This is a genomic window from Rhodococcus sp. UNC363MFTsu5.1, assembly GCF_000686785.1.
In the GTDB taxonomy this organism is placed as follows: domain Bacteria; phylum Actinomycetota; class Actinomycetes; order Mycobacteriales; family Mycobacteriaceae; genus Rhodococcus_G; species Rhodococcus_G maanshanensis.
The window spans coordinates 168,786-224,738 of the sequence record NZ_JMLO01000004.1 but is presented as its reverse complement, the minus strand read 5'-3'; the positions used below and the strand labels follow the sequence as shown (position 1 = coordinate 224,738).

The following is a 55,953-nucleotide window of genomic DNA, read 5'->3' as shown; positions in this document are numbered from 1 at the left end:
CGGGGCCGGCATCGGGTACCCGTTCTGGGGGCCGGGGGCCGGCGCGGTCGGCGGAACCGTCTCGCGGGGCTTGCTGAAGGTCGGCTGCCGCACCGAGTCGTCGGGCAACGGCTCGCCGCGCTCGATCGCCAGCTCACGCGGCGTCTTCACCGGAGGCTTGTCGGACGGCGTCCGGCCACCGAAGTCGTTGAACGCGGTGATCCTGGGCCGCTTCTCCACGCTCGAGAAGATCTGCTCCAGATCCTTGCGGGTGAGGGTCTCGCGCTCGAGCAGCTCGGTGGCCACCACGTCGAGCAGGTCGCGGTGCTCGTTGAGGATCGCCCACGCCTCGGTGTGCGCCGCCTCGATGAGGTTGCGCACCTCCTCGTCGATCTCCCGTGCGACCTCGTGCGAGTACTCGGAGCTCATCCCCATCGACCGGCCGAGGAACGGGTCGCCCTGCTCCTGCCCGTAGCGGACCGCACCCAGCTTGGCGCTCATGCCGTACTCGGTGACCATCGCTCGGGCGATCTTGGTGGCCTGGTCGATATCGGAGGAGGCGCCGGTGGTCGGCTCGTGGAAGACGAGCTCCTCGGCGGCGCGGCCGCCCATCGCCATCACCAGCCGGGCGATCATCTCCGAGCGGGTCATCAGGCCCTTGTCGTCCTCGGGCACCGTCATGGCGTGTCCGCCGGTGCGGCCGCGGGCCAGGATCGTGACCTTGTAGATCGGCTCGATGTCCGGCATCGCCCATGCGGCCAGGGTGTGCCCGCCCTCGTGGTACGCGGTGATCTTCTTCTCGTGCTCGCTGATGATCCGGCTCTTGCGGCGCGGGCCGCCGATGACGCGGTCCACCGACTCCTCGAGCGCCGCCTCCGTGATCAGGGCGCCGTTCTCGCGGGCGGTCAGCAGCGCGGCCTCGTTGATGACGTTCGCCAGGTCCGCGCCCGACATGCCGACGGTCCGCTTGGCCAGGCCCTCGAGGTCCGCGTGCTGGTCGAGCGGCTTCCCCTGCGAGTGCACCTTGAGGATCGCGCGACGGCCGGCCAGGTCCGGGTTGCTCACCGGGATCTGGCGGTCGAAGCGGCCGGGACGCAGCAGCGCCGGGTCGAGGATGTCGGGACGGTTCGTCGCGGCGATCAGGATGATGCCGGTGCGGTCGCCGAAGCCGTCCATCTCGACCAGCAGCTGGTTGAGGGTCTGCTCGCGCTCGTCGTGTCCGCCGCCGAGGCCTGCGCCACGCTGACGGCCGACCGCGTCGATCTCGTCGACGAAGATGATGCAGGGGCTGTTCTGCTTGGCCTGCTCGAAGAGGTCGCGCACGCGGGAGGCACCGACACCGACGAACATCTCGACGAAGTCCGAGCCCGAGATCGTGAAGAACGGCACCCCGGCCTCGCCTGCGACCGCGCGGGCGAGCAGCGTCTTACCGGTGCCGGGAGGGCCGTAGAGCAGGACACCCTTCGGGATCTTCGCGCCGAGCGCCTGGTAGCGGGCCGGGTTCTGCAGGAAGTCCTTGATCTCGTACAGCTCTTCGACGGCCTCGTCGGCGCCAGCGACGTCCGCGAACGTGGTCTTGGGCATGTCCTTGGTGAGCTGCTTGGCCTTCGACTTGCCGAAGCCCATCACGCCGCCGCGGCCACCGCCCTGCATCCGCCCCATCACGAAGACGAACAGGCCGAGCAGGATCACCATCGGCAGCACGAACAGCAGGATCGAGGTCAGCCAGCTCTCCTGGCTCACCTTGGTGTTGTACTTCTCCAGGCCCGCCTTCTGGACTTCGGTGAAGATCTGCTCGGAGGCGGCGCTCGGGTACTTCGCGAGGATCTGGTCCGAGTTGTCGGTCGCGTCGTTGCCCTGCTTCAAGGTGAGGCGGAGCTGCTGCTCGCGGTCGTCGATCTGCGCATCGGTGACGTTCTTCGCGTCGAGCTGGGCGATGGCCACCGAGGTGTCGACGTTTTTGTACCCGCGGGTGTCGTTACCGAAATAGCTGAACGCGTAAATGATCAGCAGGATGCCGGCGACAATCGCCAGGTTGCGAAACACAGTCTTGCGATTCATACAGGTTCAGCCTCTGCAGGCCAGTCCTTTCCAGTTCCGGTCGAGCACAGTGCGCCGGGTTCCGGCTGCTCACCGGAGGTTCAAGGTTACCGCGACCGCCGCGAGCAGTGTCCGTTAGCGCGGGCATCGGCCCGGAGCAGCTGTCGCAGCGGCTTCTGCCAAGTAGAACGCGCGGGCACACCGGATGGTTCCGTGAGCCCCGCCACCGCGGGCAGCCGGATCCGGATGTCGTTAGGCTGCGGCCATGACGCTGCCATACCCCGAGGTCCTGGCGGAGATCGAGCACTCGCAGGCGCGGTTGGAATCCGCGGTCGCCGACCTGTCGGACGAGCAGGCCCGCGGCGACTCGCTGCTACCGGGCTGGAGCCGCGGTCACGTCGTCACGCACGTCGCGCGCAACGCCGACGCACTGAACCGGCTGGCCGTTGGCGTGTTGTCCGGGACCCGGCCCGAGATGTACCCGGGCGGACGGGAGGCACGGGGCGCCGCCATCGAGGAGGGGGCGGACCGCCCCGTCGAGCTGCTGGCCGCCGACCTGCGGTTCGCCGGGCGACGGGTGATCGAATCGCTGCGGGAGATCGGGCCCGACCAGCTCGACACCCCGGTGTCGTGGCGCAAGCCCGTCACCGGGCGCGACATCCCGGTGCTGCGCTGGTGCGAACTGGAGATCCACCACCTCGATCTCGGCACCGGGTACACCGCCGGGAACTGGCCCGACGCGTTCGTCGAGGAGATCCTGGCGCGGGATCTGCCCGAGCTCGCCGCGGCGGCGCCCGATGTCGTGCCACCCGACCTGCCCAGGGCCGAGCTGCTGGCCTGGCTGGTCGGCAGGCCGACGCGCGCCGGGCTCCCCGAACTGCCCGCCTGGCCGTTCTGACCCGCGGCGCTCACCCCACCGCGACCCGTGGCCACGGCTGCAGTGCCTCCAGCTGTGCGGCCAGCGCGAGGATCCGGGCCTCCCCGCCGGGCGGCGCCGCGATCTGCACACCGAGCGGGGTCCCGGACTCGGGGTGCATCCCCACCGGCACGGTCGCGGCCGGCCAGCCGACCAGGTTCCAGACCGGGGTGAACGGCGCGTGACGCACGGCCGCCAGGACGTTCGAGATCCAGGATCGCTCGCTCCAACGATGCGCATCCAGCGGGGGCCGGGCCAGCGTCGGGGTCAGCACCACGTCGAAGTCAGCGAAGAACCCACGCAGCGCAGCCTTCATCCGCTCCACCTGCCGGGGCCTGACGAGCCCCCGCATCGCGTGCCCGACCGCGACGTGCGTCCTGGTGCGCGGCTGTAGCAACGATCGATCGAGCCCCTCTGCGTAGGCGGCCGTGCCTGCCGTCCAGCGCGACAGCAGCGGTATCGGGTTCAGCGAGTACGGCACCTTCGCGGCCGTGACCGTGTGCCCGGCACCGCCGAGCACCTGCGCGGTGCGCTCCGCCCCGTCCCGCCAGTGCCGGTCAACCGGCGTCATCGGCATCGATGACCCGGCCGCCACCGCGATCCGCAGCCGACCCGGCTCGGCGAGCTCCGCCAGTTCCGGGCGGTCCGCCATCACCGACAGCACCAGTGCGGCATCCTCGACCGTCGTCGTCAGCGGACCGTTCTCCGCCATCCCGAACCAGGAATTCGCACCGAGTTCGCGGGGCACGAGGCCGCTGCCGGGTTTGATGCCGACCAGCCCGCAGGCCGCGGCCGGGATCCGGATCGAGCCGAGGCAGTCGGAGCCGTGCGCCACCGGCACCATCCCGGCGGCCACCGAGGCGCCCGCCCCGCCGGAGGAGCCGCCGGCGGTCCGCTCGTGGTTCCACGGGTTCTTCACGATCGAGTCGTGCGAGTCGGTCGAGGGCCACACACACAGCTCGGGCAGCCTGGTCAGCCCGACCGGCACCGCGCCTGCCCGGCGCAGCCGGTCGAGCACGGGATGGTCCTCGGTCGAGGGCTCCACGGCGGTGGCGGCGGATCCGTTTCGCAGCGGATGCCCCACGATCGGGATGTTGTCCTTGATCGCGATCGGCACGCCTGCCAGGGGCAGCGCCGACAGGCCCGGCCGACCGGCCAGGGCCCGCGCTTCGGCACGGGCCTGCTCGCCGCGCACGACCACGAATGCGTCGAGCTCGGGATCGCGTTCGGAGATCCGGCTCAACGCACCCTCGACCGCGTCGACCGGTGACAGTGCACCCGAGCGCACCCGAGCCGCGATCGCGGCCGCGGTGAATTCGAGCTGAGCACCGGTGAACAGCGCGTCCACCGAGGAGTTGTACATACGCAATGACCGCCTCACCTGGTTGGTCATTCGATGGTGCTGCCTCACGACGCCGGTCTCCAGGCACCCAGGGGTTGGGATCGGGCACCCCACGGACGGCAACGAAGACCCCCGGTGTGGAGCGAAAACGGTTGCTGACACCCGACCGGAGTGCGATCGTTGCAGGGCAAGCCCCAACCATCCACGTCGCGCGGAGGTAGGCATGGCTGATGCAATCGTGGCCGAGGGACTGGTCAAGCGGTACGGCAAGGTCGTCGCCCTCGACGGGCTGGACCTCGCGGTGCCCGAGGCCACCGTCCTCGCGCTACTCGGCCCGAACGGTGCTGGGAAGACCACGGCGGTCCGGGTGTTCACGACGCTGCTCGAACCCGACGGCGGGCACGCCACCGTCGACGGACTGGACGTCGTCGCCGACGCCAAGGAGTTGCGTTCGCGGATCGGAGCGTCCGGGCAGTACGCCGCGGTGGACGAATACCTGACCGGATTCGAGAACCTGGAGATGGTCGGGCGCCTCTACCACCTCGGCACCAAGTTCAGCAGGGACCGGGCTCGTGAACTCCTGGAACAGTTCGACCTCGTGGAGGCGGGCGACCGGCCGGTCCGGGGTTACTCCGGCGGCATGCGGCGGCGCCTCGACCTGGCGGGGGCGCTGGTCGCGAACCCGCCGGTGCTCTTCCTCGACGAGCCGACGACCGGCCTCGACCCCCGGGCGCGGCTCGGCCTGTGGGATGTCATCGAAGAACTCGTCGCCGGGGGCACCACGCTGCTGCTCACCAGCCAGTACATGGACGAGGCGGACCGACTCGCCGACTCCATCGCCGTGGTCGACCGCGGCAGGGTGATCGCGAGAGGCACCTCGGACGAGCTCAAGGACCAGGTCGGCGGGGAGCGGATCGAGCTCGCCCTCGACCCGGGCGCCAGCCTCGACGATGCGCGGGCGGCACTGGCACCGCTGTCGGACGGCGACCTCCAGGTGGACCACCACGCCCGCCGGATCACCGTTCCGGTCGCCGACGGTTCGAGTGCTCTCGTCGAGGCTCTCGGCAGCCTGTCGAGGCGGAACGTGACCGTCACCGACGTCGCCTTGCGCAGACCCTCCCTCGACGATGTGTTCCTCGCCCTGACCGGCCACCAGGCCGACAGCACAGGGAGCGACACCGACGGGAACGACACCGAAGGTGCCGACCCGGTCGGCGAAGTCGAGCGCGTCGGTGGTGCCCACCGGAAGGAGCGTGCATCGTGAACGGGATCGAGATGGCGGTCCGTGACGGGGCGACAATCGCCAAGCGCAATGTCATCAAGATCAGGCGGGTGCCGGATCTGCTGATCTTCACGACCCTGTCACCGATCATGTTCGTGCTGCTGTTCGCGTACGTCTTCGGCAGCTCCATCGAGGTGCCGGGGATGTCGTACCGGGAGTTCCTGATCGCGGGCATCTTCACCCAGTCGGTGATCTTCGGCGCCACCTGGACCGGGCTCGGGCTCGCCGAGGACATCCAGAAGGGTTTCATCGACCGGTTCCGGTCACTGCCGATGGCCCAGTCCGCGGTGCTCGTCGGGCGCACCACCAGCGACGTGCTGATCAACGTGGTGAGCCTGGTCGTGATGTCGCTGGCCGGCCTCGCGGTCGGCTGGCGGATCCACACCTCCCTGCTCGAGGCCGCGGCGGCGTACGTGTTGCTGCTCCTGTTCGCCTACGCCCTGTCCTGGGTGATGGCCGTCGTTGGCCTGTGGATCCGCACGCCGGAGGTGTACAGCAACGCCAGCTTCATGGTGATCTTCCCGCTGTCGTTCATCGCGAACACCTTCGTCCCCACCACGAATCTGCCGACGGTGCTCCGGGTCATCGCGGAGTGGAACCCCGTCTCGGCGGTGACACAGGCGGTTCGGGAACTGTTCGGCAACACCAACCCCGCGCTCGTCGTACCGGACGTGTGGCCCCTGCAGAACCCGGTGGTGGCCTCCATCGCCTGGATCGTCGGAATTCTCGTTGTGTTCGTGCCGCTGGCGATCCATCGCTACAAGAAGGCGGTAAGCCGCTGATGGATCGGACCGGTCGGTCGATGCCCGCGGGGACGATCACGGGAGATCCGACGCGCAGGGGGCACGTTCGGACCCTCTCACCCGAACGGATGGACGACGAGCGCGCCGTACCGATCGGATCGATCGACGACATCAACGTCGGCCAACGCATCGACGACTTCGACCTGCTCATGGGGCTCGGCCGGGGAGCGTTCGCCCGGGTCTTCCTCGCCCGCCAGCGTTCCATGCACCGACTGGTCGCGGTGAAGATCTCGCAGGACCACGGCACCGAGCCACAGACGATGGCGCAGCTCGACCACGACTACATCGTCCGAGTCTTCGACCAGCGATATCTCGAGCAATTCGGGGTGAAACTGCTCTACATGCAGTACGTCCCCGGCGGCACCCTGCTCGCCGTGTTGCGCCGGATCCGAGAGAGCCCGCGGGAGCAACGCGGTGGCCAGTTGCTGCTGGACGCGATCGACGAGGAACTGAGAGCCAGGGGCGAGATCCGGCCAACCGACTCCAGCGTGCGAGCCGAGCTCGCCACGCTGTCGTGGCCGGAGACGGTCGCCTGGATGGGCAGGCGCCTCGCCCTGGCGCTCGACCATGCGAGCAGGCAAGGGGTGATCCACCGCGACATCAAGCCCGCGAACATACTGCTCACCGCCGAGGGAGTCCCCAAGCTCACCGATTTCAACATCAGCTTCAGCACCCAGATCGGCGGCGTCAGCCCCGCTGCGTACTTCGGCGGCTCGCTTGCCTACATGTCACCGGAGCAACTGGCTGCCAGGCATCCTCACGCGACCGGGAGCGCCGCCGACCTCGACACCCGCAGCGACATCTTCGCGCTCGGCGTCCTGCTGTGGGAACTGCTGACCGGTAGGCGCCCGTTCCGCGACGCGATCGATGCCGACGAGTCGGACACCTCGCTCAGCACCATGCTGGACCTACGCAGCAGCCGGATCGACCCGGACGTGGTGGCTGCACTACCGCCCGACTGCCCGGCCACGTTGCGCCGCGTGCTGTTGACCTGCCTCGCACCCGACCCTCGCGACCGGTGGCAATCCGGCGCAGATCTGGCGCAGCAGTTCGAGCTGTGTCTGGATCCGCAGGCCCGCGATCTGGTCGATCCGCCTCCGGGCAGCTGGCGGCTGCGACTGCGGCCGTGGTCGGCACCGATCATCTTCATCGGGCTCGTGTTCCCGAACCTTCTCGCGGGTCTCTACAACTACGTACACAACCGAACGCTGATCGTCAGCAAGCTGTCCCCTGCCGCTGTACAGCAATTCGGACTGTTCCAGCTGCTCATCACCGCGATCGTCTTCCCGGCAATGGTGGTACTGCTGGCCTACATGTGGCGTCGTCCGATCGCGGTGACCCGGGCGCTGTCCCGTGGGCGCACCTTCGACCCGACGACCCTCGCCAAGGCACGCACCGAAACCCTGCTTCTCGGCGCCCGCATGGTGATCGTCTGCTTCGGTGCGTGGTGGGTCTCGACAGTGGTGAACCTGTTCGCGATGCAGGTCGCCACCGGGGTCCCGCGGGGATCGTATGTCCACTTCCTCGGCTCGACGGTGGTGTGCGGCGCCATCGCGATGGCGTACCCGTTCTTCCTGGTCACGTTCTACATGGTGCGCTGCCTGTACCCGGTACTGCTGCCGCCCGGCATCATCAGCGGCGACGACACCCGGCGGCTGCGGGGGCTGGAGCGGCTCAGTACCCGCTATCTGGCTCTCGCCGCCTCCGTCCCGTTGCTCGGCATCGCGGGGGCGACATTCCTGCCCGCAGCCGACCTGGGGGCGATCGTCGTACCTATCCGGGTGCTCTGTCTCGGGGCGATCGTCGCGTTCATCGCGGCCTACTGGATGTTCCGGCAGCTCGAGCAGGACCTGCACGCCCTCGAACGCGTGGTGTCCGGCGAACCCGGTCCCGCATTCACCCTCGGCGGTCCCGCCCGAGCGGCGTTATCCTGACGAGGGGGCATCCCTCACGGAATCGAGCGCCACAGGCGCACGAGACAGTCCGAGGTTCTCGTGACGAAACGGACCATTCGACCGGCACCGGACCCTACGGTCGCGGCGCCATCATCGCCGGACTCGACGGTCACGGCGCAACCATCGCCCGACTCGACGGTCGTGGCGCAGTCCCCGGTCGCCCGTTTCACGGCCCAGTGGGAGGCCACCGGCACTCCCCCGAATCTCCCCGACTACCTCCCCGAGCGGGCGGACCAGCGACGCGACGCGTTGATCGAACTGATCGCGGTCGACCTGCGGTACCGCTGGCTGGATTTCGAGAAGCCCAAGCGCCTGGCCGCCTACCGCGAGGAGTTCCCCGAACTGAAGTCCGAGCCGTTGCCGCCCGCACTGATCCAGGAGGAGTTCCGTCTGCGTCGCCAGACCGGGCTCACCGTGGAGGCGAGCGACTACTCGCGGGACTTCCCGGAGGAGTCCCAGGTGATCGAACAATCGCAAAGTCCCAGCGTCGAGAAGTCCACACTGATCGCGAAGCCCGCCGCGGAGACGGCGCTCGACGACATCGACGTCGGCCAGCGGGTGGACGATTTCGACCTGCTGATGGGCCTGGGGCGGGGCGCGTTCGCCCGGGTGTTCCTCGCCCGCCAACTCTCGATGCAGCGCCTGGTCGCGGTGAAGATGTCCCACGACCACGGCACCGAACCGCAGACACTGGCCCAACTCGACCACGACTACATCGTCCGGGTGTTCGACCAGCGGGTCCTCGACGAACACAAGCTGAAGCTGCTCTACATGCAGTACGTCCCCGGCGGCACCCTGCTCGGGGTGCTGCGGCGGGTGCAGGCGACACCGCAAGAGGACCGCAACGGACAGTTGCTGCTGGACGTGATCGACGAGTCGCTCGAGGCCAAGGGCGAGATCCGCCCCAGCGACTCCAGCGTCCGGCCCGAGATCGCGTCCCTGAGCTGGCCGGAGACCGTCGCGTGGCTGGGCCGCCGGCTGGCGGAGGCACTGGACTACGCGGGCAAACACGGTGTGCTGCACCGCGACATCAAGCCGGCGAACGTGCTGCTCACCGCCGACGGGGTGCCGAAGCTCGCCGACTTCAACATCAGCTTCAGCGACGCCGTGGCAGGCACGAGCCCCGTCGCCTACTTCGGTGGGTCCCTTGCCTACATGTCGCCCGAACAGCTCGAGGCCTGCCATCCCGGCCTGCCCGGCACGGCGAGCGACCTCGACACCCGCAGCGACATCTTCGGGCTCGGGGTCATGCTGTGGGAGTTGCTCACCGGCTCGCGCCCCTTCGACGACAGCTCGGCGAGCGGTCAGTCGGAGAAGTCGCTGGAACGGATGCTGGAAATCCGCGAGCGCGGCGTCGGCCCGGACGCGCAGGCCACGCTGCCGCCCGACTGCCCGGCCGCACTGAAGCGGGTGCTGCTGACCTGCCTGTCGCCGGACCCGGACCGGCGGTGGTCGACGGGCGCGGAGCTGGCGCAGCAGTTCGAACTGTGCCTCGACCCCAGGGCCCGTGACCTCGTCGACCCCCCTCCGAGGAGCTGGCGGATGCGGCTGCGGCGCTACGTGATACCGATCACCGTTGCGGCCATGCTGGTGCCGAACGTGCTGGCGGGCGTCTACAACTACCACCACAACAAGTCGCTCATCGTCAGCAATCTGTCGCTCGAGGCCCAGCAGAAGTTCGAAGGGGTCCAGTCCGTGATGAACGGCATCCTGTACCCGATCGGCATCGCCGTTGTGGTGTACCTGAGCCGATATCCGATGCGGATGCCGCGCGGACTGCGCAAGGGCCGCATCTATGACAAGCAGACCCTGGCCAAGGCGCGCAGCGACACCCTGCTGCTGGCCGACCGGGCCGTCCTCATCATCTTCAGTGCGTGGCTGCTGGCAGGCATCACCTACCCGATCTCCCTACAGATCGTCGCGGGGCACCTCCCAGCGGGCGCCATCATCCATTTCATCGGGTCGCTTGTCGTGTGCGGGGCGATCGCGGTCGCCTATCCCTTCTTCCTGGTGACCTTCTACCTGGTGCGGTGCATCTATCCGATGATGCTGCCGCAGGGGATCACCAGCAGCGACGACGCCCGCAAACTGCGCGGGCTCAGCAGACGCAGCGTCCGCTACCTGGCGCTGGCCGCCTCGGTGCCCCTGATCGGGGTGGCCGGGGTGACCTTCCTGTCCCCCGACGAGATCACCTCCGTGATCGTGGCCGTCCGCCTGCTGTGTGTCGGGGCCATCGCGGCCTTCATCGTCGTGTACTGGCTGTTCCGGCTGTTGGAGAAGGACCTGCGTGCGCTGGAGCGGGTCGTCTCCCACGAACCGGCCACCCGGTCCGCATGACCGGCGGGGCGGTGAGGTCGTCACATCCAGTGGGTCGGTGAATGCATGTCTGAGCAAGCGGATCACGGAAAGCGCCCAGTGAGCGCGGTACTCGCGGGGCCGTATGGGCATCCGTTCCACCCGATGCTCGTGACGCTGCCGATCGGCGCGTGGGTCAGCAGCCTGGTGTTCGACGTCGCTTCTCGAATCGTCGGGGATCCGGGTTTTCTGACCAAGGGGTCGCTGTGGCTCATCTCCATCGGCCTGCTCGGTGCGCTGGCCGCAGCGACAATCGGATTCCTCGACCTCATGGCCATCCCGACGGGGACCCCGGCATTCCGAACCGGTGTGGCGCACATGTCGCTGAATCTCGCGGTGACCGTCTCGTACGCGGTGAACCTCGTGTGGCGCCACGCCGACTACGGAACCCCGGACGCAGTGGACATCGGCCAGCTCGCGCTCTCGGCAGTGTCACTGGCCGCATTGTCCATCGCGGGCTATCTCGGTGGCCGGCTCGTCTTTCGCGACGGGGTGCGAGTGGTGGACGAGGCGACTCAGGCCGACGCTTTCGAGCACCCTTCCCCACCCGACCGGCACCGTAGACCCGATCGGTCCACCACTGCCTAGGAGATGACATGGGTATCGCAGCTCTTGTGACTTGGCTGCTGACGGCCGCAGGCGGCTTCTACCTGCTCGCGACCTGGATCGCCAAAGGCGGTGTGCGGCAACCACGGAACAGCCAATTCCCTCCGGCCGTGATCTTCGGGCATTTCGTTCTGGCCGTGATCGGACTGGTCGTGTGGATCGTGTATCTCGTCGTCGACGAGGACGCCCTCGCGTGGACCGCCTTCGCGCTGCTGGTCCCGGTTGCCCTCCTCGGTTTCACGATGCTGATCCGCTGGATCCCCGTCTACCGCGCTGCCGGAGTGGGCGCGGGGAACGGCGGGGATTCGGCACCGGGCACGGCCCCGAACGGGGCGCCGGAGAAACACTTCCCGGTGGCAGCCGTCGCCGGCCACGGGTTCTTCGCTGTCGTCACCGTCGTGTTGGTGCTGCTGACGGCCCTCGGCGTCGGCTGACACCGCGCGCCCGTCAGACAGGCGCGGTGCGCTCCCACGGCCGCAACCGTTCCAGCTGCGCGGCCACCGACAGGATCAGCGCCTCCCCACCGGGAGGGGCGGCGATCTGCACGCCCAGCGGGGTACCCGACTCCGGATGGATCCCCACCGGCACGCTCGCCGCGGGCCAGCCGACCAGGTTCCACAGCGACGGGAAAGGGGCATAGCGGACGTTGGCAGCGAGGTTCGAGAGCCAGGACTTCTCGCTCCACCGCAGCGCCTCGATCGGGGACCGGGCCAGCGTCGGGGTGATCACCACGTCGGCATCGGCGAAGAGCCGGCGCAACGCGGCGTCCACCTTTCGCACCTGCGCGGGGTCGACGAACCGGATCAGCGCGCGTCCGGCTGCGACGTGCCTGCGGGTCCGCGGCTGCAGCAACGCCGGATCGAGTCCGGCCGCGTCGGTCGCGGCACCGCCCATCCAGCGCGCCAGGATCACCATCGGGTTCGCGGGATAGGGCAGCCGAGCCGTCGCGAGGTGGTGGCCGGCCCCGCCGAGCACCGCGGCCGCGCTCTCCGCGCCCGCCCGCCAGTACGGATCGACCCGGACCATCGGCAGCGGCGAACCGGTTGCCACCGCGATCCGCAACGGCCCCGGCTCGGCGAGGGTCGCCAACTCCGGGCGGTCCGCCATCACCGACAGCATGAGCGCCGCATCCTCGACCGTGGTCGCCAGCGGGCCGTTCTCGGCCATCCCGAACCAGGAGTCGACGCCCAATTCGGCAGGCACCACGCCGAGTCCGGGCTTGATGCCGACCAACCCGCAGCAGGCGGCGGGGATCCGGATCGAGCCCATCCCGTCCGCCCCGTGCGCCGCGGGAACCATGCCTGCCGCGACCGCTGCCGCCGAACCGCCGGAGGAACCGCCGGTCGTCCGGCCGGGGTTCCACGGGTTCCTGGTGACGGTGTCCGGGGTGTCGGTGCTCCCCCACAGGCACAGCTCCGGCACCGCGGTGAGCCCGACCACGACCGCTCCCGCCGCGCGCAGGCGCGCGACCACCGGATGATCCGCGGGCGAGGGCTCGCGGGAACTCGCTCGCGAGCCGTTGCCGAGGGGATGTCCCGCCACCGGGACGTTGTCCTTGACCGCGATCGGGACACCCGCCAGCGGCAGCTCGGCGAGGTCGGAGCGCGCGCCGACCTCGTCGGCCTCGGCAAGGGCCTGCTCGGCGCGGACCGTGACGAACGCGCCCAGCTTCGGGTCCCGCTCGGCGATCCGGGCCAGGGCCGACTGGACGGCGTCGCGGGGCGTCAGCGCGCCGGAGCGCACCCGCGCGGCGATGGCGGCGGCGGTCAGATCCGTGGACATGCCACGAGTATGGCCCGTCAGCCGCCGTAGACCGTGGGTTCGAGCGTTCCGATGTACGGCAGGTCGCGGTACCGCTCGGCGTAGTCGAGGCCGTAGCCGACGACGAACTCGTCGGGGATGTCGAAGCCGACGTTCGCGACCTCGACGTCCACCTTGATGGCGTCCGGCTTGCGGAGCAGGGTGACCACCTCGAGCGAGGCGGGGTTGCGGGTGCGCAGGTTGCGCATCAGCCAGGACAGCGTGAGACCGGAGTCGATGATGTCCTCGACGATCAGCACGTGCCGTCCGGCGATGTCCTTGTCCAGGTCCTTGAGGATCCGCACGACACCGGACGAGGAGGTCGACGAGCCGTAGGAGCTCACGGCCATGAACTCCATCTGGGTCGGGATCGGCAGGGCCCTGGCCAGGTCGGTCATGAAGAAGACCGCGCCCTTGAGGACACCGACCAACAGCAGATCGCCCTCCGGCGCGCCGACCGGATAGCGCTCGGCGATGATCCCGGCCAATTCGGTGATCTTGTCCTGGATCTGGTCCTCGGAGATCAACACCGATGCGATGTCGCCTTCGTACACGGCGCGAATCCCTTCGTTTCGACTGACCTGGTCATGGACGGAACTGTTCATTCACCGGTCGGGGCCGATCGCTGTCTGCCCGAGCGCTAGCCTGCCATGCCGCCGCGACAGCACCAACCTGGCTCCCGGACTCCCCCCGCCGACCGCGACGCCGCCCTGCCCGCGCCAGCGCCCGATCAGGTCGTCCGCGGCCCGCAGCTGCCGGTCGGTCAGGTCCCGCGCACCGTTCCCGAGCAGCCACAGACGCAGCGCCCTGCGTCGCACGGCCGGATGGATGTCGACGAGCCCCGCCACGTCCAGCCCGCCCTCGGACTCCGCGTCGGCGAGCACCCGGACCGCGATCGCATCGAGCACCTCGCCGTCCTCGCGCAGCTGGTCGGCGGTGCGGGCCAGGGCCTGCGCCACGCCGCCGCCGAGGATCTGTTCGAGCAGCGGCAGCGCCTCCGAGCGCAACCGCACCCTGGTGAACTCGGGACTGAGGTTGTGCGGATCCCGGTACGGGTCGAGCTCGAGCTCCTCGCAGGCCCTGGCCGTGACGCCGCGGCGCACCGTGAGCAACGGCCTGCCCCATGGCGCGTCGAAGTCGCGCATCCCGGCGAGCGAACGCGGCCCCGAGCCGCGGGCAAGCCCGAGCAGCACCGTCTCCGCCTGGTCGTCGAGGGTGTGCCCGAGCAGTACCGGCCTGCCTGCCCTGGTGTCGCCCAGCGCCGCGTAGCGGGCGCGGCGGGCGGCCGCCTCCAGCCCACCGTCGCGGTCGACGCTCACCGCCAGCACCCGAGCCGAGGCGCAGCCGAGGTCGAGGGCGCGGGCCGCGGCCTGCTCGGCCACCGCACCCGAACCCTCCTGCAGCCGGTGGTCGACCACGAGGGCGTGCACGGGTCCCGCCTCGGCGACCGCCGCGGCGGTCAGCGCCAGCGAGTCGGCCCCGCCCGACAGGGCCACCGCGACACCCGTGTCCGCGCCGTGTGCGGCGACCCAGCGCCGGACGGCGTGCCGCACCTCCAGCAACGCCGGTCCCTCCGGCAGCAGCCGCGGGCGGCTCATGCGAGGACCCGGGCGATCCAGCTCTCGGGGTCGTCGATCTCGGCCGTCAACGGCAGGGTGTCGGGTCCGGTCCAGATCGCGTTGAACTCGGCCATCCCGACCCGGCCGACGACGGCGTCGACAAATGCCTTGCCGCGCACGTACTGGGCCATCTTGGCGTCCATCCCGAGCAGCGCGCGGACCAGCCGTTGCAGCGGGTTCACCTGCCGGGCGCGACGGCGGTCGAACGCCCGCCGGATCGCCACCACCGACGGCACGACCGCGGGCCCGACGGCGTCCATCACGTGGTCGGCGTGCCCCTCGAGCAGCGTGCCGAGCATCAGCAACCGGTCGAGGGCCGCCCGCTGGGACTCGGTCTGGGTGGCGCGCAGCAACCCGAGCACCCCGCGGTCCTCGGGAGCGGCGTTGTCGCCCCGACGCTGACGCAGCACGGTGGTGAGCCTGCCGAGCAGGTCGGCGACGGACTCGTCACCGCCCTCACCGATCGACGCGACGTTGTCCCGCATGTAGCCGGCCAGCCAGGGCGAGGAGGAGAACTGGACCCGGTGGGTGACCTCGTGCAGGCACACCCACATCCGGAAGTCGCTCGGCACCACCTTCAGTGCCCGCTCGACGCTGACCACGTTGGGCGCCACCAGCAGCAGCGTGCCGTGCTCCCCGGTGAAGGGGTCGTACTGGCCGAGGATCGCCGAGGACAGGAACGCGAGCATCGCGCCCGCCTGCAACCCGGCGGGCACACCGCCGAGCAGGCCGCGGTCGGTGACCGCGTCGTCCCCTGTGAGGTTGGCCATCGATCGGGCCGCGGCGCGGATCCAGCCGGGCCGGTCCACCACCTGCGCCTCGGGAACGGGCAGCCCGTCGGCCAGGCCGGTGACGTTCCGGACGGGGCCCTCGGCGCGGATGGAGGCCGCGGACAGCTCCGCGACCGCCGCCTCCGCGGAATATCTCGTGGTGCTCGGGCCCGGCTTGGTCAGCCGCACCCCGGTTCGGGAAGCCAGGTCCCAGTCGACGACGCCGGCGAATCCGCCGGATCGTGGTGAGTTCGCCGCCTCGCGGCTCACAGGCACCCGCAGGAACGCAGGGCCGACGCGATCGCGTCGAGGGCGGGGCGACTGACGTCCGGCGGCCGGTCATTGGACATCAGCGCGAAGGTCAGCACCCGGTTGTCGACGTCGGTGACGTAACCGACCAGCGCGCTCGCATTGGACAGGGTCCCGGTCTTGGCCCGGACCCACCCGGCACCGCGGCGATCGCCCGAGGCGTAACGATCGGACAGCGTCCCGGTGGCCCCTGCCACCGGCAGGTAGTCCAGCATCGGCCGCAGTCGCGGGTCGGCGTCGCCCGCGGCGTCGGTGAGCGCCTGGTCCAACAGCCGCGCCGGGATGCGGTTGTCCACCGAGAGTCCGCTGGCGTCGTGCAGCGTCATCCCGTTGGTGTCGATGCCCGCGGAGCTCAGGGTCTGGCCGATCGCGGTGACCGCACCCCCGAACGAGGGTTCGGTCCCGACCGCGGTGGCGATCTCCCGGCCGATGGCCTCGGCGAGCACATTGTCCGAGTGGCCCATCATCTGACCGAGTCGGTCGCGCAGGGCGGCGGATTCGACGGAGGCCAGCGGCGCCGCGCCCGGCGGCGCGATCCCCGGGGTGACCTTGGCCGGGTCGACGCCGAGCGCGGCGGCAAGCGCGCGGCCGGTGTCGAGGGACGCGGTGGCGGTGCGGGGCGACTCGTCCTCGATCGGGTTGAGCCGCCCGCCGTCGAGCATCAGCGATTCGATGGGCGCGATGTAACCGGCGCCGATGTCCGCGGGGAACCAGCCCTGCGCCATGGTCGGCCCGGCGTACGCGCTGGTGTCCACCACGATGCTGTCCACGGGTGTCCCGGCGCCCCGGATCTGGGCGGCCAGATCCTCCACGCGGGGCGCGCCCGGGTAGAAGCCGGGCTGCCCTGCCGGCTGCGCGGTGAGGGTGGGGTCGCCGCCGCCGATCAACACGATCTGGCCGGGCACGGCGCCCTGCACCACCCTGGTGGCCACCCGGTGCTCGGGGGGCAGGGCGAGCAACGCCGCGGTCGCGGTGGCGATCTTGGTCGTCGACGCCGGGGTCATCGGAGCCTCGGGACGCTGGCTCCAGAGCACGGTGCCGGTCGCCGCATCGGACACGGCGCCGGTGAAGTTGCCGAGACCGGGGTCGGCAAGAGCCGGGCCGAGGACGGCGGCGAGGGCGGCGGGATTCGGCACGGGGGCGTCCGCGGGAACCGGCGCGACCTTGGGGTCGGGCAGGATCGGCGGCGGCTCCGGCATGGTCGTGGTCGCCGCGTCGGCCGACGAGTCACCGTCGAATCGCTGGCCGGCGAACACCGCAGCGCCCGCGCCGACGACGAGGACCAGCCCCGCGGACAGGAGGAGCCGGACCCGCTTGCGCCGTCGCGCCGCCAAGGACCCCAGCTTCCGGTCCTTGGATCCGAGCTTTGCCAACACCCCTCCGTTTGTTTTTCCGGCCCGCCGCTGCGCCGCAGGTCCGTCTATGTACCTCCACATTATCCCGGACCGGCTACCCTGACCCCGCACCATCCACCGAGACAAAGCGAGGAAGAGGCGTGGAGTTCGACGTCACCATCGAGATCCCCAAGGGTCAGCGCAACAAGTACGAGGTCGATCACGAGACCGGCCGGGTCAAGCTGGACCGCTACCTCTACACCTCCTTCGGCTACCCCGCCGACTACGGCTACATCGAGAACACCCTCGGCGAGGACGGCGACCCGCTGGACGCGATGGTGCTGCTGCCCGAGTCGGTGTTCCCCGGCGTGATCGTCGAGGCCCGCCCCGTCGGCATGTTCAAGATGGTCGACGAGGCAGGCGGCGACGACAAGGTGCTGTGCGTGCCCGCGGGCGACCCGCGTTGGGACCACATCCAGGATCTCGCCGACGTCTCGCAGTTCGAGCTGGACGCGATCAAGCACTTCTTCGTGCACTACAAGGATCTCGAGCCGAACAAGCACGTCACCGGCGCCGACTGGGTCGGCCGCGCGGAGGCCGAGAAGGTCATCACCGAGGCCATCGAGCGTCTGAAGGCCAACGGCGGCCACTGAGCCCACATCGCCGAAAGTGTGGGATTCCGCCCGTTTTCCGGGTGGGATCCCACACTTTTTTCGTTTACCCGAAAGCGAGACCGGGCGGCGGTCGCTCACCCATGTCCGCTGGTTGTCGCCCTCCACCACTACCATTCGCCGGGTGACCGGATACGACGACGATCTCGACTACCTCGACACCTCGACGCTGCCGCCCCGCCAGCAGCGGATCCTGACTGTCATCCGAGACTTCGTTGTCGAGCGGGGTTACTCGCCAAGCGCCAGGCAGATCGGGGACGCGGTGGGCCTGCGCTCCTCGTCGACGGTGTCGAAGCATCTGAAGAGCCTGGAGGAGAAGGGCTTTCTGCGGCGCGGCGACTCGGTGTCGCGGCCGATCGACGTGCGTCTGTTCCTCCGGGGATCGGCGACGCGGGAGTCCGCCGAGGGCTCGGTGAGCGTGCCCGTTGTCGGTGACATCGCGGCAGGCACCCCGATCCTCGCCGAGGAGCATGCCGACGACATGCTGACCCTGCCGCGCGAACTGGTGGGCTCCGGCACGGTTTTCGGCCTGCGCGTGCGCGGCGATTCGATGGTCGATGCCGCGATCTGTGACGGCGACATCGTGGTCGTGCGGCAACAGCACGAGGCACATTCGGGTCAGATCGTTGCCGCGATGATCGACGGCGAGGCCACCGTCAAGGTGTACCGCCGCAGGAACGGGCACATCTACCTCGAACCGCGTAACCGTGCCTACGAGGTCATCGACGGCGACGAGGCCGTGGTGCTGGGCAAGGTCGTCTCGGTGATGCGCCGAATCTGAGCCACGCCGACGCACGAGGGGCCCCGCCCGGCTACCGGACGAGGCCCATCGTGCACATTCCGTTCCTACTCCTCGGCGCCCTCGCCGGATTCCTTCCTCGCCGCAGCCGAGGCCGCCAGTCCCCCTGCCGTGCGCAGCGGGACCTCCTTCCAGAAGAAGACCAGCACCAGGGCGACCAGCGCGACACCGGTCACCGACAGGAACACCGTCGACATCGACTCGGAGAACCCGACCTTGAAGGGTTGGGCGAGCGCCGGGCTCAGCTGCTGGATGATCGAGCTGTCCTCGAGTACCTGACCCGCCGAGGTCACGTCCTGGTTCGCCAGCCCGGTCGACAACGCCACATCGGCCGGGTTCGAGCTGTGCAGGCCGTCCACGACCGCCTGCTGGAAGGCCGGATCCTTGGCGGCCGAACGCAATTCGTCGCTGATGTTCGGGGTCAGCTGCGTGAAAAGGATCGACAGGAACACCGCGACGCCGAGGGTGCCGCCGATCTGCCGGAAGAAGGTCGCGGCCGCGGTCGACACCCCCATGTCCTGCGGGGGCAACGCGTTCTGGATCGCCAGCGTCAGCGGCTGCATCAGGTTGCCGAGACCGAAGCCGGTGATCGCCATGAAGACCATGACGAGCGGCAGCGCCGAGTCCGCGTGCACGAAGTGCAGCAGGAACATGCCGAGCGTGAGCAGCGAGGCGCCGATCAGCGGGTACGCCCGGTAGTGCCCCGTCTTGGAGATCCGCTGACCCGAGATGATCGATCCCGCCATGAGTCCGAGCACCATCGGCAGCATCTGCATGCCCGCCAAGGTGGGGCTCGACCCGCGGACCACCTGCAGGTACTGCGGCAGCAGCGTGATGCCGCCGAACATCGCCGCACCGACGACGATCGAGATGACCACGCCCATCGCGAAGGTGGAATTGCGGAACATCCGCAGCGGGATCAACGCGGCGTCGCGCATCCCCCGTTCCACGAGGATGAACCCGAGCACGCCGAGCACACCGATGACGTAGCAGGCGATCGAAAGGTTACTGCCCCAGCCCCATTCGCGACCCTGCTCGGCGACCACCAGCAGGGGGACGATGCCGATCGCGAGGACGAGCGCGCCCCACCAGTCGATCCGCACCCCTGGTCGGCGGACCCTCGGCAGGTGCAGCACCTTCGAGACCACCGCCAGCGCGAACACGCCGATCGGGACGTTGACCAGGAAAACCCAACGCCAGCCGTCGATTCCGAGGATGGTCTCCTGGCCGGCCAGCAGGCCGCCGAGCACCGGCCCCAGCACGCTGGACGTGCCGAAGACCGCGAGGAAATAGCCCTGATACTTGGCGCGTTCGCGCGGTCCGACGATGTCACCGAGGATGGCGAGTGCCAACGACATCAGCCCGCCAGCGCCGAGGCCCTGGAAGGCACGGAACGCCGCCAGCGCGTACATAGACTGGGCGAGGGTGCACAGCAGCGAGCCGAGCACGAAGATGACGATCGCGGCCATGAAGAACGGCTTGCGGCCGTACATGTCGGACAACTTGCCGTACAGCGGGGTGGAGAGCGTGGCGGTGATCAGGTACGCGGTGGTCACCCACGCCTGCAGCGCGTAACCCTGCAGGTCGTCGGCGATCGTCCGGATCGCCGTCGAGACGATGGTCTGGTCGAGCGAGGCCAGGAACATGCCCAGCATCAGTCCGCTCAGGATGACCAGGATCTCGCGGTGGCTGAACTCTCCCGCGACGGGCGCGGGGGCGGTCTGTTCGGGCGACTTTGTCATCGAACGCCCCGCTCCGGCGAAAACACGGGACGCATCCGCTCGTAATCCGTCACGAACCGGTCCATCAGGCGCGCGAAGTCCTGCAGGTCCTCGACGGGCCAATCGGCGAGCATCATCCCGAGCCGCTCATTGCGCAGGTCGCGGATCCGGCCCGCGGCGGCCCGCCCTGACTCGGTGACGGCCAGCACGCTGGCCCTGCCGTCGGTCGGATCGGCCTGGCGCTGCACGTGCCCGCGTTCGACGAGCTGTGCCACCTGGCGGCTGACGGTCGACGGGTCGGTGTACATCGACTCCGCGAGCGCGCCCGACCGCATCGGCCCGTCCTTGAGCAGGCGGAACAGGCAGGCATAGGCCGCCGGGTCGATCCCGTCGGTGGACTTGGCGTGGGCGATGGTCCGGTCCCGCACCCGCTGCAGCCGAACCAGGTAATTACCGATCTCGTCGGCGTATGGCTCGATCTCGTCTCGCATCACGCACCCCAATGCTTGCGTCACTCAACTAGTTTCCGGCCGCAAGTATGTGACGGGGGCACGCCGTTGGGCAAGCGGCGACGGTGGGAACCGGCATCCGGTCGGCCGGACGCCGGTTCCCACCGTCGAGGGAAGGGAGGTCAGCGACCCTTGAAGTCCGGGGTGCGCTTCTGGAACACCGCGGCCATGGCCTCGCCGATGTCCTCGGAGGCGAGGAACGCCGCGTTCCATGCCGCCACGTACCGCAGGCTGTCGTCCACCCCTGCCGAGCGGCTGTGATCGAGCACGTCCTTGATGCCCTGCACCACCAGCGGCGGGTTCGCGGCGATCTCGGCTGCCGTCGCGTGCGCGGCGGCCAGCACGGCGTCCGCGTCGGCGAACACGTCGTTGACCAGGCCGATCTTCTCGGCCCGCGCCGCGTCGATGTCCTTGCCGGTGAGCGCGAGCTCGCGCATGTGGCCGTCGCCGATGATCGCGGGCAGCCGGGCGAGGGTGCCCATGTCCGCCACGATCGCGACCTTCACCTCGCGAATGCTGAACTTCGCATCCGCGCTCGCGTACCGGATGTCGGCCGCGGTGACGAGGTCGACGGCGCCACCGATGCACCAGCCGTGGATGGCCGCGACGACCGGCTTGCGGCAGTCGGCCACGGCGTTGATCGAGCGCTGCATCTTCTTGATGTCGTCGTGGAAGGCGGTCCGCGGTGCGGCCTGCGCCTTGTCGCCGAGGACCGGCGCCATCATCGGGGCCATCGCCGCGAGGTCGAGGCCGAAGGAGAAGTGCTTGCCCGATCCGGCGAGGACCACCGCCCGCACCTCGGGGTCGGCGTCCAGCTCGGCGAAGATCAGCGGCAGCTCGCGCCAGAAGTCGGGACCCTGCGCGTTGCCCTTGCCGGGCCCGATGAGGGTCACCTGCGCGACGCGGTCCTTGCGTTCGACGGTGAAGGCATTCCAGGTCTGCTCGGTCATTACTCAAGAGTAACAATCCCCGGCGGCGCACGTTAAGGCTGCGCAAACTCCGCCCACGGGGTCTTTTCCGGGGTCAGACTGAGGCGCAGAATCGGCTTTCCGGGGCCGGGTGAGATCGGAGATGCCATGTTGATGCATCAGGGGATCGGGCTCGACAGGTTCAACGCGTTGTCCGAGCGGGGCGCGGTGCACGCGCTGTTCGAGTGCTGCTGCTCGGCGACCTGGGCCCGGCAGGTCGCGGCGGGCAGGCCGTACGGCTCACATCACGACCTGCTCACCGCGGCGGACTCCGAGCTGTTCGAGCTGTCCGAGGCCGACATCGACCGGGCCCTCGAGTGTCATCCCGGGATCGCCCGCCGGGCCCAGACCACGGCCTCGAGCCAGGAGCAGTGTGCGGTCTGGGCGCCGGACGAGGCCACCATGTCCGCGGTGCTGGCGGCGACCGCCCGCTACGAGGAGAGGTTCGGGCACGTCTACCTGTGGTGCGCCGCCGGTCGCGATGCCACGGCCCTGCTCGACGACCTCACCAACCGGATGGGTAACTCCCCCGACACCGAACTCAAGACCATGCTCGGCGAGCTCGCGAAGATCAACCGGATCCGGATCGAGCGGATGCTCGGCCCTGAGGGCGGCTACGTCGACTACTGACGCGCGGGCACGGCGCTGAGGCCGACCCTCGTCGCGAACACGGCCGCCGCCGTCCGATTCGGCGAGCCGGTCTTTCGCAGGATGTTCTCGACATGGGTTGCCACCGTGGCGGCGCCGACACCGAGGTCGGCGGCGATCTGGGCGTTCGATCGGCCACCGGAGACGAGCACGAGCACCTCCAGCTCGCGCAGCGTCAACTCGGCTGGGGCATCGACTCCGCGGTACCGGACGAGCGTGCCGGCCCGGACCGCCTCCAGACGGACCCGGTACACCTCGCCGTCGACGATCAGGATCCGGAACTCCGTGCCTGCCGCGCACAACTCACGCCACGTCTGCCCCGCCCCGAGCAGACGCGGCGAGGCGCCGGCCGTGACCGGCCACGGCCGGCCCGCGACGTCCACCACGAAGGCCTCCTCGCCGGGCTCGACGCGAACCCGGCCGCCCTCGGAGCTGGCCAGCGGGTCGATGGACTCGGCCAACGTCTCCGCGAGCAGGGAGACCAGCGCGAGCGACTGGTCGTCAACGCCGCCCTCCGCATAGGTACTCAGGTTCAGCATCCCGACGTACCGTCCGTCCGGGGAGAACAGGCAGTGACTGAGCCCGTCCCGGTAGCCGTGCGCCCCGATGACATCGTCGAAGACCGCCCCACACCTACGGCCCGGCTCGATGTCGTGCAGCCGCAGCGGGATCCGGTGCTGCTGCAGCTCGGCGAACAGGGCCAGGTCCTGCATGCGCTCGTTCATCACCCGGGCCGCCTCGAGCGGATAGCCGAAGCTCGCCGAGGTCACGTGTCGTCGCCGCATCGGGTCCCAACGGGAGAGTGCCGCGTGGTCGTGCGGGACCGCGGCGCGCAACGCGAACAGCAGCCTGCCCGCCTCCGGCGCCCGCGAACCCGCGCCGACCTCCGCGCGCAGACGCACGGCTGCACCCAGACGCTCGCGCGCGGACGACGTACTCATGGCAGGAGTATGCCCGGCCCCTGATCGCGGCCGGGGCGGTTCGCGCTTGTCCGCAGAGCGCATCCGTAGAACGACGGAGGCCGGGCGCGCCGCCTCGCCCTACCGTCCGCGGAACCAGCAACCACATCGAGGAGGACCTGATGGACATCGGCGAGTACGCGGCACAGGACGCGACGGGCCTGGCGGCCCTGATCCGTGACCGGCAGGTCAGCGCGGCGGAGGTCGCGGCGGCCGCGGGCGAGGCGCTCGACAAGATCGACCCGCAGTTGTCCGCGATCGCGGGCGAGCGGTACGAGACCCCGCTCAGCCACGACGAGAACGGCGTCTTCGCGGGAGTCCCCTTCGCGATCAAGGACCTCATCGCACACGCGGAGGGAGTCCCGACCCGCAGCGGCAGCCGGTTGTTCGGACCCGGCGTCACCTACCCGTACGACACCTACCTGATGGCCCGCTTCCGCCGGGCAGGCCTGGCCACGATGGCGACCACCACCTCCCCCGAGTTCGGCTTCAACGCCACAACGGAGGCGCTGGCCTACGGCGAGCCGACCCGCAACCCCTGGGACCTCACCCGCAGCGCCGGCGGCTCGAGCGGAGGTTCGGCCGCGCTGGTCGCGGCCGGCGCGCTGCCGATGGCGCACGCCAACGACGGCGGCGGGTCGATCCGGATCCCGGCCGCGGCCTGCGGGGCCGTCGGCCTCAAACCGAGCAGGGGCCGGATCACCGCGGGACCGGACTTCGCCGATCCGCTCATGGGCCTCGGCGTCGAGTTCGCGATCACCAGGAGCGTGCGCGACTGCGCCGCGCTGTTCGACGCCGTGCACGGCTCCGAGCCGGGCGACCGCTACCTGTTCCCCGAGCCGGAGCGGCCCTTCGCCGAGCAGGCGCGGACCGGATCGCGGCGGTTGCGGATCGCCTTCACCACGACCCCAGCCGACCCGGACCGTGCGGTGGACGCCGAGAGTGCGGCCGCGGTGCGACTGGTCGCGCAGCAGTTGTCGGAGCTGGGCCACGACGTGCACGAGGCGGCGCCGTCGATCGACTCCGCGGCGTTCGACCGCGCCAACCTGGATGCGTGGTGCAGCTTCCTCGGCGATGCCGTGACCGGTGCCGCAGCGCAGCTGGGGCTGACCCCAGGGCGGGAGCACCTCGAGGCGACCACCCTCGCATGCGTGGAGTATGGGAAGGCGCTGTCCGCCTTCGACATCTACGCGGCCGATCGCGTGTTCAACACCGTGACCAGGGAGGTCGCGCGGTTCCTCACCGGATTCGACGTTCTGCTGACGCCCACGACGAGCGGGCCGACCGTCCCGCTCGGCCGCCTCGACGCCGACGACACCGCGCTGGACGCGCGGGGCTGGTACGACCGGATCTTCGAGTACGCGTCGTTCACGGCGCTGTTCAACGCGACCGGGCACCCCGCCATCTCGCTCCCGCTCGCCCAGTCGACGCAGGGCTGGCCGATCGGCATGCAGTTCGTCGGCCGGTACGGCGACGAGGGGACGCTGCTGGCGCTGGCGGGCGATCTCGAGCGGGCCATGCCGTGGGCCGACCGACACCCGCCGGTCTCGGTGTACTGACCGCGGCGCCGCGGTTGGGCGGCAGGCGCCAGGGCCCACTCAACCGCGGGTCGCGCTCGCGATCGCCCCGGCGAACAGCTCGGACACCGCCGTCTGCACCGCGTGCCGGTCGACCTGCTCGGGGTCGACCGCGTGCTCGAGCATCAGCCCGGAGATCAGCGCCATCAGCGTGATCGCGGTGTTACGGGCGTCGAGGCGCTCGCCGACGCCCCAGTCCGCCGCCCGCTCGGCGATGAGCTGCTCGAGTTGTCCGCGCAGGTGCCGCCGCTCGCGCAGGTAGGCCTGCGCTATCTTCGGGTCCCTGGCTGCCTGCAGGCCGAACTCGAGCACGAGCAGCGCCCAGCCAGGGTCGGCGACCAGCCAGGAGCTGATCGTCTCGCCGCCACGCCCCGCGGCTGCGGTGGCGCCGAGCCCGGCGATCTCGGCGAGCACCCGCCCGGCCAGCTCGAGTGACCGCTGCGCGAACAGCTCGGCGAACAGGTCCTGCTTGGACTCGAAGTTCGAGTACACCGCGCCCTTGGTGAACCCCGCCCTGCGGGCGATGTCCGCCAGCGTGGCCGCGGCGAAGCCGTTCTCGACGAACTCCTCGGCGGCGGCGTCGATCAGCCGTTGGCGCACCACGTCGCGTCCCGGCCGGGTGAGCGGACCCGGCGGTGACGCAGCTCTCCCTTGACCGATCTCATTCACGATACCTACGGTATTCAATACCGAGAGTATCGGCAAGGACGCGCCGCGAGAGCAAGGAAGCCATGACGACCACCACCACCGAACCGCACCGGTCCACCAGCCCGACCGATCGCTACAGCCCGCGGCAGATCATGATCGCGGTGGTCCTCGGCGTGCTGCTGCTGCAGCTCGGCTTCATCACCAGCTACGTGGCCGCGTTCCACCAGCCGACCCCGCGCGACATCCCGATCGCGGTGGTCGCCGAGACCGGCCTGCCCGACGGCATCGGCCAGCAGGTCACCGACGAGCTCAACCGCATCGACGGCCACCCGGTCGAGGCGCGGACGGCGGCCAACACCTACGAGGCGCGCTCGCTGATCCGGGACCGCGAGATCATGGGCGCCTACGTCATCAGCCCCACCGGCACCGACACCCTCATCACCGCCAACGCCGCGGGCAGCTCGGCGGCGACCGCCCTCGAGGGCATCTTCACCAAGGTCGACGCCGCCAAGCACCGCACCTTCGTCGTCCGCGACGAGGTGCCGGTCGCGGTGCACGACAACCGCGGCCTGTCCGGCTTCTACCTCTCGCTCGGCTGGGTGGTGGGCGGCTACCTGCTCGCCGCCGCCATCGGACTGCTCATCGGCGCGCCGCGCACCCTGCGGGAGGCAGGCAGGCACATCGCGATCATGGCCGGGTACGCCGCGGTCTCGGGATTCCTCGGCGCGCTCATCACCACGCACCTGCTCGGCACCTTCACCGGCCACCTGCTGCCGCTCTCGCTGCTCGGCGCTGGCGTGGTCTTCGCGACGGGCATCTTCACCATGGGCCTGCGGGCGTCGGTGGGGATCCTGGCGGTGCCGCTGGCGATCCTGATCTTCGTCGTGCTCGGGAACCCGAGCGCAGGAGGTGCTTTCGGCTCCAACGTGCTGCCGGGCTTCTACGCCGCCATCGGGCGCTGGATCACCCCGGGCGCAGGCACCGAGGGCGTGCGTTCGATCGTCTATTTCCAGGGCACCGGAGTCGGCCAGCCGATCGTCACGCTCGCCATCTACGCCGTGCTGGGCGTCGCGCTCATGCTCGGCTGCACCGCGAGGAACACCAGGCGGGCGGCCGCCGCGGTGTGAGTGCCGCGACACGGCGGCCCGCATGCCGTGCGCAGCCGCCGTGCCGGTCCTACTGTGGGGCATGGCCAGGCTCCTGCACCCGAACGCCGCCCACGTCGCGCGCGTCCTGATCTCCCGTGGCCATCACGGTGTGGTGGTGACCCAGGACGAGTCGACCCACACCGCCGAGGCGGCCGCCGCCGCGCTGGGCGTCGAGGTCGGTGCGATCACGAAATCGCTGGTGTTCCTGCTCGACGACGACCCGATCCTGCTGCTGGTCTCCGGCGCCCACCGGGTCGACATCGAACGCACCGGCAAACGACTCGAGGGCACCCTGACCCGGGCGCCCGCCGACACGGTCCTGGAGGTGACCGGCCAGCCGATCGGCGGCGTCGCCCCGGTCGGGCACCCGACCAATCTGCCGACCTATGTGGACGCGGCGCTCGCCAAGTACCCCGAACTGTGGGCGGCGGCAGGCCATCCCGCGACCGTGTTCCGCACCACCTTCGCCGAGCTGCTCCGCATCACGGCCGGGCTGGCCATCGACGTCGACTGACCCGAGTCCTATAGTGGGCGAAAACAGATCCCTGGAGGCGAAGTGACTGACGGAGTGTGGAGCCGGCGACACGTCGACCTGTGCCGCACCTCCGCGAGCCGGTGTCCGAGCTGATCCGACTCGTCGCACGCACCACTGGTGCGTGCATCTAGCGCAGCCGAAGATCCGGAGAATCCGTTGTCACAGCCACTCGAGAACCTGCCGAACGCAGCCACCCCCGAGGACCCGATCGGCATCACCGCCGACCAGTACCGGGCGGCGATGCGCCGTTACCCGGCGGGCGTCACCATCGTCACGCTCGACTCAGGGGCGGGGCCGGTCGGCTTCACCGCCACCTCATTCGCGTCGATCTCACTGGACCCCCCGCTGGTCTCGTTCAACATCGCGCACACCTCCTCGTCCATCAAGGCGCTGCACGGCGCCGACTCGCTGGTGATCCACCTGCTCGGCGAACACCAGCAGCACCTGGCCCAGCGCTTCTCGCGCAGCGCCGATCAGCGCTTCGCGGACGAATCACTGTGGAAGCGCCTCGAGACCGGCGAGCCGGTGCTGCACGGCACACCGATCTGGCTGCGGACCACCGTCCACCAGCTCATCCCGATCGGCGACCACACGCTGGTCATCGGGCTGGTCACGCGGGTGCACGACGAGGACGACGCGGAGGCGGCCGCGGCTCCCCTGCTGTACCACGACGGCCAGTACTTCCGTCCTACCCCGCTCGGCGAATGATCCCGGCGGCGAACATCACCATGCCCACCTCCACCGTCATCTCCCCCGTTCGGAGTGAGTGTCGCAGCTGTCGTTGACCACGACCGGCGCACACCATCACAATTGAACTGGGAGTTACCCATGATTGATTCCACACTGGGACAGCGGGATTCGAATCCCGACCTCATCCTCACCCTGCAATTCAGCAACACCGGATCCACCGATCGGCAGCAGCTGGTCGCTCTCGCGAACGCCCTTCGCGCGACCGCGCAGGAGCTCCTTCCCGGGGTCAGCACCCGGGCCCGGATGGACACCGCCCCCGCACCCGCCGCCGCACCCTCGAGGCCGGCGGCCATCGACGCGCCGCTGGTCATCGATCTCCCGGCACGTCAGGTGTTCACCCGCGGCGAGCCGGTCTCGTTGAGCCACACCGAGTTCGAGATCCTCTCCCACCTGGCCCGACGGCCGCGGGTGGTGGTCTCCAGGCGTCGACTGCTCGAGCTGAGCGGCAACCTCGGCGAGCGCGAGCGGGCCGGGCGCAGCGTGGACGTACACGTCTCCCGGGTCCGGATGAAGCTGGGGCGGTACGGCTGGCTGGTGTCCACCGTCCGCGGCACCGGCTACCGCTTCGATCCCGACCCCCGGGTCCGCATCATCACCGAACCCGTGGCGGCCTGAGCACACACGACGGCGGGAGCCGTCGGCCGGCATGACCGGCCGACGGCTCCCGCCACCATGTGCCCGCTACGAGGCGAGAATGCTTCTGCCGGAAGTCAACCCGAACTGACCGAGCACCTCGCCGAGCGTCGCCGATGGCCGGGTGAGGCCGCGCTCGTGCAGCAGCGGCAGCACGTCGTCGACCACGCGGTCGAGCACGCGGGGCAGGACCAGAGGCAGCAGGGTCACCCCGTCGGCGACCCCGGCCGCACTGATGTCGGCGATCAGCCCGGCCAGCCCCGATGCCGTCCCGACGTAGGAGATCGAGTCGGGCAGCCGGGCACCCCGGAGCCCACCGTCAAGCAGGGCCAGTTCCCTTCGTGCGGAACGTGAATCATCGCCGAGGAGCACCTCGACGTCGAGCAGCACGGTGACCGAGTCCGGGTCCCGGCCATCCGCCGCGACGTCCGCCCGGATCCGGTCACGCTGTTGCTGTGCCCCGCGGAGGTCGTGCGCCCGGATTCGGACAACGGTGCCGGGAACCGCGGCCAGGTCGAGCTGCGCATCGGGGTCCGCCGGTGCGGTCAGGTCCACCCAGTAGTCGGTGAGCCCGAGCGGGATCCGGAAGTCGGTGTGCGCCGCGGACGCCGGATGGTGTCCGGCGCCGGACAATTCGACCGCGACATGCAGCGGCCGGGTACGGAAAGACGAAATGGTGGACATGGGTCTCCTCGAGGGATGCGTGCGAGCTGATGAGCTGGGGACGAGCTCAGCCCAGACACATGCCCGACGCGGTACGGCAGAGATCCACATGCCGACGGCACCACCGAGCGTCAGTCGCCACGGTCGTCACGGGTGCCATGGCGCGAGTTTACCCGGCAAGGCCCGCCGCGGGTCGGCGACCGTCCACCAGTTCCCGCAGCGCCGCGACCAACCGGTCCACGTCGGCCGCATGGCTGCCCAGCCCGAGGCTCGCCCGGACCGCACCGTCCGGCCTGCCGAGCCGGGCGAGCAGCGGGTGCGCACAGAACCGACCGTCGCGTACCCCGATGCCGTGCCGGTCCGAGAGGTAGCTCGCCACCTCACGGGGCGTGCAGCCGTCGACGGCAAAGGTGACGATGCCGACCGAATCCGGTGAGTCGGACCAGATCCGGAGCAGCTCGACACCGTCGATGCCGCGCAGCCCGTCGATGAGCCGAGCGCACAGGGCGCGCTCGTGCCGCTCCGAGGCGTCCGCGTCCAGCCCGGCCAGCGCCGCGCAGGCCGCCGCCAGCGCCGCGACGCCGAGCACATTGGGGGTCCCTGCCTCGTGCCGCTGCGGGGCCGGAGCCCAGTCGACGCCCGCCGCCGAGACGTCGCGGGTCGCGCCGCCACCGACCAGGTACGGCTCGGCGGCGTCCAGCCAGTCCCGCCTGCCGATGAGCGCGCCCGCCCCGAACGGCGCGTACAGCTTGTGGCCGGAGAAGGCCAGGTAGTCGATGCCGAGCTCGGCGATGTCCACCCGCCGGTGCGGCAGCAACTGGGCGCCGTCGACCAGGATCCGCGCCCCGCAGGCGTGCGCGACCTCGGCGAGCCGGGCAATCGGCAGCACCTCACCGGTGACGTTGGAGGCGCCGGTGACGGCGAGCAGCGCGGCCGGCTTGCTGCACAGCTCGGCGACGATCCGTTCCACCGTCTCGGCGACGGTGTCAGCAGACCGGACGATCCGCGCGCCGTTCTTCTTCCAGGGCAACAGATTTGCGTGATGCTCGATGTCGAGGACGACGGTGTCGCCCGGCACGCAGCCGGCGAGCAGGTTCAGCGAGTCGGTGGTGTTCCTGGTGAACACCACCACGTCGTCCGCCCTGGCTCCGACGAACCCGGCGACCACGTCGCGGGCGCCCTCGTAGCTGGCGGTGGACACCTGCGAGGCGTACCCGGCGCCCCGGTGCACGCTGGCGTAGTACGGCAGCAGATCCTGCACCCGCGCCGTGACCTGCGCCAGGGCGGGCGCGCTTGCGGCGTAGTCGAAGTTCGCGTAGGTGCAGGTCCCGCCGCCGGACAGCGGGACGGTCAGGTCGGCGCCGGAGACTTCGGCGAACGGCCGGTCGATGGAGCAGCGCTCGTCGGAGCGAACGGCGGTGGCGGTGAGTACAGCAGTCATCAGACATCCCTCGGTCAGGGACCCGTGTGCTAATGGAAGACAACGAGCCCGCGCTTGCCGGGTCCGGTGTTGGACCGCAGCCAGGTCGTCACCCGGGGCACCCCACCGCGGTGGAGGGTTGCCGGCCAGCAAGCCGGGGCTATCTGCTGGCACTCATGACCTACGGCGAGGATGGCAGCTCGGGAAGCGGGTTGTCAACAGCAGAGACCGGCTCGCGTGATCCGCGAGCCGGCCCCTGACGCCCGATGGCCTGCCTCATTCACATGAAATGACTTGTTGCTCAGCCTTTCTGGTCCGACCGAGACCTAACAGGCGGCGAGGAGCATCACCGGCGCGGCGGGCTCCATCCGTACACACGGCACCCCCAGCGCGCGCACGTGCTGCACCGCCGCAGCGTCGGCGGCCGAGCAGATCCCGTCGAGCACGTCCTCGGTGGCGATCGCGCCGAGCAGGTCGTCACCGAGCGCCCGCGTGGACTCCAGTCCGTGCCGCACGAGCCACCGCTCGGTCTCGACGAAGGCCGCGGGGGGTCCGATGAACAGCACCCGCCGGAGCTGCGGCGCCGCCTGTGTTGTCGTCATGGGGTTTTCCTCCTGGAGTTCGGGTACACACCAACTCTCGCCGGGGGCGGGGCCCGTGTCTGTCCGCCGATCGGCCGGTCCGCCGGTGGAACCCCGGGTCCACCGATCGGCGGACAACTGAGCGCTGCGTCACACCCGTGACCGCGGTCACCCCACCCGACTGATCATTCCGATCAGCCAGAAGTCTCACTATTGACTGTTGTGCCAGCCATATCGACTGTGGTGGCGACACACAGCGCACCTCGACACTGCTCTGATCGCCACCCAGCCCAGCTATCGGAAGGACGTCAACGATGACCACCCTGGAAGCCCGCCCCATCACCCGCGCCGAGCGCGGCGGTTTCGACCACGAACACGTCGCCCTCGAATGCGGACCGCGCTCGGGCCTCCCGATCACCGTCGCCGTGCACTCCACCCGGCTGGGACCCGCGCTCGGCGGCTGCCGGGTGTGGCAGTACCCGGACTGGCAGTCCGGCATGGAGGACGCGCTCCGGTTGTCCGCCGCGATGACCCTCAAATGCGCGGTCGCGGGCCTGGACACCGGCGGCGGCAAGTCCGTGATCGCCCTGGCACCCGGCGAGGTCCTCGACGGGGACCGCCGCCGCGCGGCCATGCTCGACCTGGCCGACATCGTCGACGTTCTCGGCGGGAGCTACCGAACCGCCGAGGACGTCGGCACCAGCGCGGCCGACATGCAGATCGTCCGCGAACGGACCGCACACGTCTTCGGCCTGCCCACCGCCGCGGGCGGGATCGGCGAACCGGCCGAGCCGACCGCGGTCGGCGTCTACTCCGCCCTGCGCGCGACCGTCGATCGCGCGTTCCCCGGCTCCGGCCTCGCGGGCCTGAGGATCACGATCAGCGGACTCGGGCAGGTCGGCTCCCGGCTCGCCCGCACGCTCGCGGCCGAGGGCGCCGTCCTCACCGTCAGCGACATCGACGGTGGCAAGCTGGCGCTGGCGCAAGAGATCGGCGCCCGCTGGGTCCGGCCCGAGGACGCCCCGGCCGTGCCCGCGGACGTCTTCGTCCCTGCCGGGGTCGGCGGCGTGCTCACCGACGAGGTGATCGACGGCCTCGACTGCCGCGCGGTCGTGGGTCCGGCGAACAACCAGCTCGCGCGACCGGACGGCGCGGATCGCCTGGCCGCACGGGGGATCCTGTGGGCACCCGACTTCGTCGCGAATGCGGGCGGTGCCCTGTTCGCGATCCTGGCCGACGGCGAGAACAGGGGCTACGACGAGGTCCTGGCCCGGGTGAACCTCATCGGCAGCACCCTCGGCGAGCTGTTCGACCGGGCCGAGCGCGCGGGCATCACGCCGTTGGCGGCCGCCCACGCGGCCGCGGACGAGCGACTCGGTCGCGGCTGAGCGATCTCCGGGCGTGGCGGTGCGGTCGGCCGTAGGGTCGGGCACGCCAGGACCGCGCCGCACCGTCTGGAGGAGCCATGCCCGCATCCGAGCCGCCCACACCCCGCCGACCGGACCCCGGGCCGGTCATCGAGGCCGGGCGCGCGGCCAGGCGGCCGCTCGCCGAGCCGCGGTTCCGTGTCGCGGACCTACCCGACCAGCGCGGCCGGACCATCATGGTGACCGGCGCCAACAACGGCCTCGGGCTGCAGGCCGTCACCGCGCTCGCGGGCGCGGGCGCCCGGGTGGTGCTGGCCTGTCGCGACCTCGAGCGCGCCGCCAGCGCGCTGGACTCGGCCCGGGCGGCCGGTCGCGCCGCCGGATCCACCGCCGAACACGTGCTGGTCCGGCTCGACCTGGCGGACCTGGCCTCGGTGCGGGCCGCGGCCGCCGAGACCGCGGCGGCGGTGGACTCCGTCGATGTGCTCATCAACAACGCCGGGGTGATGGCGATCCCGAAGAGCACGACGGCAGATGGGTTCGAGACCCAGTTCGGCACCAACCATCTCGGCCATTTCGCGCTGACCGACGCGATGCTGCCACTGCTCCTGCGGGTCGAGGCGCCGCGGGTGGTCACCCTGGCGAGCATCGCGCACTACGGCGGGACCATCGACCTCGAGGACCCGAACTTCGAGCGACGTCCGTACGAGCGCATGGCCGCGTACCGGCAGTCCAAGCTCGCGAACCTGATCTTCAGCGCCGAGCTCGCCAGGCGGGCCGCGGCCGCGGGCAGCCCGCTGATCTCGATCGGCGCACACCCTGGCGTGGCCGCGACCAACCTCTTCGACGCGATGCTGCCGCCGATACCCGGCCTCGCGTCACTCACTCGGCTCGGCATGCGGATCGTCGTCAACAGCGAGGCCGACGGCGCGCTGAGCCAGCTCTACGGCGCGACGATGCCCGACGTCGACAACGGCGACTACCTGGGCCCGGAGCAGCTGCGCGGCATGCGCGGACCGGTGACCCGGTGCGGTCGCAACGAGAGCGCTCGGGACCCGGAGCTGGCGCGGGAACTGTGGGAGCTGTCGGTCGAGACGACCGGCGCCGACTTCGCGGCGCTGCGCCCATGACACCGATTTGATTCGAATCCTGATCCGCGGTTTCCTGTCGCCTATGACCGCCGCCACCCTGCTCAGCTTCGCGGGCCTGTGCCTGCTGCTCGCGCTCATGCCGGGACCCGACTCGTTCCTGGTACTCCGCTACAGCATCGGCGGCACCCGCCCCGGCGTCGCGGCGGCCGTCGGGGTGTCCATCGGCAGCCTGTTCTGGGCGGTGGTGGTTGCCCTCGGCGTCGCGGCACTGCTCGAGCAGTCCGCGTCCGCCTACCGAGTGGTCAAGATCGCCGGCGGGCTGTATCTGCTCTACCTCGGGGTCCGGGCCCTGCTCCGGCGGCGGGCGGCAGGGCCGGCGGCGACGGGACCGGTCGCGGCCTCGACCGGATCCGCGTTCGGCGCCGGGGTGCTCTCGTGCGCCCTGAACCCGAAGATGGGCCTGTTCTACCTCGCCGTCGTCCCCCAGTTCCTCGACCAGGTGACCTTCGGCTCGGCGATGACCCTCGGGGCGGTCGAGGCGGTCGTGGCGCTGGTGGTGATGGGTGCCTTCGCGGTCGCCGCGTCGCGCCTGGTCGCGCTGCTGCGCAGGCCCAAGGTGACCGAGCGACTGGAGACCGTCAGCGCCGGCATCCTCGCCGCGCTCGGCGTCGGCACCCTCGCCTCGGCCGGCGGTTCCTGACCGAGGCGTCCCGCCTCGGTCACCGCTACCCGGGCGGGGTCATCGGGGCGAGGCCGAGCTCGGCGAGCGCGGCCGCCCCACGGGCGGCGTGGTCGCCGCCGGCGAGCACCATGGTCCGCGCCGACTGGTAGCGGCACCCGGCGGCGTCGAACGCCGCTGCCGTGGCGAGCAGCCGCTCCCGGTCGTCGGCGAGCAGCGCACCGGCCCGCTCCACGATGGCACCGGCGACGGGGTTGCCCGCCACGATGGTCCCGGCCTCGGCCAGGCGGTCGGCGGCATCGGGGCTGCCCGCGAGCACCGTGGCCTCGGCGCGCAGCGCCACATACCAGTGCAGCCAGACCCACGTCAGCCATCGCCACACCTCGCCAGGCTCCGGCGCCATCCGTTCCAGCGCCCCGCCCGCATCCCCGTTGTGCAGCAACAGCATCGAGTCGTAGACCGCGCGGTAGCCGTAGGTGTGTTCCGCCGGGGTGTCGAGTTGATCCATCACGGCGGACCATTCGCGACGCGCATCCCGGTCGTCGCGCAGGCCGTGGATCATCTCCACGCCCGCGACCGCAGCACCGAGAACCGATCCGGTCGGGTTGCCTGCCCGCTGCCACGCCTCGAGGAACCGGGCACTGCGGGTCAGCACCTCGTCGACGTTGCCCGCCAATGCGTCGGCCACGAGCAGCTGGCTGGTCGCACGATGGCCGACCTCGGCCAGCATCGGATGATCCGCGAGTTGCCGTGCCCACCGGCGAGCGCCGGGCAGGTCCCCCACGCCGAGGCCGGCCTCGGTGGCCTCACCGAGCGCGTCGATCAGCTCGTGGGTGCCGGTCGGGGTGCGCGGCGCGGACGCGAGCAGCGTCATCCGACGCCGGGCCGTTGCCGCGGCGGCGAACGCGTCACCGGCCCAGCTCTGGGTGCCGGTGAGCGTGTCGAGCGCGGCGGACTCGGCGAGCGGGTCGCCGGTGCGGTGGGCGAGTTCGACCGCCCGTTCGGCGCACGCGATCGTCTCCGGTACGGCGTCGGGTGAGCCCTCGGCGGCACCGAACGCCTCGGTGAGTGCCCTCCCGGCCTCGGCCAGCGCCACCGCGGCCCTTGCGGCCGGGTCGTCGCCCGCCAGCTCCTCGGCCTCGGCGACCAGCGCGATCGCCTCCCCCGGCGGCAGCGGACTGACGAACTTGCTCGCGAATCGGTATGCGTTGGTGGCGGCGGTCGCCAGGTCGGCGGCGGCGCCCGCGGTGTCCCCTGCTCGCCGGGCGGCGTCCGCGGCGGCCCGGTTCAGGCGGTACATGTCGTCACCGCGCATCCGACATCCGGCCACCGCCGCTGCCTGCCGGAGCATCGGCGCGGCGGCGGAGTCGTCCGCAAGCGCGGCCGCCTGCTCGTACCGCTGCTGGGACTCGCCGATCAGGTGGCGGGTGAAGGTCAGCTCGGCCAGCTGTCGGGCGAGGCCGTACGCCTCCGCGCGCAGCTCCGGCCGGTCGGCCGCCCACGCCAGGGCCGCGCGGAGGTCGTCGGCCACCGCGTCGAATCGTGCCCGCCAGTCGGCCCGGACCACCGCGAGGTCGGCGGCCTCGGCCAGGCACCAGCGCAGGTGCAGGGACCGGACCTCGTCCAGTTCACCGGCCTCGGCGAGCCGCTCCATCCCGTACTGGCGGATGGTCTCCAGTGCCCGGTACTCGGTCCCGGTCGGGGACGCCATCACCGCCAGCAGGCTCTGCTCGGCGAGCCGGGCCAGCCCGTCCGCGACAACGCCTTTCCCGGACGCGGTCACCTCCGCGGCCGCCGTGACGGAGAAGGACTTCATGAACACCGACATCCGGCGCAGGAGCACTCGATCGGCCGGTTCCAGCAGGGCGTGGCTCCAGTCCAGCGCCGCCCGCACCGAGCGGTGCCGATCGTCGGTGCGGGCGCCGCCCGCGAGCATCCGGAGCTGGTCGGACAGCCCGTCGGTGAGGCCGTCCAGCCCGAGCGTGGTCCAGCGGGCCGCGGCCAGCTCGATCGCCAGCGCCATCCCGTCCAAACCGCCACAGAATGCGGCAACCTGTTCCCGCAGTGCATGATTCGGCGGCCAGCCGCTCGCCGCCGCGCGATCCATGAACAACGCGACCGCGTCCGATTCACCGTCGCCCGCCAGCGACATCGGCGGGACGGTGTACGCCCGTTCGAACGGCACCAGCAACCGGGCCCGGCTGGTCGCCAGCACCGTCACCCGTGGGCACGCCGCGAGCAGCCGTTCGATGAAGGGCGCCACCCCGTCCCGCACGTGTTCGCAGTTGTCCAGCACCAGCAGGGCGTGACGGTCGGCCAGCGCGGCCAGCACCGACTCGTCCATACCGCGGCCGGGCTGCTCACCGAGGCCGAGTGCGAGACCGACCGTGCCCGCGACCACGTCGATGTCCGGGCTGGTGATCGGCACCAGGTCGACGAACCACACGCCGTCGGAGAACTCCTCGGCCACCTCGGCGGCGACCGACAACGCGAGCCGGGTCTTGCCGACCCCGCCCGGGCCGACCGCGGTGACCTGCCGATCGTTCCTGATCATCTCGGTCAGCTCGGCCCGCTCCCGCCTCCTCCCGATGAACGAGGTCAGCGGCGCGGGCAGCTCCGGCGCCGGGTGCGACCGGTCGGCGCGAACCGGCTCGGACGCGTGCTGGGCGAGTGCCCGCCGATCCGGGACCCCCAGCTTGCGCAGGAGCGAAGAGACATGGCTCTCCACCGTGCGAACCGAGATGAACAGTCGCGCACCGATCTCCGCATTGCTGAGGTGCTCCCCCACCAGCGTGAGCACCTCGGCTTCCCGAGCGGAGATGTCCACCGTCGCCGTCATGGGCCTCATTTTGCAGTATCCGCCTCGCACTCAGGACCTTCGGACGGTCTGAAGTGTCGGGCGCGGACGATCCGTGCGCCGATCAGTGGAGGGTTCCGTGGTCACCACGGATGTGGACAGGCCCCGCCGAAGGAGATGGTGGTGACACGTCCGGTTCACCTCGACAGACGGACAACCCGGGTCGATACGACCCACGACTTCAGGAGTGATCATGACCAGCACTGCCACCCAGGGAATCAAGACCGTTCTGCATCCCGTGTCCGACCTCGCGGCGGCCAAGACGATCTACGCCGCGCTGCTCGGTGTGGAGCCGCAGACCGACTCGCCCTACTACGTCGGCTTCGAGGCGGAGGGCCAGCACATCGGGCTGGTGCCCGGCGGTGGACCGCAGGGTATGACCGCGCCGGTCGCCTACTGGCACGTGCCGGACATCGAGGCGAAGCTGGCCGAGATGACCGCCGCGGGCGCCACGGTGAAGGAACCCGCGAACGAGGTCGGCGGCGGCCGCCTGGTGGCCACCGTGACCGACACCGACGGCAATGTCCTCGGGCTGATCCAGGACCGCTGAGTCCCACCCCCGACGCCGTCCGCGGCGCCATCGTCGCTCGCCTTCGAAGAGGAGTCCCCATGAACTGGAACAACAGGTTCCGACAGATCCACCGCTGGACGTCCATCGTCTTCACGGTCACCGTCATCGTCGCCACGGTCGCGGTGGCACTGAAGGCCGCCATCTGGTTTTCCTACCTCCCGCTGCTCCCGCTCGCCGTGCTGCTCTTCAGCGGTCTCTACATGTTCGTGCTGCCGTACACCCGCCGCAGCGCACGCAGGCCCGTCGGCGTGCGGTGACCTCCGGGAGCACCGCTCCGACGCTCCACGATCATCCCGACCACAGTCGACTCCAAGGAGATGGACCGATGACCGCTCAGAAGACCAAGTCCGCGGTGGCGTTCACGGACGAAGAACGCGCCGCGATGAAGGAACACGCCCAGGAGCTGAAGACGGCCGCCCGCCGCGGCTCCCGCGCGAAGAAGGCGGACGGCGAGCAGGACGTGCTCGAGAAGATCGCCGGGATGGCGGAATCCGATCGCGTGATGGCCGAACGGATCCATGCCATCGTCAAGGCCAACGGACCGGAGCTCTCGCCGAAAACCTGGTACGGCATGCCCGCGTACGCCAAGGACGGGAAGGTCGTGTGCTTCTTCCAGAGCGCGGAGAAGTTCAAGGCGCGGTACGCGACGCTCGGCTTCAACGACATCGCGAACCTCGACGACGGCACCATGTGGCCGACCGCCTTTGCCCTGACGACGCTGACCGACGCCGACGAGAAGAGGATCGGCGAGCTCGTGAAGAAGGCGGCTGCCTGAGGTCCGGAGCCTGCCACTGCACGGCGGTGGCAGGCCGGCCGTCCGTTGCGCGGGCCGGGCGGGCGCGCTGTACTGGCAGCGACATCGACGGAAGGAACCGGCATGGCACGCGTCGTCATCATCGGCGGTCACGGCAAGATCGCCCGGCATCTCGCACCGATTCTCGCCGACCGGGGCGACCAGGTCACCGCCGTGATCCGCAATCCCGCGCACGCCCCCGACGTCGAGGCGACCGGCGCAAGTGCCGTCGTCGCCGATGTCGAGCACCTCGACACCGACCGGATCGCCGAGCTGATCCGCGGGCACGACGCCGTGGTGTGGTCGGCGGGCGCGGGCGGCGGTGACCCCGCGCGCACCTACGCCGTCGACCGGGACGCGGCGATCCGCTCGATGGACGCCGCCGAACGCGCAGGCGTCGACCGGTACGTCATGGTGTCCTACTTCGGGGCCAGGGCGGACCACGGCGTCCCGAGCGATAGTTCGTTCTTCCCCTACGCGGAGGCCAAGGCCGCGGCCGACGACCATCTCCGCGGCACCGCCCTGTCCTGGACGATCCTCGGCCCCAGCACGCTCACCCTCGACGCGGGCACGGGCAGGATCGAGGTCGGGCCGGGCCTCGAGTCGGGCACCGTGCCCCGCGAGGACGTCGCGCGGGTGGCGGCGGAGGTGCTGGTGCGGCAGGCGACCGTCGGGAGGTTCATCGGCTTCAACACCGGTGACGCCCCGATCGACGACGCCCTCGACTCGCTCGCCCGAGGATGATCACGCTGTCCGCCCCGACAGGTCAGTGCCCATCCGCGCGGGCGGCCCTGACCTCCTCGAGCCGTCGCCGCAGGAACCGCTCGGTCGTCTCGTTGCCCGCCGACTCCAACGCCACGAGGTAGGCGTCCTCGGCCTCGGCGCTGCGGCCGAGGCGGCGCAGCAGGTCGGCCCTGGCCGGGACCCGTAGCCGGGCCAGCCGTGGATCGTCGGGAACCGCGTCCAGCGCCTCCAGGCCCCGCTCCGGCCCGTCCCGAAAACCCACCGCCACGGCTCGGTTCACCGCCACCACCGGCGAACCGGTCAGCTCGAGCAACCGCTCGTAGGCCGCGACGATCACCGTCCATTCGGTGGCATCCCAGCTCGGCGAGCCCGCGTGCGCTGCCGCGATCACCGCCTGCGGAAAGTACTGGCCCGTGGAATGCCGGGCCGCGGCCAGGGACCGCATGCCCTCCTCGATCCGGCCGCGATCCCACCGCGAGCGGTCCTGCTCCTCGAGCGGCCTGGCCGTGCCGTCGGCGGCGATCCGCTCTCCCCTCCGGCTGTCCTGCAACAACATCAGGGCGAGCAGCGCCAACGCCTCCGGCTCGTCGGGCATCAGCTCACACAGCAATCGGCCGAGCCGGATCGCCTCCTCGCACAGCTCGTCACGGATCGCCGAGCTCCCCGAGGTCGCCGAGTACCCCTCCGTGAAGACCAGATAGATGCACGCGAGAACCTGCGGAACACGCTCAGGGAGAAGGTGTTCCGGCGGCAGACGAAACGGGATGGCGGCGGTGCGGATCTTGCTCTTCGCGCGGGTCAGCCGTTGCGACACCGTCGGCTCGGGCTGCAGGAAGGCCCGAGCGATCTCGGCCACCGTCAGGCCGCAGACCAGGCGAAGCGTCAACGCGACCTGGGCCTGGGGAGCAAGCGCGGGGTGCGCGCACGTGAAGATGAGGCGGAGCTGATCGTCCCGCACCGGCCACACCTCCTCCTCCGTCGGTGGGAACAGCCGGGTGGCGTCGAGCTCCTTGTTGCCCCGCAACGACTCCCGGCGCAGCCGGTCCAACGCGCGGTTGCGCGCGACCGTGGTGATCCAGGCCCCCGGGTTCGCGGGCATCCCCGTCCCCGGCCAGCTCCTGATCGCCTCGGCGAAGGCCTCCTGCACCGCGTCCTCCGCCAGCGTGAGGTCACCGACCAGCCGCGCCACCGTCGCGATGGCGCGGCCGGACTCGGCCCTGAAAACCTGGTCGACCTGCACTCACTCGTCCACGATCTGCCGCAGCTCGATGCAGCCCTTCGGGCCGAGCGGGATGCGGGCCGCCAGGGCCGTCGCCGCCTCGCGATCTGCGGCCGCGAGCAGGTACACGCCGTTGGCGATCTCGGCGGCCTCGGTGAACGGTCCGTCGGTCAGCAGCAGCTCGTCATCGCGAACGCGGACCGTCGTCGCCGACGACGGCGGGTACAGCGCGCCGCCGCCCCGGAGGGCAGGGCCCGCGAACTCCCCGAACCGGGCGTGCGCGCCGATACTCTCGTCCCACTCCGCCGACCCCGGCGTGTTCGCCGCCCCCGCCGGCTCGCGCAGCACCGCGAGATAGCACCCGGTGTGCTCGTCCTCCAGCCGCCAGAAGACCATCGGCCACAGCTCGACGAATCCCTCCGCGGCGTCGGGAATCTGCCGGGCCAGCTCGAGCGCCGCGTCCAGATCGTCGGCCTCGAGCACATAGAACCCGCCGACCACCTCGGAGAACTCGGCGAACGGCCCGTCGGTGACGAGCGCGCTGCCGTTCTCGTGCCGGATCGTGACCGACTCCGCGGTCGGGTACAGCGCGCCGCCCCCGACGAGCGCGGTGCCCGCGGACTCCCAGAACCTCTCATGCCGGGCCACCGCATCCCCGAACTCCTGGGTCCCCGGGGTCGACGCCGCGCCGTTCTCCTCGCCCGCCAACAGTGCCAGGTAGTACATGTCGTCATCCTTCCAGTCGGGTGTGGGCCTGGAGGCCCCTCTACCCAGGCGACGAAGGCGCCACCCCGAATACGACACCACGGCGGAAGAAATTTTCGGGCGTAGTCTTCTCGCATGTCTCAGCGGCAGTTCCGTCGCCCGCGCGGGCTCCGATCCCCCTCTACTGCGCGCCGCATTCGTCTGCGAGTTCACCAGCTAGCAAACTTGTCATGAGATAACGACTCGACAGCCAGCCGACTCAGACAGGAAATCCGGGTGCCACTGCAGTCCCAACCGGTAACGGACCGATCCCAGGTGATCCCGACCGAGTACCTTCGGTCGGCACTGGCTCCCGCGCCACGCACCCTGATCGACATCGTCATCGCGACCGCCGAGGCCAACCCCGAGGCGCTCGCCATCGACGACGGCAGCACCACCCTGACCTACCTCGAACTGCTCGAGGAGATGTACCGGGGCGCGCAGCAGCTCGGTGAGGCCGGGGTCGGCGCTGGTGACCGCGTCGGCATCCGGATGCCGTCCGGCTCGTACACCCTGTACGTGGCCATCCTGTCGGTCCTCGCCGCGGGCTGCGCCTACGTGCCGGTGGACGCCGACGACCCCGACGAGCGGGCGGAGCTGGTGTTCGGCGAGGCCCAGGTGGCCGCGATCATCACCAGCGACTCCATCGAGCCCGGCACCGCTCCCGAGCGCGAGGACCCGCCCGCGCCGCGGGTCCCCACCGTCGCCGACGACGCCTGGATCATCTTCACCTCCGGATCCACCGGCACCCCCAAGGGCGTCGCGGTCAGCCACAGGAACGCGGCGGCGTTCGTCGACGCCGAGGCGCGGATGTTCCTGCAGCACGCGCCGCTCGGTCCGGGCGACCGGGTGCTCGCCGGGCTGTCGGTCGCCTTCGACGCCTCCTGCGAGGAGATGTGGCTGGCCTGGCGACACGGCGCGACCCTGGTCCCCGCGCCGCGCGCCCTGGTCCGCAGCGGCATGGACCTGGGCCCGTGGCTGGTCTCGCGCGATGTCAGCGTCGTCTCCACCGTGCCGACGCTGGCCGCGCTGTGGCCCGCCGAGGCCCTCGAGGCGGTGCGGCTGCTCATCTTCGGCGGCGAGGCCTGCCCGCCGGAGCTGGCCGAACGGCTGGCGGTCGACGGGCGCGAGGTGTGGAACACCTACGGCCCGACCGAGGCAACGGTCGTCGCGTGCGGCGCGCTGATGGACGGCACCGGCCCGGTCCGCATCGGGCTGCCGCTGGACGGCTGGGACCTGGCCGTGGTCGACGGCGAGGGCAACCCGGTCACGGTCGGCGAGGTCGGCGAGCTGGTGATCGGCGGGGTCGGCCTCGCCCGCTATCTCGACGCGGCGAAGGACGCGGAGAAGTACGCGCCGATGCCCTCGCTCGGCTGGGACCGTGCCTACCGCAGCGGCGACCTGGTCCGCCTCGAGCTCGAGGGGCTGCTGTTCCAGGGGCGCGCCGACGACCAGGTCAAGCTCGGGGGTCGACGCATCGAACTCGGCGAGGTGGACAACGCGCTGCAGAACCTGCCGGGGGTGAGCGGGGCCGCGGCCGCCGTCCGCAAGACCGCCGCCGGGAACTCGATCCTCGTCGGGTACCTGGCCAGCACGGACCCCGACTTCGATGTCGCCGCGGCCCGCGAGCTGCTCGCCGAGCGGCTGCCCGCGGCGCTGGTGCCGAGGCTCGCCCTGCTCGACGAGCTGCCGACCCGCACCTCCGGCAAGGTGGACCGGGCGGCGCTGCCGTGGCCGCTGCCGGGCGCGGGCACGGGGGACGCCGCCGCAGGCGCCGGACTCGAGGGCACCGCGGCCTGGGTGGCCGGGTTGTGGGCGTCGATCCTCGGCGCGCAGATCACGGGCCCCGACGACGACTTCTTCGCCAGTGGCGGCGGCTCGCTGGCGGCCGCCCAGGTGGTGACCGCGCTGCGGGAGCGCTTCCCCGAGGTCACCGTCGCCCAGGTGTACGACCATCCGCGGCTCGGCTCGCTGGCCGGGTTCCTCGACGAGCTCGCACCGAGCGTGACGGCGGAGCCGAGGATCGTCGAGCCGACCCCACGGTCGACCCAGCTCGCGCAGATCCTGCTCACCATCCCGCTGACCACCCTGACCGGGCTGCAGTGGGTGACCTGGCTGGCGATCGTCAACAACGTCTTCGCCCTGTTCACCGACGTGCCGTGGGCGCCGACCGTGTCCTGGTGGGTGCTACTGGCCGCGTTCGTCGCCTTCATCACGCCGCTCGGCCGGATGGCGATCTCCGTCGCCGGCTGTCGGCTGCTGCTGCGCGGGCTCACCCCGGGCACGTATCGGCGCGGCGGCAGCGAACACGTGCGGCTGTGGGTCGCGCACCGGCTCACCGAGGCCAGCGGCGCGGCCAACCTGTCCGGAGCGCCGTGGATGATCTACTACGCGCGCGCCCTCGGCGCGACCGTCGGCCGCGGGGTCGACCTGCACACGCTGCCGCCGGTGACCGGGATGCTCGTGCTCGGCGAGGGCTGCTCGGTGGAGCCGGAGGTCGACCTGACCGGGCACTGGATCGACGGCGACGTGGTGCACATCGGAGAGATCCGGATCGGCGCAGGCGCGGCGATCGGGGCCCGCTCCACGCTGCTGCCCGGCGCCCGCGTCGGCAAGAACGCCGAGGTCGCGCCCGGCTCGGCGGTGACAGGGCGGGTCAAGGCCGGGCAGAGCTGGGCCGGCTCGCCCGCCGTCAAGGTCGGCAAGGCCACCCACCCGTGGCCGACCGAGCGCCCACCGTTGGCGACCCACTGGGTGCCGGTGTTCGGGCTCACCTCGGTCGTCATCGCCGGCATGCCGATCCTCGCGCTCGCGGCCGGGATCGCGCTGATCGGCTGGGGCGTCCGCGACACCCCCGACCTCGGCTCCGCGGCGGGCCGGGCGCTGGCCTGGCTGCCCGCGGCGACGGTCCTGACGCTCGCCGTGTTCGCGGTGTCCACCCTGATCGCGGTCCGGCTGCTCGGCATCGGCCTGCGCGAGGGCTACCACCCGGTGCGCAGCCGCGTCGGCTGGCAGGTCTGGGCGACCGAGCGGCTGATGGACTCGGCGCGGACCCTGCTGTTCCCGCTGTACGCCAGCCTGCTGACCCCGGTCTGGATGCGGCTGCTCGGCGCGAACATCGGCAAGAACACCGAGATCTCCACGGCGCTGGTGCTGCCGAAGTTCACCACGGTCGCGGACGGCGCGTTCCTGGCCGACGACACCATGGTCGCCTCCTACGAACTCGGCGGCGGCTGGCTGCACATCAAGGAGGCCAAGGTCGGCAAGCGCGCCTTCCTCGGCAACTCCGGGATGGCCGGGCCCGGTCGGCGGGTACCGAAGAACGGTCTGGTCGCGGTGCTGTCCGCCGCGCCGAGCAAGGCCAAGTCCGGCTCGTCGTGGCTGGGCAGCCCGCCGGTGCGGCTGCGCCGGTCGGTGGGCGACACCGACTCGTCCCGGACGTTCGAACCGCCGCTCCGGCTCAAGGTCGCCAGGGCCGTCGTGGAGACGTGCCGGCTGATCCCGGTCATGATCACCTTCGGCATCGGCCTCGGCGTGCTGTTCGCCCTGCAGGCGATGGCGGGCGCGATCGGCTTCTGGTTCGCGGCCCTGTTCAGTGGGATCGTGCTGCTGGTCGCGGGCGCGGTGGCCGGCACCGCCTCCGTCGTGGCGAAGTGGCTCGTCGTCGGGCGGATCCGGAAGGTGGAGCACCCGCTGTGGAGTTCCTTCGTCTGGCGCAACGAGGTGTCGGACGCGTTCGTGGAAACCGTTGCCGCACCCTGGTTCGCGCGCGCGGCCACCGGCACCGCCGTGCTCGCCGTCTACCTCCGTGGCATGGGTGCGACGATCGGCCGCGGCGTCTGGTGCGAATCCTATTGGCTCCCAGAGGCGGACCTGGTGACCCTCGGCGACGGCGCGACCGTGGAACGGGGTTGCGTCGTGCAAACCCACCTGTTCCATGATCGGATCATGTCCATGGACACCGTCACCCTCGGCAACGGAGCAACCCTGGGACCGCACTGCGTCGCGCTGCCCGCGGCAGGTATCGGCGACGGGGCCACTGTCGGGCCCGCGTCGCTCGTGATGCGCGGCGACACGGTGCCGCCGAACACCCGCTGGCAGGGCAACCCGATCACCCCGTGGGCGTGACGATGGTGAAGCCGGGGAAGTTTTACGAGGAACCGATCGATTCGTACCTGCCCCACGTCGGCAACCACGGCTATCGGGTGTCGCGTTACGAGCTGGACCTGACCTACAAGGTGCACGGGAACCGGCTGTCCGGCAAGGCGTCGATCACCGCCGTCACCACGGAGATCCGGGCGAAGTTCGCCTTCGACCTGTCGCAGAGTCTGTCGGTGTCCAAGGTGTCGGTCAACGGCGCCAGGCCCGCGAAGTACACCCACCAGCAGGGGAAGCTGACGATCACCCCGGCGCAGGCGATCCCGGCTGGCGGCGCGCTGTCGGTCACCGTGCAGTACGCGGGCACCCCGAAACCGATCCGCAGCCTCTGGGGCGAGGTGGGCTGGGAGGAGCTGACCGAGGGCGCTCTGGTGGCCAGCCAGCCGAACGGCGCCGCGTCCTGGTTTCCCTGCGACGACCATCCCGGCTCCAAAGCCAGCTACCGGATCTCGATCACCACGGACTCGCCGTACTACGCGCTGGCGAACGGCGCGCTGGTGCGCAAGCAGGTCCGCGCCAGCCACACCACCTGGGTGTACGAGCAGACCGAGCCGATGGCCAGCTACCTGGCCACCATCCAGATCGGGCCGTACGAGCGCAGGCACGTCGACAACGGTGCCGTGCCCATGCACGCGGTGCTCCCCCAGCGACTGCGGACGGCGTTCGAGCACGACTTCGGCAGGCAGCCGCAGATGATGGAGACCTTCGTCCGATTGTTCGGGCCCTACCCGTTCGCGGACTACACCGTCGTCGTCACCGACGACGAACTGGAGATTCCCATTGAGGCGCAGGGCATCTCGGTCTTCGGCGCGAACCACTGCGACGGCAGGCGCAGCGCGGAACGGCTGGTCGCGCACGAGCTGGCGCACCAGTGGTTCGGCAACAGCCTGACGCTGGGGTCGTGGCGCGACATCTGGCTGCACGAGGGCTTCGCCTGCTACGCGGAATGGCTGTGGTCGGAGAACTCCGGCGGGCCATCGGCGCAGGAGATCGCGACCCAGGCGCACCGCAACCTCACCGGGCTGCCGTACGACGTGCTGCTCGGCGACCCGGGGCCCGAGCTGATGTTCGACGACCGGGTCTACAAGCGCGGCGCCCTCACCCTGCACGCGCTGCGGACCACGCTCGGCGACGAGGCCTTCTTCGACCTGCTCCGGCAATGGACGGCCAAGCACCGCCACGGCACCGTCACCACCGAGGAATTCACCGACCTGGCCGCGCATTACACCGACCGGTCGCTGCGCCCGCTGTGGGACGCGTGGCTGTTCCAGAAGGCGATGCCGTAGGCGGCTGCGTTCCGGTCCCCCTGGCGGGCTGGGCGCGCTGCCGCCTCGCCACCCGCTGTCAGCGGGTCGGCAGGTGCGATCGGCTCTTGACCAGCACCAGTACCAGGGACACCGCGGCGACGACGGCGCCGATCACGAACAGCAGCGGGTAGCTGAACACCGTCGGCCAGGCCTGCACACACAGCGCCATCGCCGCGGGCACCGCGAACCCGATGTAGGTCAGCGAGTAGAACACCGCGGTGAGCCCGGCGAGGTCGTCGGGGCGCGCGATCCGCTGGATCTCCTGCAGCCCGGACACCAGCGCCATGCCGTAGCCGCCGCCGAGCACGACGGCCGCGGCCAGCGCCAGCGGGACCGTCAGCCGGTCGGCGGCGACCGCGGCGACGGTCATACCCACCACCAGGATCGCGAGCGCGACGGCGACGGCCCTTGCGCTGCGCGGGGTGTCGATGCGCCTGCCCACGGCCTGGATCGAGAACCCCGCAGCCAGCGCGACCACGCAGAGCAGCGCCGAGAACGCGACAGGACGACCCCCGCTGTGCTCGGCCATCAGCGCGGGCATCACCGCGTAGGCGCAGCTGGCCGACCCGAACACCCATGGCGCGAGCGGGACGATGACGTACCGGAAGCGCAGGTGACCGGCCGCCGGGATCCGCAGGTCCTCGCGGAGCGGGACGCGCTGATCGGCAGGCACCACGGGCCGGGTCTCCGGCGTCGCGAACAGGGCGACCCCCGCGACCACCGCGATCGAGATGTGCACCAGGTACGCCAGTGCGCTCGGCCACGGCGCCCACTGCGCGAGCACGCCCGCGACCCCGGCGCCGAGGGCGAACCCGGCGGTCAGGCTCATGGCCGCGCGCCTGGCACCCGAACCGGCGCCCGCGCGCCGATCCCACGGCTCCGCAGACAGTTCCTTGAGCCAGCTGCCGCCGACCGCCATGCCGATGCCGAGACCGATGCCGCTGAGGATGCGGCCGCCGACGAGCAGCACGGAGCTGTCGGCTCCCGTGGCGAGCACAAGGGATCCGGCCGCCGCGATGAACGGGGCGGGCAGCATCACCGGCCGTCGGCCGAGCCGGTCCGACAACGGACCGCCGATGAGCAGGGCGGGCACGATGCCGAACACGTACGCGAACAGGAAGCTGTCCACCACCACCGGGGAGTAACCGTGGTCGAGGCGGTACATCACCAGCAGCGGGGTGAACTCGTTGCCGCCCCACGCGACGGCGAACATCGCCGCGGACACGAGCGCCCACGGCGCCACGGTCCGGTTCCGCGCACGGCGGCCGAGCGCGGCCGGTGCGGTGTCGGCGATGGTGCCGGTCTGCACGCTCATCGGGCACCGGCAGACAGCAGCGGCAGGCCGTGCACGCGGCGCATGTGCACCGTGACGGCGGCGTCGTAGCCGTCGGCGTCCGCCGATTCGACCAGGTCCGCCAGCGCCGTGTGGTCGTCGATGATCGACGCGAGCTGCAGCGGGTCCCTGGCCAACGAGCGCGTGGTCATCCGCCGCTGCCGCTCGCGCAGGCCGGCGTAGAAGGTGACGAGCAGCGGGTTGCCGCCTGCGCGCACGATCAGCCCGTGGAAGTCGGCGTCGAGGCCGCTGAACCCGTCCACGTCCCCGCTCGCCGCCGCCTCGCGCTGTGCGACGAGGTTCTCGCGCAGGGCCGCGGCCAGCCCGGTCCTGGCTGTCTCGTTGCCGGCGACAGCCCGGACGGCGTCCGTCTCGACGAGCCTGCGCGCGGACACGACGTGTTCGGCCTCGCCGTCGGCGACGGGCACGATCAGCGCCCCGCGCTTGGGGTAGAGCCGCATCCAACCCTCGGCCTCGAGCCGGAGGAACGCCTCGCGGACGGGGGTGCGACTGGTGCCCATCTCGGCGGCGATCTCGCCCTCGCTGATCAGCTCACCACCGGGCAGCGCGGCGGACAGGATCCGCTCCTTCACCTCGCGGTAGACGACCTCCGCCGCCGAATGCAACTTAGACACAAGATGTATTTATACCGGCCGCTCGCGGCGCTGCCGCAGGTGGGGTGGGTATTTCTGGGGTGGGCTACGGCACCCAGTACTTGGCCGCCAGGTGCTCGATCACGGGATCGTCGTCGAGCGCTTCGTCCAGTGCGGCGAGGTCGTCGTCGAGCGCGACCAGCCGCGGATCGTTGCCCTCGCCGCGCTCGGAGGGATGGCCGCCGTCCTCGGCGATCTGACGAAGCAGCTTCTCCCGCACGCGGTCCTTCAGCGATTCGGCCATAGCTGAGCATTGACCAGAGCGGCCGCCGCTGTCGACCGGACGCGCCGAATCAGTCGTCGTGCTTGCGGAACACCCGACGCGCGACCGGGATGAGGACGACCAACGCGCCGACGAGCACGATCAGCGAGAAGATCTGCATTGCCATCGAATACCTCCTGGTCGAAGTCGATCGTCAGGTCGGTGCGAGCACCGCTCCCCACGGGGTGTTGCGCACCACGGTGAACACCGCCAACGACACCAGTATCGCGATCGTGGTGGACCGACCGAGCACGATCATCCGGTCGTCGACCCCGCCCCACCGCCGCCGCAGCCAGCGCATCCACGCCACCACCAGCACCAGAACCAGCGGCAGGATCAGCACGTTGCTCGACAGCGACCCGATCAGATCCCCGTGGGTGAGGTCGTTCACCGCGCGCAGCCCACCGCAGCCCGGGCACCACCAGCCGGTGACCACGTGGAACGGGCAGAACCCGTAGGCGCCCGCGCGGTGCGGGTCGCGCAGGTAGAGCAGGGTCGCCGCGCCGAGGCCCGCCGCCGCGACGGCCATCGGCGCACGCATCGAGCGGGCCCTGCTGCCCGTCTGCATCACCGTCATCGCGTCACCATGGCATTCATTGCGGGGCCGTCACCGCGCCCTTGATCACGACAGAGGTGACCAGCATGTCGTGCCAGCACCGATGCCGCGGATCCCACAGCGGCCACAGGAAATTCAGGAAGCAGAGGTCGCCGAGAATCCACAGCAGCAACCACCGCACCAACGCCATGCCCGGACCGAGGGGCCGTCCGTCCGCCTCGCGGACCACCGAGATGCTCAGCCACTTCTTGCCGAGCGTCTGCCCGGTGTTGCCCTGCCGGAACACCATGTTCCAGACCAGCAACGCGAGCGCAAGCAGGATGCCGGCGACCATGATGGCCACGCCGACGCCGTTGACATTCGTCAGCTCGGTATCGGAGTCGTAGTAGTAGTCGCCCGAGTAGGTGGTCGTGACCGAGGTCGAGTCCTTGAACGCGATGAATGCCCCGAGCCCCGCGAGCAGATAGCCGGGCAGCGGGACCACGATCCGGTCGAGCAGATACGCGCCGACCCGAGACCACCAGGAGGCATACGGGTAGGCGGGCGGTGGCGGACTGCCGTATGGCTGGCCCGGCGGCGGATAGCCCGGCTGTTGCGGGTACTGCGGCGCACCGCCGTAGGGCGGCTGACCTGGCGGCGGATACTGCGGGGCACCGTACTGCGGCTGCCCGTACTGCGGCGGCTGCTGGCCGTACGGGGGCTGGGGCGGCGGCGGACCTGGCGGCGTCGGGCCGGGCTGCTGGGGCTGATTCGGGTCCGACATGGCGCCACTTCCTGTCCGCAGGGTGGTGGTTCACTTCCCAAACCATAGCCCGGAACGACATCCGGCCACGGTCCTTGTCCGGCCGGTTCGCGAGGGCTACATTTCGCCTGATCCCAAAGCACGGGCAACGACGCCGGGATCGCGAGTGTCGAGGGTCTTCGACGTCGGCTCCTGAGACTGCGAGACGAACGGCAGCGACAAGGAGAGGGCCATGACCGAACCGGTATTCGACAAGTCCGAACAACTCAAGCAGGTACAGCAGGCGATTCTCGAGGGCGAGACCATCATCGCCGTCTACGACTGCATCGGTGCGGGCACCGGATTCATCGGGCTGACCGATCTCCGCGTCGTCATTCAGGACAAGAGCTTCGTCGGCAGCCGAACCGCGATCACGTCCATTCCGTACAAGAATGTCCGGTCGGTGTCCTTTCTCAGCAACAAATCGTGGGCCGGACATTTCTTCTCGTCGAGCAGCATCGCCGTTGACATCGGCCAGCAGACCTACGAGGCCGACTTCCGCGGCATCGACAAGGCGCAGCACGTGCACCGGGTGATCCTGGAGCAGATCACCAGGTAGGCCGCTCCCCGGTCCGGTCGTACACATATCGGCTGGTGGGGATCACGTCCACGTCGGTGCTCGCGCCGAAGGTGGCGGTGCTCTCGATCATCCGCGCCACCCGGCGCCCGAGCTCGGCGTCGTCTCCCGCGCTCCCGTAGAACGCGTGCGGATCGGTCATCGCGGCCATCGGGAACAGTTCCTCGACAAGGGCGTCGACCCGGGCGCCCGCGGTGAGCGGCTCGACCACGGTGTTCTGCACGTAGCCGAAGGTGGCCTGGGTCTCGATCGCCACGCTGGTGTGGTGGTTCTGCCAGCGGTCGAGCCATTCGGGTCGATCCATCCCGGCGGGGATCCGCAACAATGCGACGTTGGCCAGGGCCTCGGTGCGGACGCCGTTCGCTGTTGCTGGTGCCGGCATCAACACCCGTTCCTCGACCACCCAACCCGCGATGCGGTCGGCAGCCGCCGAGAGGGCTTCGGTGACGGCCGCGAACTCGTGTGGAATCCAGATGCTGACGATGGCACCGACGGGCTGCTCGTAGGTCGTGAGGCGGAGCTGCGCGGACGCCACGTCGACATCGTCGATGTTGACCTGGAACCTGGTGGCTCCGAGCGCGGCGAGTCGCTCACGGAGCTGCTCCGCGAACAACGTGTCCGACAAGCGCGGCCCCCAGAGGGCGTACATCAACTTCATCGTCGAATCCTCTCTGCGGCCTGGCATTCCGTCAGTATCCAGCCCGGGCGATCCGGCCGCGACCCAAAGTAGGGTCACGCATCGCCCCGGTCAATACCCGGCACTCGGGTTCCGAGTCCGACCACGTGATCCCGGCGGCTCCGGCGCCGGCCAGCTGTTGCGCCGGACTCGACCAGGCCGGAGAGTGGTCCTCCGTGAGCCATCGCATCCACCACCTCAGCTGCGCGACGATGTGCCCCAGCGCAGGCCTCGTCCCCGGCCTCGCCCCGTCGCGCCTGGTCGCCCACTGCCTGCTGGTCGAGGGACCCGAGGGCCTGACGCTGGTGGACACCGGCTTCGGCACGGCCGACGTCGCCGATCCGGTCGGCAGGCTCGGCAGGCCGTTCGTGATGTCGGTCGGCGCCAGGATGGACCTCGCGCTCACCGCCGTCGCCCAGGTACGCGCGCTCGGCTACGACCCCTCCGATGTCCGCGACATCGTGGTCACCCACCTGGACGGCGACCACGCGGGCGGCCTCGGCGACTTTCCGTGGGCCCGCGTGCACGTGCACGCCGACGAGCTCGCGACCGCGCGCACCAGGCCGACGCTGCTCGACAAGACGCGGTACAGCGCGAAGCAGTGGGCGCACGATCCGATCTGGGTCGAGCACCGCCCCGGCGGCGACCGGTGGTTCGGCTTCGAATCGGTGCAGGCGGTCAGCGAGGACGTGCTGCTGATACCGCTGCGCGGACACACCTTCGGGCACAGCGCGGTGGCGGTGCGTCGTCCCGGCGGCGGCTGGTTCCTGCACGCGGGCGACGGGTACTACTTCGCCGACGAGAAGCTGACCCCGCCCTCCTGCCCGCCGGGCCTGCGGGCGACCCAGATCCTGATGGAGATGGATCGCCGGTCGCGAATCGCCAATCAGGGCAGGCTCCGTGAACTGCACGCCGCACACGGCGACGAGGTCACCATCATCTGCGCGCACGACGCGAGCGAGTTCGACGCGCTCGCCGCCGTCACCGACTGAGCGCGGGTCGGGCTACCCGGCGAGGTCGTCCGGGCCGATCGGGTCGGCGTCCCAGAGCGCCTGGGTGACCGACGGCCGGGTCCGGAACCGGTTGACGACGACGAACCCCACCGCGATGAGCGCGCCGACGGCGGCTCCGGTCACGACGCGGCGACACGCGCGGGTGGACTTCGTCGGCTCGAGTTCGGTGGTCATGCGAGGAGTCTCCCGCACTCTCCCGCCGAACTCGAAAGGCCCCTCTCCCGCGGGTGCGGGCGAGGGGCCTTTCGAGTGGAGCCGCCTAAGAGAATCGAACTCTTGACCTTTTCATTACGAGTGAAGCAATAAACGGCCTTGAACAGCAGGGACCTAGCCAGTGTTCCGGCCCTGTTCCGCCTCGGCCTTTCTACGCCTCTCCGTGAACCGCGTCCGCTCGGCCTTCATGTGGGCGTCCATCGCCGCCGGAAGCGCGTCCAGTTCGTCGTCCCACAGGTGCCCGTAGATGTCGAGCGTCATGGCCGCCGACGCATGCCCGAGCATCCGCTGAACCGTCTTCACGTTCGCACCCGAGTGGATCGCCAGCGACGCCGCGGTATGCCGGAGCTCGTATGTGTCGAGCTCCCCCAGCCCCGCCTTCTCGACCATCGTCGACCACACGTTTCGCCACCGCGCCGCGGTCCATTGCTCGCCTGACGCTGTCGTCAGCAACCACTCCCCGCGCGCTCGACCCTCGGTTGCATTCTCGAGGTCGAGCAGAAGGTCACCGCCGACTGGGACGTCGCGATGACGGCGGGTCTTCGTCTCGTCGACTACCCCAGACTGGTCGATGTCGCGCATCACCCGCAGCCGCCCGCGCAGCGCGGCGAGGTCGCCGACCTGAAACCCCCACGACTCACCCGGCCGCACGCCGGTACGGGTGAGGACGTCCACGACCAGGCGCTCGTGCCGGCCCGGCGCCGCATCGCGCAGCCGGTCCAGCTCAGCGACCGACAGATACCGTCGCTCGCTGACCTTTTGCCGCGGGATGTCGCCCTTCCGCATCGGAGAAGCCGGGATGATGCGCTCGTCGACCGCGGTCTGCAGCAGTGCTCCGAGGACGATCCCGACCTTCCGTTGTGTCGCCTCCCCAACTGGCTTCGACTCGCCCTCCTTACAGCCGCGCGTCGTTGTCAGTATTGGCAGCCATGCGGCGACGCCGGACCGGGTGATCTGCGCGCAGGCTGTGCCGCCCCATTTCGCGTCGATGTGCTTCCAGGCAGCCTCGTAGCCGGCCCGCGTGGACTTCGACTTGCCAGCCTTCGTCGCCCACCAGATCGGCCACACCTCGCGAAGGGTGATGTCGCGGTTGGCCTTCGCGATGTAGGTTCCCGAGTCCTGATCAGTGCGCACCTTCGCGATCGCAGCCTCGGCCGCGTCTCGGGTGGTGAAGGTACGCGAGACCTCGCGGCCGGCCTCGTTCCAGACCGCGAGCCAGCGCTTACCCGTGCCGTAGCGCGCAGTACGGATCTTGCCCTTCCCGTTAGGGTTCGGCGTCATCCAAAGGTCGCGAACGCGCGCCATAGACCTAGCCTTCCCCTCTCCGCCACCCGACCGAAGCGATCAGTCGAGATCGTCAAACAGCGACACATCTTGCGGTGCGTCACCCAACGCGACTAGCCGATACGACCATCGTCCGCGTGGGCCAGCCTTCTTCAGTGGACGGACCCGCTCAAGAACCGCGATGACCGGTCGGTCAATATGAGCCTTCACGGCATCTACGAGATCGTTCTCAAATGCCCCTTCATAGGCACGCGTATTCGACTCGAGATAAAAGATCCGACGACGGGTACGCATGCCGTCTATTCGACCGGTTACCTCTATCGACTCTCGCTCCATTTCCACCCCCTCTTTCAGGCCCTCCGAAATTCGTCGAGCCTGATCCAGGGTCACAATAGATCCGTACTGATCTCCAAGATGGGTAGTTAGACTCATGCCAATTCCTGCCGTCTGCTCGACAGCGAGAGCAATATCGCGAACCGCATTCAATGGGGCGCGGTCGCGAGCAAAGGTGGCTGACACGGCCTCTTGATCATCCGCACTAACAGGCAGCACTTCAATAAGCTCACGAGCAGCCTTTTCGGCCATCGTCTCGACGCTGTGCGCATAGAAGAGTTGGCTGTCAACCTCAGATGGCGACTCGAACCCGAACTCAATTCTCCGCCCGAACTGGCGGCGCGGAAATAGCCGCGCAAGATAGCGGTCAGTTTCACGCAACTGGGTGGCCGCCGACGATGAATTCGCTAGATACTTACTCATTCGAGCAACAGCGTTCTGAACGGAACTGGAAACCACCGCCAGCGCGCTTGCGTCAATATCTTCCGAGAAATCGACTGCCAGTATAGGGACTCGTCCACCGTCGCCAAATTTGACATCTGCCGCGGACAGTGAAGCGCGGGCTAAATTATCGAGCCATGTGTCGCCTGCGATTTGGTGACGCATGTCGGAGAATCTACTCACAGCGACACCTCCACATATCCCTTTTCGATGCCTTCAAATACCTGGCCATCGTGGCCCTTCACAGCTGACCATGTCTCATGCCAGTCATCTTCGTGACCCGGGAAGCAGAGGAACCCGTCGAGCATTGATGCGACTGGCTTCACATGTTCAAGGCCAAGGTAGATGGGGGGACCGACAACAACATCCTGCAAGGTAAGGAGCGAATAGAGCTGCCCTCGCTCCTGCTCGTCGAGGTCGAGGAGTCTGTTCCAGTCATCGGGCAGGATGAGCACCGAGGCGTCACAGGGCGCGTCATCGCGCCTGGTAACGATGTGCCCGGTGATCCACAGTCGGCCAGCACCCACGGTCTTCCTGGCAGCCTGATGGAAGACCCGAATCGCAGTGAACATTGCCTCGCGATGCTGCCGATCGGGCGCATCTTCCACGCACCGCTCGTGCAACTCTGCAAGGTCGGCGGGGTGGCACCCTGATGGCAACAGGCCCTCACTCGTCCAGTTGGGCAGATTCACCCCCGCACCTTCCCCCTGTTTCGACTGCTCTGGTTTGCATAGATACCTGGACCGGCCTTAGCCATCATGGCCAGCGGGTCGTCACTCACGGATTTCGTCGCGGCGGTACCGCCTGACCGATTCCCCGCCTCATCCCCAGGAGGGGCCGCCGCCGAAGGATCCGTCACCAGAGGATCCGTCGCCAGAGGATCCGTCACCGGAGGATCCGTCAATGGCTCGTCGTTACGTGAACCCTCGCGAATCCGCCGCACCATCTCTTCGGCTAGCTG

General features: G+C 70.2%; 56 protein-coding genes and 1 riboswitch (2 of these 57 running past the window's edge). Of the genes, 26 read left to right on the top strand and 30 right to left on the bottom strand.

What is annotated here, in order from left to right; genetic code table 11:
* Window positions 1–2,040 carry the 5' portion of an ATP-dependent zinc metalloprotease FtsH gene (ftsH, locus tag BR31_RS0107900; protein ID WP_027500481.1) on the bottom strand. Its footprint begins 288 nt before the window's first position, so only the first 2,040 of its 2,328 coding nucleotides appear in the window; it begins with the start codon at window positions 2,038–2,040; its stop codon lies off the left edge, out of view.
* 244 nt (window positions 2,041–2,284) lie between these two features.
* Here ftsH and BR31_RS0107895 point away from each other — a divergent pair, with 244 nt between their 5' ends.
* Entirely contained in the window at window positions 2,285–2,917 is a 633-nt protein-coding gene (locus BR31_RS0107895; protein WP_027500480.1) for a maleylpyruvate isomerase family mycothiol-dependent enzyme, read from the top strand.
* Window positions 2,918–2,927: 10 nt separating this feature from the next.
* Here the strand turns inward: BR31_RS0107895 and BR31_RS0107890 are convergent, their stop codons facing one another.
* Window positions 2,928–4,298, bottom strand: a complete 1,371-nt coding sequence (locus tag BR31_RS0107890; protein WP_051637063.1) for an amidase — start codon at window positions 4,296–4,298, stop codon at window positions 2,928–2,930.
* 202 nt (window positions 4,299–4,500) lie between these two features.
* On the opposite strand from BR31_RS0107890, the gene BR31_RS27865 reads away from it, so the two are divergent.
* From BR31_RS27865 to BR31_RS0107860, 6 genes are all read left to right on the top strand, one after another.
* Window positions 4,501–5,541, top strand: coding sequence for an ATP-binding cassette domain-containing protein (locus tag BR31_RS27865; protein ID WP_051637062.1), 1,041 nt, complete (start codon window positions 4,501–4,503; stop codon window positions 5,539–5,541).
* Between the two features lie 11 nt (window positions 5,542–5,552).
* Window positions 5,553–6,341, top strand: coding sequence for an ABC transporter permease (locus tag BR31_RS0107880; protein ID WP_081830374.1), 789 nt, complete (start codon window positions 5,553–5,555; stop codon window positions 6,339–6,341).
* Window positions 6,341–8,296: a serine/threonine-protein kinase gene (locus BR31_RS27860; protein WP_081830369.1), complete on the top strand. Its 1,956-nt coding sequence runs from the start codon at window positions 6,341–6,343 to the stop codon at window positions 8,294–8,296. The genes BR31_RS0107880 and BR31_RS27860 overlap by 1 nt, the downstream gene beginning before the upstream one ends.
* A 162-nt stretch (window positions 8,297–8,458) precedes the next feature.
* A complete protein-coding gene (locus BR31_RS27855; RefSeq protein WP_081830368.1) occupies window positions 8,459–10,654 on the top strand; it encodes a serine/threonine-protein kinase in 2,196 nt (731 codons plus the stop codon).
* A gap of 78 nt (window positions 10,655–10,732) precedes the next feature.
* Window positions 10,733–11,260, top strand: coding sequence for a DUF2231 domain-containing protein (locus BR31_RS27850; protein ID WP_231496405.1), 528 nt, complete (start codon window positions 10,733–10,735; stop codon window positions 11,258–11,260).
* Between the two features lie 8 nt (window positions 11,261–11,268).
* Window positions 11,269–11,712, top strand: coding sequence for a hypothetical protein (locus tag BR31_RS0107860; protein WP_027500477.1), 444 nt, complete (start codon window positions 11,269–11,271; stop codon window positions 11,710–11,712).
* A gap of 13 nt (window positions 11,713–11,725) precedes the next feature.
* Here BR31_RS0107860 and BR31_RS0107855 read toward each other — a convergent pair whose 3' ends face one another.
* Genes BR31_RS0107855 through dacB form a run of 5 tightly spaced genes read right to left on the bottom strand, consistent with a single transcriptional unit; the run spans window position 11,726 to window position 17,152 of the window.
* The gene (locus BR31_RS0107855) at window positions 11,726–13,060 is read right to left on the bottom strand and encodes an amidase (RefSeq protein ID WP_027500476.1); all 1,335 of its coding nucleotides are present in this window, start codon (window positions 13,058–13,060) and stop codon (window positions 11,726–11,728) included.
* Window positions 13,061–13,077: 17 nt separating this feature from the next.
* Window positions 13,078–13,632 carry a hypoxanthine phosphoribosyltransferase gene (gene hpt, locus BR31_RS0107850; protein ID WP_027500475.1) on the bottom strand — a complete coding sequence of 185 codons (555 nt, stop codon included), beginning with the start codon at window positions 13,630–13,632 and terminating at the stop codon, window positions 13,078–13,080.
* A 51-nt stretch (window positions 13,633–13,683) separates the two neighbouring features.
* Complete coding sequence (gene tilS, locus BR31_RS0107845) at window positions 13,684–14,676, bottom strand: tRNA lysidine(34) synthetase TilS (protein ID WP_037175886.1); 993 nt, start codon at window positions 14,674–14,676, stop codon at window positions 13,684–13,686.
* Window positions 14,673–15,749 (bottom strand): zinc-dependent metalloprotease, encoded by a 1,077-nt coding sequence (locus tag BR31_RS0107840; RefSeq protein ID WP_027500473.1) that lies wholly within the window; start codon window positions 15,747–15,749, stop codon window positions 14,673–14,675. The genes tilS and BR31_RS0107840 overlap by 4 nt, the downstream gene beginning before the upstream one ends.
* Entirely contained in the window at window positions 15,734–17,152 is a 1,419-nt protein-coding gene (gene dacB, locus BR31_RS0107835; protein ID WP_051637059.1) for a D-alanyl-D-alanine carboxypeptidase/D-alanyl-D-alanine endopeptidase, read from the bottom strand. Before dacB ends, BR31_RS0107840 begins: the two co-directional genes overlap by 16 nt.
* Before the next feature lie 119 nt (window positions 17,153–17,271).
* On the opposite strand from dacB, the gene BR31_RS0107830 reads away from it, so the two are divergent.
* Together BR31_RS0107830 and lexA are read left to right on the top strand one after the other, a co-directional pair.
* Complete coding sequence (locus BR31_RS0107830; protein WP_027500471.1) at window positions 17,272–17,763, top strand: inorganic diphosphatase; 492 nt, start codon at window positions 17,272–17,274, stop codon at window positions 17,761–17,763.
* A 142-nt stretch (window positions 17,764–17,905) separates the two neighbouring features.
* Entirely contained in the window at window positions 17,906–18,562 is a 657-nt protein-coding gene (lexA, locus tag BR31_RS0107825; RefSeq protein ID WP_027500470.1) for a transcriptional repressor LexA, read from the top strand.
* 65 nt (window positions 18,563–18,627) lie between these two features.
* Here lexA and BR31_RS0107820 read toward each other — a convergent pair whose 3' ends face one another.
* The 3 genes from BR31_RS0107820 to BR31_RS0107810 form a co-directional block, all read right to left on the bottom strand.
* On the bottom strand, window positions 18,628–20,322 hold the full coding sequence (locus tag BR31_RS0107820) for an MDR family MFS transporter (RefSeq protein WP_027500469.1): 1,695 nt from the start codon (window positions 20,320–20,322) through the stop codon (window positions 18,628–18,630).
* On the bottom strand, window positions 20,319–20,816 hold the full coding sequence (locus tag BR31_RS0107815) for a MarR family winged helix-turn-helix transcriptional regulator (protein ID WP_231496404.1): 498 nt from the start codon (window positions 20,814–20,816) through the stop codon (window positions 20,319–20,321). The genes BR31_RS0107820 and BR31_RS0107815 overlap by 4 nt, the downstream gene beginning before the upstream one ends.
* A 116-nt stretch (window positions 20,817–20,932) precedes the next feature.
* On the bottom strand, window positions 20,933–21,760 hold the full coding sequence (locus BR31_RS0107810; protein WP_027500467.1) for a crotonase/enoyl-CoA hydratase family protein: 828 nt from the start codon (window positions 21,758–21,760) through the stop codon (window positions 20,933–20,935).
* Between the two features lie 126 nt (window positions 21,761–21,886).
* On the opposite strand from BR31_RS0107810, the gene uraD reads away from it, so the two are divergent.
* Window positions 21,887–22,408 carry a 2-oxo-4-hydroxy-4-carboxy-5-ureidoimidazoline decarboxylase gene (gene uraD / locus BR31_RS0107805; RefSeq protein WP_027500466.1) on the top strand — a complete coding sequence of 174 codons (522 nt, stop codon included), beginning with the start codon at window positions 21,887–21,889 and terminating at the stop codon, window positions 22,406–22,408.
* Here the strand turns inward: uraD and BR31_RS0107800 are convergent.
* A complete protein-coding gene (locus BR31_RS0107800; protein ID WP_156042399.1) occupies window positions 22,402–23,367 on the bottom strand; it encodes a helix-turn-helix transcriptional regulator in 966 nt (321 codons plus the stop codon). The genes uraD and BR31_RS0107800 overlap by 7 nt on opposite strands.
* Before the next feature lie 140 nt (window positions 23,368–23,507).
* Between BR31_RS0107800 and BR31_RS0107795 the strand changes: the two genes are divergently transcribed.
* Window positions 23,508–24,944 carry an amidase gene (locus BR31_RS0107795; RefSeq protein ID WP_027500464.1) on the top strand — a complete coding sequence of 479 codons (1,437 nt, stop codon included), beginning with the start codon at window positions 23,508–23,510 and terminating at the stop codon, window positions 24,942–24,944.
* Between the two features lie 39 nt (window positions 24,945–24,983).
* On the opposite strand, the gene BR31_RS0107790 is transcribed toward BR31_RS0107795, so the two are convergent.
* Window positions 24,984–25,622: a TetR/AcrR family transcriptional regulator gene (locus BR31_RS0107790; RefSeq protein ID WP_231496415.1), complete on the bottom strand. Its 639-nt coding sequence runs from the start codon at window positions 25,620–25,622 to the stop codon at window positions 24,984–24,986.
* A gap of 71 nt (window positions 25,623–25,693) precedes the next feature.
* On the opposite strand from BR31_RS0107790, the gene BR31_RS0107785 reads away from it, so the two are divergent.
* The 4 genes from BR31_RS0107785 to BR31_RS0107770 all read left to right on the top strand — a co-directional run bounded on the left by BR31_RS0107785 (window position 25,694) and on the right by BR31_RS0107770 (window position 28,658).
* Window positions 25,694–26,737: an ABC transporter permease gene (locus BR31_RS0107785; RefSeq protein ID WP_027500462.1), complete on the top strand. Its 1,044-nt coding sequence runs from the start codon at window positions 25,694–25,696 to the stop codon at window positions 26,735–26,737.
* Window positions 26,738–26,798: 61 nt separating this feature from the next.
* Window positions 26,799–27,272 carry a YbaK/EbsC family protein gene (locus BR31_RS0107780; protein ID WP_027500461.1) on the top strand — a complete coding sequence of 158 codons (474 nt, stop codon included), beginning with the start codon at window positions 26,799–26,801 and terminating at the stop codon, window positions 27,270–27,272.
* 177 nt (window positions 27,273–27,449) lie between these two features.
* Window positions 27,450–28,001 carry an NADH:FMN oxidoreductase DszD gene (gene dszD, locus BR31_RS0107775; protein WP_027500460.1) on the top strand — a complete coding sequence of 184 codons (552 nt, stop codon included), beginning with the start codon at window positions 27,450–27,452 and terminating at the stop codon, window positions 27,999–28,001.
* 120 nt (window positions 28,002–28,121) lie between these two features.
* Complete coding sequence (locus BR31_RS0107770) at window positions 28,122–28,658, top strand: winged helix-turn-helix domain-containing protein (protein WP_027500459.1); 537 nt, start codon at window positions 28,122–28,124, stop codon at window positions 28,656–28,658.
* Between the two features lie 66 nt (window positions 28,659–28,724).
* Here the strand turns inward: BR31_RS0107770 and BR31_RS0107765 are convergent, their stop codons facing one another.
* The 4 genes from BR31_RS0107765 to BR31_RS27840 form a co-directional block, all read right to left on the bottom strand.
* Window positions 28,725–29,360 (bottom strand): LLM class oxidoreductase, encoded by a 636-nt coding sequence (locus BR31_RS0107765; RefSeq protein ID WP_027500458.1) that lies wholly within the window; start codon window positions 29,358–29,360, stop codon window positions 28,725–28,727.
* Window positions 29,361–29,406: 46 nt separating this feature from the next.
* On the bottom strand, window positions 29,407–29,499 hold the full coding sequence (locus tag BR31_RS32580) for a putative leader peptide (protein ID WP_354578721.1): 93 nt from the start codon (window positions 29,497–29,499) through the stop codon (window positions 29,407–29,409).
* A 9-nt stretch (window positions 29,500–29,508) separates the two neighbouring features.
* Window positions 29,509–30,780 carry an aminotransferase class V-fold PLP-dependent enzyme gene (locus tag BR31_RS27845; protein WP_037175882.1) on the bottom strand — a complete coding sequence of 424 codons (1,272 nt, stop codon included), beginning with the start codon at window positions 30,778–30,780 and terminating at the stop codon, window positions 29,509–29,511.
* A gap of 45 nt (window positions 30,781–30,825) precedes the next feature.
* Window positions 30,826–30,941: riboswitch (SAM riboswitch) on the bottom strand.
* A 144-nt stretch (window positions 30,942–31,085) separates the two neighbouring features.
* A complete protein-coding gene (locus BR31_RS27840; RefSeq protein ID WP_037175880.1) occupies window positions 31,086–31,361 on the bottom strand; it encodes a hypothetical protein in 276 nt (91 codons plus the stop codon).
* A gap of 293 nt (window positions 31,362–31,654) precedes the next feature.
* On the opposite strand from BR31_RS27840, the gene BR31_RS0107750 reads away from it, so the two are divergent.
* The 3 genes from BR31_RS0107750 to BR31_RS0107740 all read left to right on the top strand — a co-directional run bounded on the left by BR31_RS0107750 (window position 31,655) and on the right by BR31_RS0107740 (window position 34,498).
* The gene (locus tag BR31_RS0107750) at window positions 31,655–32,728 is read left to right on the top strand and encodes a Glu/Leu/Phe/Val dehydrogenase family protein (protein ID WP_051637058.1); all 1,074 of its coding nucleotides are present in this window, start codon (window positions 31,655–31,657) and stop codon (window positions 32,726–32,728) included.
* A gap of 215 nt (window positions 32,729–32,943) precedes the next feature.
* Window positions 32,944–33,837, top strand: coding sequence for an oxidoreductase (locus BR31_RS0107745; protein ID WP_231496414.1), 894 nt, complete (start codon window positions 32,944–32,946; stop codon window positions 33,835–33,837).
* Window positions 33,838–33,880: 43 nt separating this feature from the next.
* Window positions 33,881–34,498, top strand: coding sequence for a LysE family translocator (locus tag BR31_RS0107740; RefSeq protein ID WP_027500455.1), 618 nt, complete (start codon window positions 33,881–33,883; stop codon window positions 34,496–34,498).
* 25 nt (window positions 34,499–34,523) lie between these two features.
* On the opposite strand, the gene BR31_RS0107735 is transcribed toward BR31_RS0107740, so the two are convergent.
* Complete coding sequence (locus BR31_RS0107735; RefSeq protein ID WP_027500454.1) at window positions 34,524–37,316, bottom strand: ATP-binding protein; 2,793 nt, start codon at window positions 37,314–37,316, stop codon at window positions 34,524–34,526.
* Window positions 37,317–37,527: 211 nt separating this feature from the next.
* On the opposite strand from BR31_RS0107735, the gene BR31_RS0107730 reads away from it, so the two are divergent.
* The 4 genes from BR31_RS0107730 to BR31_RS0107715 all read left to right on the top strand — a co-directional run bounded on the left by BR31_RS0107730 (window position 37,528) and on the right by BR31_RS0107715 (window position 39,442).
* Window positions 37,528–37,884 carry a VOC family protein gene (locus BR31_RS0107730; RefSeq protein WP_027500453.1) on the top strand — a complete coding sequence of 119 codons (357 nt, stop codon included), beginning with the start codon at window positions 37,528–37,530 and terminating at the stop codon, window positions 37,882–37,884.
* A 59-nt stretch (window positions 37,885–37,943) separates the two neighbouring features.
* Window positions 37,944–38,162: a hypothetical protein gene (locus BR31_RS0107725; RefSeq protein WP_027500452.1), complete on the top strand. Its 219-nt coding sequence runs from the start codon at window positions 37,944–37,946 to the stop codon at window positions 38,160–38,162.
* A gap of 68 nt (window positions 38,163–38,230) precedes the next feature.
* Complete coding sequence (locus tag BR31_RS0107720) at window positions 38,231–38,680, top strand: iron chaperone (RefSeq protein ID WP_027500451.1); 450 nt, start codon at window positions 38,231–38,233, stop codon at window positions 38,678–38,680.
* A gap of 102 nt (window positions 38,681–38,782) precedes the next feature.
* Window positions 38,783–39,442, top strand: coding sequence for an SDR family oxidoreductase (locus BR31_RS0107715; RefSeq protein ID WP_027500450.1), 660 nt, complete (start codon window positions 38,783–38,785; stop codon window positions 39,440–39,442).
* A 22-nt stretch (window positions 39,443–39,464) separates the two neighbouring features.
* Here the strand turns inward: BR31_RS0107715 and BR31_RS0107710 are convergent, their stop codons facing one another.
* Both BR31_RS0107710 and BR31_RS0107705 read right to left on the bottom strand, forming a co-directional pair.
* Window positions 39,465–40,682 carry an RNA polymerase sigma factor gene (locus tag BR31_RS0107710; protein ID WP_027500449.1) on the bottom strand — a complete coding sequence of 406 codons (1,218 nt, stop codon included), beginning with the start codon at window positions 40,680–40,682 and terminating at the stop codon, window positions 39,465–39,467.
* Window positions 40,683–41,387 carry a YciI family protein gene (locus BR31_RS0107705; RefSeq protein WP_027500448.1) on the bottom strand — a complete coding sequence of 235 codons (705 nt, stop codon included), beginning with the start codon at window positions 41,385–41,387 and terminating at the stop codon, window positions 40,683–40,685.
* Between the two features lie 255 nt (window positions 41,388–41,642).
* Here BR31_RS0107705 and BR31_RS0107700 point away from each other — a divergent pair, with 255 nt between their 5' ends.
* Together BR31_RS0107700 and BR31_RS0107695 are read left to right on the top strand one after the other, a co-directional pair.
* On the top strand, window positions 41,643–45,533 hold the full coding sequence (locus BR31_RS0107700) for a Pls/PosA family non-ribosomal peptide synthetase (RefSeq protein WP_027500447.1): 3,891 nt from the start codon (window positions 41,643–41,645) through the stop codon (window positions 45,531–45,533).
* A 2-nt stretch (window positions 45,534–45,535) separates the two neighbouring features.
* Window positions 45,536–46,849, top strand: coding sequence for a M1 family metallopeptidase (locus BR31_RS0107695; RefSeq protein WP_051637083.1), 1,314 nt, complete (start codon window positions 45,536–45,538; stop codon window positions 46,847–46,849).
* Window positions 46,850–46,907: 58 nt separating this feature from the next.
* Here BR31_RS0107695 and BR31_RS0107690 read toward each other — a convergent pair whose 3' ends face one another.
* From BR31_RS0107690 to BR31_RS30975, 5 genes are all read right to left on the bottom strand, one after another.
* Window positions 46,908–48,185, bottom strand: coding sequence for an MFS transporter (locus BR31_RS0107690; RefSeq protein WP_081830363.1), 1,278 nt, complete (start codon window positions 48,183–48,185; stop codon window positions 46,908–46,910).
* The gene (locus BR31_RS0107685) at window positions 48,182–48,838 is read right to left on the bottom strand and encodes a GntR family transcriptional regulator (protein ID WP_027500444.1); all 657 of its coding nucleotides are present in this window, start codon (window positions 48,836–48,838) and stop codon (window positions 48,182–48,184) included. Before BR31_RS0107685 ends, BR31_RS0107690 begins: the two co-directional genes overlap by 4 nt.
* 64 nt (window positions 48,839–48,902) lie before the next feature.
* Window positions 48,903–49,100: a hypothetical protein gene (locus tag BR31_RS0107680; protein WP_027500443.1), complete on the bottom strand. Its 198-nt coding sequence runs from the start codon at window positions 49,098–49,100 to the stop codon at window positions 48,903–48,905.
* Between the two features lie 172 nt (window positions 49,101–49,272).
* Window positions 49,273–49,695, bottom strand: a complete 423-nt coding sequence (locus tag BR31_RS0107670) for a DUF2752 domain-containing protein (protein ID WP_027500442.1) — start codon at window positions 49,693–49,695, stop codon at window positions 49,273–49,275.
* A 16-nt stretch (window positions 49,696–49,711) separates the two neighbouring features.
* Window positions 49,712–50,437, bottom strand: a complete 726-nt coding sequence (locus BR31_RS30975; protein WP_081830362.1) for an RDD family protein — start codon at window positions 50,435–50,437, stop codon at window positions 49,712–49,714.
* Window positions 50,438–50,648: 211 nt separating this feature from the next.
* Here BR31_RS30975 and BR31_RS0107660 point away from each other — a divergent pair, with 211 nt between their 5' ends.
* Window positions 50,649–51,014, top strand: coding sequence for a PH domain-containing protein (locus BR31_RS0107660; protein WP_027500440.1), 366 nt, complete (start codon window positions 50,649–50,651; stop codon window positions 51,012–51,014).
* Here BR31_RS0107660 and BR31_RS0107655 read toward each other — a convergent pair.
* Window positions 51,004–51,690: an EthD domain-containing protein gene (locus tag BR31_RS0107655; protein ID WP_027500439.1), complete on the bottom strand. Its 687-nt coding sequence runs from the start codon at window positions 51,688–51,690 to the stop codon at window positions 51,004–51,006. The genes BR31_RS0107660 and BR31_RS0107655 overlap by 11 nt on opposite strands.
* Before the next feature lie 194 nt (window positions 51,691–51,884).
* On the opposite strand from BR31_RS0107655, the gene BR31_RS0107650 reads away from it, so the two are divergent.
* The gene (locus BR31_RS0107650; protein ID WP_027500438.1) at window positions 51,885–52,700 is read left to right on the top strand and encodes an MBL fold metallo-hydrolase; all 816 of its coding nucleotides are present in this window, start codon (window positions 51,885–51,887) and stop codon (window positions 52,698–52,700) included.
* Window positions 52,701–52,712: 12 nt separating this feature from the next.
* Here BR31_RS0107650 and BR31_RS0107645 read toward each other — a convergent pair whose 3' ends face one another.
* The 5 genes from BR31_RS0107645 to BR31_RS31430 form a co-directional block, all read right to left on the bottom strand.
* Window positions 52,713–52,895, bottom strand: a complete 183-nt coding sequence (locus tag BR31_RS0107645; protein ID WP_027500437.1) for a hypothetical protein — start codon at window positions 52,893–52,895, stop codon at window positions 52,713–52,715.
* 153 nt (window positions 52,896–53,048) lie between these two features.
* Window positions 53,049–54,239 carry a tyrosine-type recombinase/integrase gene (locus tag BR31_RS0107640; RefSeq protein ID WP_027500436.1) on the bottom strand — a complete coding sequence of 397 codons (1,191 nt, stop codon included), beginning with the start codon at window positions 54,237–54,239 and terminating at the stop codon, window positions 53,049–53,051.
* A gap of 39 nt (window positions 54,240–54,278) precedes the next feature.
* Complete coding sequence (locus tag BR31_RS31435; RefSeq protein ID WP_156042398.1) at window positions 54,279–55,157, bottom strand: hypothetical protein; 879 nt, start codon at window positions 55,155–55,157, stop codon at window positions 54,279–54,281.
* A gap of 14 nt (window positions 55,158–55,171) precedes the next feature.
* Window positions 55,172–55,684, bottom strand: coding sequence for a DUF6932 family protein (locus tag BR31_RS0107635; RefSeq protein WP_027500435.1), 513 nt, complete (start codon window positions 55,682–55,684; stop codon window positions 55,172–55,174).
* On the bottom strand, window positions 55,681–55,953 hold the 3' portion of the coding sequence (locus BR31_RS31430; protein WP_156042397.1) for a hypothetical protein. Its footprint extends 258 nt past the window's final position; only the last 273 of its 531 coding nucleotides appear in the window; its start codon lies off the right edge, out of view; its stop codon occupies window positions 55,681–55,683. Before BR31_RS31430 ends, BR31_RS0107635 begins: the two co-directional genes overlap by 4 nt.

Coding starts and splice junctions, on each gene's coding strand:
- BR31_RS0107735 (WP_027500454.1), bottom strand. CDS start 37,316: ATGACGGCGACGGTGGACATCTCCGCTCGGGAAGCCGAGGTGCTCACG.
- BR31_RS0107655 (WP_027500439.1), bottom strand. CDS start 51,690: ATGAAGTTGATGTACGCCCTCTGGGGGCCGCGCTTGTCGGACACGTTG.
- BR31_RS27865 (WP_051637062.1), top strand. CDS start 4,501: ATGGCTGATGCAATCGTGGCCGAGGGACTGGTCAAGCGGTACGGCAAG.
- BR31_RS0107640 (WP_027500436.1), bottom strand. CDS start 54,239: ATGGCGCGCGTTCGCGACCTTTGGATGACGCCGAACCCTAACGGGAAG.
- BR31_RS0107695 (WP_051637083.1), top strand. CDS start 45,536: ATGGTGAAGCCGGGGAAGTTTTACGAGGAACCGATCGATTCGTACCTG.
- BR31_RS0107770 (WP_027500459.1), top strand. CDS start 28,122: ATGATTGATTCCACACTGGGACAGCGGGATTCGAATCCCGACCTCATC.
- BR31_RS0107810 (WP_027500467.1), bottom strand. CDS start 21,760: ATGACCGAGCAGACCTGGAATGCCTTCACCGTCGAACGCAAGGACCGC.
- BR31_RS0107880 (WP_081830374.1), top strand. CDS start 5,553: ATGGCGGTCCGTGACGGGGCGACAATCGCCAAGCGCAATGTCATCAAG.
- uraD (WP_027500466.1), top strand. CDS start 21,887: ATGTTGATGCATCAGGGGATCGGGCTCGACAGGTTCAACGCGTTGTCC.
- BR31_RS0107750 (WP_051637058.1), top strand. CDS start 31,655: ATGACCACCCTGGAAGCCCGCCCCATCACCCGCGCCGAGCGCGGCGGT.
- BR31_RS0107860 (WP_027500477.1), top strand. CDS start 11,269: ATGGGTATCGCAGCTCTTGTGACTTGGCTGCTGACGGCCGCAGGCGGC.
- BR31_RS27840 (WP_037175880.1), bottom strand. CDS start 31,361: ATGACGACAACACAGGCGGCGCCGCAGCTCCGGCGGGTGCTGTTCATC.
- BR31_RS0107730 (WP_027500453.1), top strand. CDS start 37,528: ATGACCAGCACTGCCACCCAGGGAATCAAGACCGTTCTGCATCCCGTG.
- BR31_RS27845 (WP_037175882.1), bottom strand. CDS start 30,780: ATGACTGCTGTACTCACCGCCACCGCCGTTCGCTCCGACGAGCGCTGC.
- BR31_RS30975 (WP_081830362.1), bottom strand. CDS start 50,437: ATGTCGGACCCGAATCAGCCCCAGCAGCCCGGCCCGACGCCGCCAGGT.
- BR31_RS0107645 (WP_027500437.1), bottom strand. CDS start 52,895: ATGACCACCGAACTCGAGCCGACGAAGTCCACCCGCGCGTGTCGCCGC.
- BR31_RS0107680 (WP_027500443.1), bottom strand. CDS start 49,100: ATGGCCGAATCGCTGAAGGACCGCGTGCGGGAGAAGCTGCTTCGTCAG.
- BR31_RS0107785 (WP_027500462.1), top strand. CDS start 25,694: ATGACGACCACCACCACCGAACCGCACCGGTCCACCAGCCCGACCGAT.
- BR31_RS0107795 (WP_027500464.1), top strand. CDS start 23,508: ATGGACATCGGCGAGTACGCGGCACAGGACGCGACGGGCCTGGCGGCC.
- BR31_RS0107765 (WP_027500458.1), bottom strand. CDS start 29,360: ATGTCCACCATTTCGTCTTTCCGTACCCGGCCGCTGCATGTCGCGGTC.
- BR31_RS0107740 (WP_027500455.1), top strand. CDS start 33,881: ATGACCGCCGCCACCCTGCTCAGCTTCGCGGGCCTGTGCCTGCTGCTC.
- BR31_RS0107715 (WP_027500450.1), top strand. CDS start 38,783: ATGGCACGCGTCGTCATCATCGGCGGTCACGGCAAGATCGCCCGGCAT.
- BR31_RS32580 (WP_354578721.1), bottom strand. CDS start 29,499: ATGGCACCCGTGACGACCGTGGCGACTGACGCTCGGTGGTGCCGTCGG.
- BR31_RS0107720 (WP_027500451.1), top strand. CDS start 38,231: ATGACCGCTCAGAAGACCAAGTCCGCGGTGGCGTTCACGGACGAAGAA.
- BR31_RS0107820 (WP_027500469.1), bottom strand. CDS start 20,322: ATGACAAAGTCGCCCGAACAGACCGCCCCCGCGCCCGTCGCGGGAGAG.
- tilS (WP_037175886.1), bottom strand. CDS start 14,676: ATGAGCCGCCCGCGGCTGCTGCCGGAGGGACCGGCGTTGCTGGAGGTG.
- BR31_RS0107690 (WP_081830363.1), bottom strand. CDS start 48,185: ATGAGCGTGCAGACCGGCACCATCGCCGACACCGCACCGGCCGCGCTC.
- BR31_RS0107895 (WP_027500480.1), top strand. CDS start 2,285: ATGACGCTGCCATACCCCGAGGTCCTGGCGGAGATCGAGCACTCGCAG.
- BR31_RS0107670 (WP_027500442.1), bottom strand. CDS start 49,695: ATGACGGTGATGCAGACGGGCAGCAGGGCCCGCTCGATGCGTGCGCCG.
- BR31_RS0107780 (WP_027500461.1), top strand. CDS start 26,799: ATGGCCAGGCTCCTGCACCCGAACGCCGCCCACGTCGCGCGCGTCCTG.
- BR31_RS0107855 (WP_027500476.1), bottom strand. CDS start 13,060: ATGTCCACGGATCTGACCGCCGCCGCCATCGCCGCGCGGGTGCGCTCC.
- BR31_RS0107725 (WP_027500452.1), top strand. CDS start 37,944: ATGAACTGGAACAACAGGTTCCGACAGATCCACCGCTGGACGTCCATC.
- BR31_RS0107800 (WP_156042399.1), bottom strand. CDS start 23,367: ATGAGTACGTCGTCCGCGCGCGAGCGTCTGGGTGCAGCCGTGCGTCTG.
- BR31_RS31435 (WP_156042398.1), bottom strand. CDS start 55,157: ATGCGTCACCAAATCGCAGGCGACACATGGCTCGATAATTTAGCCCGC.
- BR31_RS27860 (WP_081830369.1), top strand. CDS start 6,341: ATGGATCGGACCGGTCGGTCGATGCCCGCGGGGACGATCACGGGAGAT.
- BR31_RS0107890 (WP_051637063.1), bottom strand. CDS start 4,298: ATGTACAACTCCTCGGTGGACGCGCTGTTCACCGGTGCTCAGCTCGAA.
- BR31_RS0107660 (WP_027500440.1), top strand. CDS start 50,649: ATGACCGAACCGGTATTCGACAAGTCCGAACAACTCAAGCAGGTACAG.
- BR31_RS0107705 (WP_027500448.1), bottom strand. CDS start 41,387: ATGTACTACCTGGCACTGTTGGCGGGCGAGGAGAACGGCGCGGCGTCG.
- BR31_RS0107745 (WP_231496414.1), top strand. CDS start 32,944: ATGGTGACCGGCGCCAACAACGGCCTCGGGCTGCAGGCCGTCACCGCG.